Source organism: Saccharopolyspora flava (genome assembly GCF_900116135.1).
Lineage (GTDB): Bacteria > Actinomycetota > Actinomycetes > Mycobacteriales > Pseudonocardiaceae > Saccharopolyspora > Saccharopolyspora flava.
Genome location: NZ_FOZX01000002.1, coordinates 511,131 through 566,997, shown reverse-complemented (window position 1 = coordinate 566,997; position 55,867 = coordinate 511,131). Strand labels below are relative to the sequence as shown.

Below are 55,867 nucleotides of genomic sequence, written 5' to 3'. Positions count from 1 at the left end.
GACCCGGTGGAGCCCGACGACCGGTTCCCCGACGCCCCGCAGTGGTGGGCCGAGCAGGAGGCCGACCGGCCGGAGGAGTGGCCGCCGGCGCGGTTCGTCGGCATCCGCGATCTCGACCTGGTCGCCGACGACGCGTGGCCGGCCGCGATCAGCCTGCTCACCCGCGACCCGGACACGCTGCGCGCGCTCCGCGAGCCGCACGGCTACTCGGCCTGGTGGCTCTCCCGGTTCGCGCTGATCGAGGGGCACCCGCCGCGGCACTGGCGGCTGCCCGAGGCCGACGAGCTCGCGGGCGTCTACGACCCGGTCCCGGACGTGGAGCTGGACGTCGAGGCGCTGCGGCTGGCCGGGGTCCGCGCCGAGCTGCGCATCGACGACGGCGACGACGCCGAGGACCTGCTGGAACGCCTCGGCGACCCGGATCGCGCGATCCGCGCGGGCACGGCCCTGCGCGCGCACCAGGCGCTGGCGGAGGCGGTCGCGGCGGGCGTGGTGGACGCCTCCGACCTGGAGCCGCCGGAGATGGTCCGCTCGGTGTCGGGCGCGGTGGTCAGCACCGGCCGCGCGGTGGTGCTGGACGAGCCGTGGATGCTCAGCGTCCTCGAAGCGCCGCTGGTCATCGCCGGGGGCAGCCCGGACCAGTTCGACGCCGAAGCGCTCGCCGAGCTCCTGGACCTGCCGCTGGCGTCGGAGGAGAACACGCTGCGGGTCCCGGACCCGGGCCGCGTGCAGCGCTGGTCCGAGGTGGCCCGCGTCCCGTCGGGCTGCGAGCTGCTGGGCGTCGACGTCCCGGACGGCGAGATCGCGCTGCACGACAAGCTGCGCGTCCAGGCGTCCACGGGCGAGCACCAGGTCCACTGGTGGGTCGAGCCGACCGGCAAGGTCCACGCCGAACGCACCCCGGACGGCCTGGCCCGCGCCCTGGCGTGGGCGGCGAACGCCTGGGAGCACCGGTTCGCCCTGGCGGCCCTGCTCGCCGACCCGGAAGCCACGACCCTGCTGCGCTAGTCCTCCAGGGAACGCAGGAAGCGGTCCCAGGCGTCGGGGTTGAAGCGGAGCGTCCCGCCGTCGCGGTCCTTGGTGTCGCGCACTCCGACCTCGTCGGAACCCCGCCCGACTTCGACGCAGTTGCCCTCCTGACCGCTGTGGCTGGATGTGCGCCAGTTGTCGATCACCCGTCCACCTCCATCGCTTCCGCGCGAGCCAGGATGAGGTCGGCGGAATCCGCCGGGCACAGCGCCGCTTCTCCCACGCTAGTTGCGGTTTCGAGAAACGGATAGATCTCTTCGGGTTCGTCGAGGAAGAGTCCTGACCGGCGTTGTTCGAGGTAGACGATCGGCCGCTGCCGTGCGAACTCCTGGATCAGGACGCTGCCGTACAAGGCCCAGTGGACTCCTGCGCTGAAGGGCACGACCTGCACGGTGATGTGGTCGTACCTGCTCATCCTCGCGATGTGGCGCAGCTGTCCGGCCATCACGCGCTGACCGCCGACCGGACGCCAGAGGATCGACTCGTCCAACAAGGCGTGCAGCGCAACCGGTTTCGCTCTCGTCAGCAGGCGTTGTCTGCCCATGCGCAGCGACGCCCTGGACTCGACGACCTCTTCGTCCAGTCCGCCGTTGCGCATCACCGCTCGGGTGTAGTCGGCGGTCTGCAGCAGTCCCGGGACGAACCCGGGCGAGATGTCGGTGATCTTCGTGGCCCGCTGCTCGAACTCCAGCAACGAGATGAGGTGAGACGGCAAACCCGGGCGGCTGACCGCCCACCAGTGCTTCTGGTGGGCGTCGTGGGCGAGTTCGAGGAGGCGCTTGCGTTCGCCGCCTCGGATGCCGAGTGCGCCCAGGATGATCGCGATCTCGATGCCGGTGGGCACCTTCTCGCCGGTCTCGATGCGTCCGAACGTCGCTCGCGACCAGCCGCACATCTCGGCCAGCTCCTCCAGCCGCAGTCCGGCGTCCTTCCGAAGTCGCCGGATCTCCACGCCCAATCCCCGGGCACGTGCCGTTGTCATACGCAGAATCTATTTCAGGGCCTGAGACGCGGCCATTACACAATCTAATGAACGACATTGCCTCCTCGATCGCTGGGACGATCTCATGTCCTCGACCAAGGAGGAGAAATGACGCAGCACCTCACCCACATCTGGCGTCCGGTCCCCGGAGGCCGCCACGCCTTCCCGGCTTCAGCGCTCCGGAACAGCCTTGATGACCAGGTGAAATCCCACTGCGGCGAGGAAGTTCAAGCCGCGCGCCTGCACGACGCCACGGAGATCGACTGGATCATGGAACCCACCTGCAACACCTGCTGGAAAATCCTCAAGGAGGGTTGATGGGGGATTCTCGGACCCGGTTTTCGACTCCGCAGTGCTGGGGTTTCGTTGCTCTCGGGCGTCACCAGGGGACAGTTTTAGCCATAATTGTCGTGCCGGGGCACTGACAATTATGGCTAAAACTGTCAGGTGTCCAGGCCCGAGAGGCCTTGCCAGGAGCCTCGGGAGCCTCGGCGGGCGGCGCTGCGCTGCCAGCGGAAGACGCCGTAGCCGATGATGCCGAGCGCCGTGCCGGCCACGCAGCTGAAGAACTGGATGTCGAAGGTGCCGTCGGCGAGGTCGCGCCAGCCGAACAGCACCGCTCCCGCGAACCACAGGAAGGTCCCGAACAGCACCACCGGCGTCGGGTCCGCGAGCCTGCGCGGCAGCGAGGGGACCGGGCGGTGATCTGCGTCGGAGGGGGCGCGTTCGCCGTCTTGTGCCACGTCAGGCAGGCTACTCCCGGTAACAACGGCCCGCGCACAGGCCACCGTGATGGGAAAGTTTCGTATGGTGGAGAGAACCGAGAGCAAGACCTCGCTGCTGGACCGCTACTTCAAGATCAGCGAGCGCGGCTCCAGCGTCGGCCGAGAGGTCCGAGGTGGGCTGGTCACGTTCGTGACCGTCGCCTACATCATCGTGCTCAACCCGCTGATCCTCGGCAGCGATTCGCCGACCGACGCGGGCGCCAAGCACGACGTGCTGGGCAACATCCTGCCGATCCCGCAGGTCGCGGCGGCGACGGCGCTGGTCGCCGGCGTCATGACGATCTTGTTCGGCTTGATCGCCAACTACCCGTTCGCCATCGCCACCGGCCTGGGCATCAACACCCTGCTGGCCGTGACGATCGCGCCGCAGGTCACCTGGCCCGAGGCGATGGGCCTGGTGGTCGTCGACGGCATCGTCATCCTGATCCTGGTCGCGACCGGGTTCCGCACCGCCGTGTTCAACGCGGTGCCCGCCGATCTCAAGGCCGCGATCGCCGTCGGTATCGGCCTGTTCATCACCTTCGTCGGCCTGGTCGACGCCGGTTTCGTGCGGCGGCTGCCGGACGCGGCCGACACCACCGTCCCGGTGGGCCTGGGCATCGACGGGTCGATCGCTTCCTGGCCGACCGCGGTGTTCGTCTTCGGCCTGGTGCTGACCTCGATCCTGGTGGCCCGCAAGGTGCGGGGCGGCATCCTGATCAGCGTCGTGGTCACCACGATCCTGTCGATCATCGTCGAGTCGGTCTTCCACGCCGGTTCCTCCAGCGACTCCGGTGAGACCGGCTGGAACCTGGGCTACCCGGCGCTGCCGGACCAGGTCGCGGGTCTGCCGGACCTGTCGCTGGTCGGCGACATCTCCTTCGGCGCCTTCACCCGGCTGCCCGCGCTGGCCGCGGCGATGCTGGTGTTCACGCTGGTCCTGGCGAACTTCTTCGACGCCATGGGCACGATGACCGGCCTCGGCAAGGAGGGCGGCCTCGCCGACGAGAAGGGCAACCTCCCGGGCATCGGCAAGGCGCTGGCCGTCGAGGGTCTGGGCGCGGTGGCCGGTGGTGTGGGCTCGGCGAGCTCGAACACGGTCTTCGTGGAGTCGGCCTCCGGCATCGCCGAGGGCGCGCGCACCGGTCTGGCCAACGTCGTCACCGGCGTGCTGTTCCTGGCCGCGATGTTCCTGACTCCGCTCTACCAGGTGATCCCGGTGGAGGCCGCGGCTCCGGCGCTGGTCGTGGTGGGCGCGATGATGCTGTCGCAGATCCGCCAGATCGACCTGTCGGACTTCAGCGTCGCGCTGCCGGCGTTCCTGACCATCGCGGTCATGCCGTTCACCTACTCGATCGCCAACGGCATCGGTGCCGGGTTCATCAGCTACGTGCTGCTGCGGACCTTCACCGGCAAGGCCCGCGAGGTGCACCCGCTGATGTGGGTCGTGTCCGCGGCCTTCGTCCTGTACTTCGCGTCGGGCCCGCTGAGCTCCGTGCTCGGGGTCTGACCCGCCGCCGAAAAAGGCACCCGCGTCCAGGAAAACCCGGACGCGGGTGCCTTTTTTCGCGCTTCGGACACGGGTTGTGGCCTGACCTTTTGGCGCGATGAGCCACATTCACGTCAAATGCTCCGAACGGGGGCATCCGCTGGCTAAGGTATGCGACCACTGGTCCTCGTGATCAGTTTGTCCGAATTCCCGAGATAGTTTGGTAGACTAACGACGTGTCCGATATCGCGGAGCGCGAACGCACCCTGGCCAGCCGCTTGCGGCTCGCGGTCGTTCGCCTGAACCGGCGGTTGCGCGCGCAGCGGGCCGATTCGGCCCTCACGCTGTCCCAGCTGTCGGCCCTGTCCTGCCTGCACAAGGCCGGTTCGATGACGCCAGGAGAGCTGGCGTCCAAGGAAGGTGTCCAGCCGCCCTCGATGACCCGGGTCATCGCGGCGCTGGAGGACAACGGTCTGGTCGTCCGGCGGCCGCACCCCACCGACGGCCGGCAGGCCATCGTCGAGGTGACCGAAGCCGGCGCCGCACGAGTCGAAGAAGAGGTCACGATCCGCGAGCGCTGGCTCGACCAGCAGCTGGCGGAGCTCAACGCGGAAGAGCTGGAGGTGCTGTCCCGCGCCTCCGAGATCATCGACCGGCTCGCCGGCCGGTGAACCCGATCGAGCACTGAGAGGCGGTACACGGAAGCGTGGTTGACCAAGTTCGAAGGTCTGCGGAAGGCGAAGACACCGAAGACTCGGTCAACCAGCGGTCGCGGGACCGCGACGTGAACACCGGCGGAGGGATGTTCCGCTCGCTGCGCGAGCGCAACTACCGCTACTACGCATCCGGGCAGGTCGTCTCGCTGACCGGCACCTGGATGCAGCGGGCCGCGCAGGACTGGCTCGTCCTGGAGCTCTCCGGCGGCAGTCCGGCCGCGCTCGGCCTGGCCGTCGCGCTGCAGTTCCTGCCCACGCTCGCGCTCACGCTCTGGGCGGGGGTGTTCGCCGACCGGTTCGACAAGCGCCGCATCCTGATCGTCACGCAAAGCGCCCTGGGCCTCTGCGGCTTCGCGCTGGGGACGCTCGACGTGACCGGGATCGTCGCCCTCTGGCACGTCTACGTGCTGTGCTTCGTGCTCGGATGCTTCTCGGCGGTGGACGCGCCGGTGCGGCAGTCCTTCGTGGTGGAGATGGTCGGTCCCGCGCAACTGACCAACGCCGTCGCGCTGAACTCCATGACCTTCAACCTGGCCCGCATCGTCGGGCCCGCGATCGCCGGCGTGGCCATCACCGCCATCGGCACCGGCTGGGTGTTCCTGGCCAACGGGCTGAGCTCGGTGGCCGTGGTCGCCGGACTGCTGCTGATGGACACCGCCCTGCTGCACCGGGCGAAGCCCTCGGGCAAGGAACGAGGTCAGCTCCGGGCCGGTCTGCGCTACGTGCGCGGCCGCCCGGACCTGATCGTCGTGCTGGTGCTGATGTTCTGCATCGGCACCTTCGGGATGAACTTCGAGAGCACCTTCGCGGTGATCGCCCGCAACGTGTTCCACCACGACGCCGACGGCTACGGCATGCTCATCACGATGCTCGCCGTGGGCACGCTCAGCGGTGCGACGCTGGCCGCCCGCCGCAGCGCCAAGCCCGGTTCCCGGCTGCGGCTGATGCTGATCGGCGCGGCCGTGTTCGGGGCTCTGGAGGCGCTGGCCGGGGTCATGCCGTCCTACTGGCTGTTCGCGGTGACGCTGATCCCGATGGGCATCGCCGTCATGACCTTCACGACCAGCGCGAACTCGACCGTTCAGCTGGCGGTGGAGCCGACGATGCGCGGTCGCGTGATGGGTCTCTACATGCTGTTGTTCATGGGTGGCAAGCCGCTCGGGGGTCTCGCCTCGGGCTGGCTGGCGGAGGTCTTCGGGCCGCGCTGGCCGGTGCTGCTCGGCGGTCTGCTGTCGCTGGCCGCGGCGGTGGGCGGGGCCCTGGTGCTGTCTCAGCAGCGCAAGAAGGGGTTGATCCAACCGCAAGGTTAGGCTAACCTAATACATGTCCGCTTCGTGGTGGGAGCGGTAGTCAGTTCGGGAACAGATCGAGCCCCGGCCTCCTGCGGGAGACCGGGGCTCGATCATTACCGGCGGCAAGAACTTGTCGGAGCACTCACCGCCGAGCCGGGCCGCGATTTCAGCGGAAATCGGGTCACGCCGTGGGCAGGCGCAGGCCGTTGAGGCCCTTGCGGGCGTCGTCGAAGCGCTTGGCGACCTCGTCCCAGTTGACGACGTTCCACAGCTGCTTGACGTAGTCGGCCTTCACGTTGCGGTACTGCAGGTAGTAGGCGTGCTCCCAGATGTCGAACACCAGCAGGGGAGTGGTGGCGATCGACAGGTTGGAGTGGTGGTCGCGCAGCTGCTGGGTGATCAGCCGCTGACCGACCGGGTCCCACGCCAGCACGCCCCAGCCGTTGCCCTGGATCGTGGTCGACACCGCCTCCATCTGGGCGCGGAACTTGTCGAACGAGCCGAAGTCCTGGTCGATGGCCGCCGCCAGCTCGCCCGTCGGCTTGTCGCCGCCGTTCGGGGACAGGATCTTCCACCACACCAGGTGCATCGAGTGCCCGGCGAGGTTGAACGCCAGCGTCGTCTCCAGGCCGACGATCGAGGAGAAGTCGCCCTTGTCGCGGGCCTCCGCGATCTTGTCGATCGTGTCGTTCGCGCCCTTGACGTAGGTCGCGTGGTGCTTGCTGTGGTGCAGCTCGTTGATCTCGCCGGAGATCGCCGGCTCCAGCGCCGCGTAGTCGTAGTCCAACTCCGGCAGCACGTACTCGGGCACCGAAGTCTCCCTCCGTAGTCGACACCATCTTGTTGTTGCCACCCTATGGCAATTGCTCAGGTGTGGCTACAGGTGCCCTCGGAGTGTCAGCCCGCGGGCCAGCTGTGCACCGGATCGCCGTGATCGGCCAGCTCGATGTAGCGGCGCAGCATCGTCGTCAGCGCGGAATGCCGATCGGCGCCGTCGGCCTCCAGCCGGGCCACCGCGTCCCGCTGCCAGCTCGCGCCGTTGCGGCGGGTCAGGCAGCGCTGCTCGATGACGCCCAGGTATCGGGAGCGGGCCTCATCGGACACCCCGCAGGCGGCGAGACCCTCGTGGGCCATCGGCAGCAGGCGGCGCAGCACCAGCTCGTCCGGCGTCACCCAGCCTGCGCCCGGCCAGTACAGGTGGGCGTCGAAACCGTGCCGGGCGCCCGCGTAGAAGTTCTCCTCAGCCGCGGCGAACGACATCTGAGTCCAGAGTGGACGGTCCTGCTCGGTCAGCGCCCGCTGCGCGCCGTAGAAGAACATCGCGTTCGCCACGATGTCGACCACCGACGGGCCCGCGGGCAGCACCCGGTTCTCGATCCGCAGGTGCGGCACGCCCTCGACCAGGTCGTAGACCGGGCGGTTCCAGCGCCAGATCGTGCCGTTGTGCAGCCGCAGCTCGTTGAGCTTCGGGGCGCGACCGTTGTCCAGCGCGGCGACCGGGTCCTCCTCCTCCGGCTCCGGCAGCAGCGCCGGGAAGTAGCGGACGTTCTCCTCGAACAGGTCGAAGATCGAGGTGATCCACCGCTCGCCGAACCACACCCTCGGCCGCACGCCCTGGTTGCGCAGCTCCGTCGGACGGGTGTCGGTGGCCTGCAGGAACAGCGGGATGCGCGTCTCGTGCCAGAGCGCCTTGCCCAGCAGGAACGGGGAGTTCGCGCCGATCGCGACCTGCACGCCCGCCAAGCACTGGGCGGCGTTCCAGTGCGCCGCGAAGTCCTCCGGCGCCACCTGCAGGTGCAGCTGCACCGACGTGCACGCCGACTCCGGCGCGATCGAATCCGCGTAGGAGCGCAGCCGTTCCGGGCCCGCGTCGGCCAGCGGAACGCCCTCCATGTCCAGCAGCATCTCCTCGCCGCGGGCCATGATGATCTGGTCGTTGAGCACCGAGTAGCGCGGATTGCTCGTCAACGTCGACGGGTCGAAGTGCAGGCTGCTCAGCGTCGGTAACGCGCCGATCATCGCGATCTTCGCGCCCGCGTCGTGCGCCCCGGCGTCGGCGCGCCGCAGCGCCGCCCGCACGCCCTCCTCCAAGCGCAGCGCGCTGTCGCCGGCCAGCACCCGCGGTTCGACGTTGAGCTCGATGTTCTGCTGCCCCAGCTCGGTGGTGAAAATCGCTTCGCTGATTTTCTCCAGCACCACGACGTTGTTCATCGACGGCTGCATGCGCTCGTCCACCAAGCACAATTCCATCTCCAGCCCCATCTGTTGATGCGGGAAGGAGAATTCACCATCGGCGAGCATGCGGGCCAGGGCGTCCAGTCCGCGTTGCATCTTGTTCCGATAGCGTTGCCGATCAATCGGTTTGAAGGATCGATCGTCCACGTGCCGTCCCATGCCGTCTCCCCTTTTTCGGCAGCACGTCAGCGGCCAGCGCTGGGGGAACCACCGTGACACATCCCCACCTGCGTAGCCAGCGGCCAAAACGGTGTCAGCCGCGCTACGCCGCCACCCCCGCGAACCCGCACGGCATTCGGACTTTCCCGCTCCGCTGAAACGCGGAGAAATGGGCCGCCGGGAGCATTCCCGCGCGCTGTTCGGTGTTGCCCGCACGGGCAATCGGTCCAATCCGAGCCGAAACCGGACGACGACCGGTCCTGCGAGAACCGAACGGTCGCGGCATCACGCAGCGTCGCCCTCTCGTCTGTTGGGGCGAGAACTTTCCCACCACTTACGTTCAGCGCTCGCGAACTCCTCACGACCGCCGCACGCCGAGGTCTGAACAAATCCCCCGAGCCGAATCCGAAATCGTGCATAACGCCACACCTCCCGCCACGGCGAAAACAACAAGGCCCCCTTTCACCCACCGAATCCCGGCCCGGGGCGGAGCAGGGGAACCTTCCTGTCACGGGCGACGCGAGCAAGGGAACCTTCCTGTCACGCCGCCGCGGGCGGGGGAGCGCGTGGGAACCTTTCGCTCACGCCGGGCCGGGCGCGCGGGGAGCAAGGGAACCTTCCTGTCATCGGCCCGCGCGGCGCGGATGGGACAATGCCGTTCGTGGCGGAGATGGTCGAGATCAGCGACGTCGACGATCCTCGGGTCGACGACTTCCGCGATCTGTCCCGCGCGGATCGCAGGCCGGACCGGCCGGGCGGGCGCGGGCTGGTGATCGCCGAGGGCGTCGTGGTGGTCGAGCGGTTGCTCGCCTCGCCGTACCCGGTGCGGGCGCTGTTCGGGGTGCGCCGCCGGATCGAGGAGCTCGCCGAGGCCACCGCCGGGCTCGACGTGCCCGCCTACGTCACCGACGCCGACGTGATGGCCCGCGTCGTCGGGTTCCACCTCAACCGCGGCGTGCTGGCGGTGGCCGACCGGGCGCCGGTCGTCGAGCCCGCCGAGCTGATCGGCCGCGCGCAGCGGCTCGCCGTGCTCGAAGGCATCGGCGATCACGAGAACCTCGGCGCGCTGTTCCGCAACGCCGCCGCGCTCGGCGTCGACGGCGTGCTGCTCGGCGCCGGGTGCTCCGACCCGCTCTACCGGCGCAGCGTGCGGGTGTCGATGGGGCACGTGCTGCGGGTGCCCTTCGCCCACCTCGGCTCCTGGCCCGCCGACCTGAAGATGCTCCGCGACGAGGGGTTCAGCATCGCCGCGCTCACCCCGCGCGGCGACTCCCGGCCGCTGCGCGACGCCGGGCTGGATCGCGGGAAGGTCGCCGTCCTGCTCGGCTCCGAAGGGCCCGGCCTGACCGACGAGGCCATCGACGCCGCCGACGTCGCCGTGCGCATCCCGATGGCGGACGGGGTCGATTCGCTCAACGTCGCCACCGCCGGGGCCATCACCTTCCACGCGCTGAGCGGGACCTGATGGACGGCGGCTGGGAACTGCACGCCCGCTCCGGGCGGGCCGTGCTGGTGCGCGGCGACGGGACCGAGTACGACCCGGCGCGGCTGCGACTGCCTGAGGTGCTGATCGCCGCCCTGCACGAGTGGGCCGGTGTGGCCGAGCTGGTGAACAGCGGCGACTCGGTGCAGACCGGGGAGATCGTGTCCCGCCGCGGGCGGCAGCTGGCGACGCGGCTCGCCGCCGAGACCGGTGGCCGCGTCGGGTACGTCGATCCGTTCAGCGGCGAGCTCGTGCAGATCGGGCGGCCGCGTTCGGCGCAGGCGATCCGCCGCGGCGGGCGGCCGGTCGCGCCGGTGAACCCGACGCCGTGGGGGACCGGGCTGACGATCAGCGCGGTCATCGCGGTGATCGTGGCCGTCACGCTCAGCGTCGTCACCCAGGGACTGGCCGACGCCAGCGGCGTCCTCGCGGTGTTCGTCAACATCGCCATCGCCGCCGGGTTCGCGCCCTCGATCTGGCTGGGCCGCCACGTGCCGGTGTGGCGGTGGGTGGCGTACGGGACCGCCGCGGGTCTGGTGGCCTCCTGGATCGTCGGGCTGCTGAGCCTGCTCGGACCCGGCTGAGAACGAAGAACGGCCAGGCCGCGAAGGCCTGGCCGTTGTCCGGTGATCCTGCTCAGCGGTGCGAGCGGACGCCCAGCAGCACGTCCTCCCACGACGGCACGATCGGATGGCTCTTGCGGCCGTTGCGCTTGGGCTCGGCCTTGGTGTCCTCGGCGGACTCGGTCTCGGGCTTGGCCGGTTCCTCGGGCGCCGGGGTTTCCAGGTCCAGCGTCGGCTCGGCCGGTTCGGCGGGCTCGGGTTCCGGTGGCTCGACGCGCTGCAGCGTCGGCTCGGCGCGGGCCGCCGGGGCCTCCGGCAGCGCGGGCTCCGGCTCGGGCTCGGCCGGGGCGGAGGCCGGCTGCTGGTCGAGCTGCAGGGCCTCGCGGGCCAGCTCGGTGACCGGGCGGACCGTGCGCAGCGGCCGGTTCGGCGACGGGTCGAGCAGGTCGACCGCGTGCTCGTCGAGCGAGGCGACGGTGCCGCCGTGCGCGCCCGGGTGGAACACCCAGTGCGCGCTGTTCTCCGAGCGACCGGCCTGCCAGGCCAGCTGCACGACCCACTTGTTGTCGTCGCCGCGCCAGGCGTCCCAGTTGGCCTCGGTGTACTCGTGGCCGCGCATCCCGAAGGTGTGCGCGATGACCTCGCCGAGCGTCTGCACGTCGGGGCCGTCCTCGCGGACCGGGTGGGCGCGCTGGGCCATCTCGGCGATCTGAGCGCGCTCCAGCAGCACCGGGTAGGCGTAGCGCTCGATGCGGTGCTCGGGCAGGCCCGACGTGGCCGCTATCTGGGCGACGGACGCCCCGGAGCGGATGCGGGCCTGGATCTCGCGCGGCCGCATCTGCTGCTCCATCTCGATCTGCACCTGGCCCAGCCGGGTGAGGTCGCCGCGGGAAGCCGCGCGCAACCGCTCGTCGGCGGGCACGGTGAATCGCTCACCGTTCTCCGGGTCCTCGCAGATGACGGATTCACCGTCCTCGTCGAGCCCGACCACTCGCAGCGCTCGCATCACGCCAGCCTCCCGCCGACCTACATGTCACCAAGCTGTGACAGTAACCCGGCGCGCCGCCTTGACGCGGGAGGCACGCCGGGTCCTCGTGTCGTTCGTTGGTCGCCTTGTCGGCTTCGATCTTGCCCTATGCGCGCGGGCGGCGCGAATGAGTTGAACTACTCAACTCCTGCGACTATCACTCGTCGTGATCAACTTCGTCGCTGATCGCGACCGCGAAACGGCAACGGCCGCCGGGGAAATCCGCAGGTCGCGGATGTCGCCCGACGGCCGCCTAGCGCGATCAGGACAGCTGCGAAATCACCCAGTCGATGGACTTGGTCAGCTGGGTGATGTCGTCCGGCTCGATGGCCGGGAACATGCCGATCCGCAGCTGGTTGCGACCCAGCTTCCGGTACGGCTCGGTGTCGACGATGCCGTTGGCGCGCAGCGCCTTGGCGATCGCGGCGGCGTCGATCGAGTCGTCGAAGTCGATGGTGCCGACGACCTGCGAGCGCTTCGCCGGGTCGGTGACGAACGGCTTGGCGTGCTCCGAGGCCTCCGCCCAGTCGTAGAGGCGCTTCGAGGACTCCTTGGTGCGGGCGTCGCACCAGGACAGGCCGCCCTGGCCGTTCATCCACTCGATCTGGTCGGCCAGCATGAACAGCGTGGCCACCGCCGGCGTGTTGTAGGTCTGGTCCTTGCGCGAGTTGTCCAGCGCGGTCGGCAGCGACAGGAACTCCGGGACCCAGCGGTCCGAGGCGCCGATCTCGTTGACCCGCTCGATCGCGGCCGGGCTCATCGCGGCCAGCCACAGCCCGCCGTCGGAGGCGAAGGACTTCTGCGGCGCGAAGTAGTAGACGTCCACGTCGGCGGCGTTGAAGCCCAGGCCACCGGCACCCGAGGTGGCGTCCACGGCGATCAGCGCGTTCTCCGAGCCCGCCGGGCGGGACGGCGGCAGCATGACGCCGGTGGAGGTCTCGTTGTGCGCCCAGCCGATCAGGTCGACGCTCGGGTCCGACACCGGCTCCGGGGCGTCACCCGGGTCGGCGGAGACCACGACCGGCTCGCCGATGAAGGGAGCCGTCTTGGCGGCCTTGGCGAACTTCGAGGAGAACTCGCCGTAGGTCAGGTGCAGCGAGCGCTCGCGGATCAGGCCGAAGGTCGCGGCGTCCCAGAACGCGGTGGTGCCGCCGACGCCCAGCACGACCTCGTAGCCCTCGGGCAGCGAGTACAGCTCGCGCAGGCCCTCGCGGACCCGTCCGACCAGCGACTTCACCGGCTTCTGCCGGTGGGAGGTGCCCATCACCGCGGCACCCTCGTTCGCCAGCCGCGCCAGCTGCTCCGGGCGCACCTTGGAAGGTCCGCAGCCGAAGCGGCCGTCTGAGGGCTGGAGTTCGTCGGGCAGCTTCAGGGTGGTCGGGTCGGTGGTCTCGGCCTGCGTCATTCCGGCGCCTCCGGGCGTTGTTGTGGTGACTGTGCGGGTCGGTGAGAATCCCGTCCCCGCGCGCCAGTGGCCAGGTCCGCCGGCGCCATTGCCGGCTCGGCTCAAGTGTTGCAGCAGGGTTACCGCGCGGTGTCCGGCGGCTGCTGCCGCACCGCAACTTACTGCTGTTCGCCTCCCCGGCCAACCACACTGTGGCCCACGAGGCCCGTTCGGGTCGGACGGATCAGGCGAATCCGGGCGCTCCGCAGCACTTCTTGTACTTGCGTCCCGAGCCGCACCAGCAGGCGTCGTTGCGGCCCGGTGGCCAGGGCAGATACCGGCCGTCGTGGGCTTCCTCGAAGACGAAGTCGTCCGGCGCCTCGGGGTCGGCCGACTCGATGCCGACGGCGGCGGCGAACTCCTCCACGGCGGCGACGGTGGTGGGGACCAGGCAGGCACCCGTGGCGACGTCGGCGAGCTCGCGCTGCACCGAGCGCCGGTAGTCCTCGTGCGTCGTGCCCTCGTTCCACCACTCCGGGTGCTCGGACACCGAGCGGGCGAATTCCTCCGCCGTCCACAGCGGGACCGGGTAGAGGGTGAGCGAAAGGTTCCCGTGCTCGTCCACGAGCCCGTCCAGGTCGCCCTCGGCCGGACCGTCGGGGACGTCTCCGGAGAGCCGGTGGATCCCCTCGCTCAGCTCCCGGCGGTGCTCGGAGCAGCGCTGGACGAACTCGTCCATCGCGTCGACGGGCAGCTCCTGGTCGCGGCGGGCGTGCCAGCGCTCCAGGAGCAGGTCGAACCCCGGGTCGGTCGCCTCCAGGGGCTCGTCCAGCGACGGGACGAGGTGGGTCGCGCCCACGTTGAGCCAGCGCATCCCCTCGGCGACGTCGCCCGAGGTGGCGAAGCCGTAGTGGACGTCCATGTAGGTCATCGCGACCTTGCTCGGCGTCCGGCGCAGCTCGTCGAGCAGCGGTGCGGCCTCGTCGGCGCGCCCGTGGGTGAGCAGGTAGGCGATGTAGGCGCCCCTGCCGCTGAGCGGACCGGCGTCGACGTCGAGACGGAACGCCCTGGTCACGGCGTCGCGCTCGCGTTCGTGCTCGCCGGCCAGGTGCCAGTTCTCGGCGGCCTGGACGAGTTCGGAGCACGGGTCGTCGCTGAGCGCCGCGTCCTCCTCGAGGGCCTCGGCGTTCTGCACGTGCGTACTCCGCGATTCGGTCACGCGGTCAAGGTAAACCCCGGTGGGCCGGTCACCGGACCGGCCCACCCCGGGGCGTCACACCGGTGCGATGACCGGGGTGACGGTGTCCCAGCCCGCGACGTCCTGCGGCGAGCGCGGGGCCGGGCCGACGTACTGGGCCGACGGCCGGACCAGGCGCCCGGTCTTCTTCTGCTCCAGGACGTGCGCCGACCATCCGGCCAGGCGGGCGGCGGTGAACATCGAGGGCATCATCGTCGTGGGCACCTCGGCGAAGTCCAGGATCACGGCGGCCCAGAACTCCACGTTGGTCTCGATCTGGCGGTCGGGGCGCCGCTCCCGCAGCTCGGCCAGCGCCGCCTGCTCCAACTCGCGGGCCACCTCGAAGCGCGGGGCCTTGAGCTGGTCGCAGGTGTTGCGCAGGACGCGGGCGCGCGGGTCCTCGGCGCGGTAGACGCGGTGCCCGAAGCCCATCAGCCGCTCACCGCGGTCGAGGATGCCGGCCACCACGCGGCGGGCGTCGCCGGTGCGCTCGACCTCCTCGATCATCGGCAGCACCCGGGCCGGGGCGCCGCCGTGCAGCGGGCCGGACATGGCGCCGACCGCGCCCGACAGGCTCGCGCCCACGTCGGCTCCGGTGGAGGCGATGACCCGGGCGGTGAAGGTTGAGGCGTTGAGCCCGTGCTCGGCCGCCGACACCCAGTAGGCGTCCAGGGCCTGCACGTGGGCCGGGTCCGGCTCGCCGCGCCACCGGGTGAGGAACTGCTCGGTGGTGGTCGTGGCCTCGGCGATGCGGGCGTGCGGCACCGGCGTCTGGTCGCCGCGCGCGGACTGGGCGATGTAGGACAGGCCCAGCGAGCAGGCCCGCGCGAGCTGCTCGCGCACCTGCTCGGGCTCGATGTCGAGCACCGGCTCGAAGCCGAAGGCGGGTGCGGTCATGGCCAGCGCCGCCTGGGCGTCGGCGCGCACGTCACCGGTGCGCACCGGCAGCGGGAGGTCCTCGGCGAGCGGCAGTCCGCCGCCGAACGTCCCGTCCACCAGCAGCGTCCAGACGTCGCCGAACGAGACGGTGCCCACGAGGTCCTCGATGTCCACGCCCCGGTAGCGCAGCGCGCCGCCGTCGCGGTCGGGTTCGGCGATTTCGGTCTGGAAGGCGACGACGCCTTCCAGACCGGGGCGGAATTCGCTCATGACTGCCTCGTCTCCTCGTCGTTGGGGTGCGCGCGTGCGGTTGGGGCGGGCTGCGTGGCGGGGGTGTCCGCTCACAGTGCACCGCTGGGGGAAGAAGCGGCAATGGAGTCGGGGTGGGAAAAAATTCCGAGATGAGTTGACGCGGGGTGAATGGATGCTTTTGCTCCCCGTGGAAAAATTCCGGAAAAATTGTTGTTTCGCAACGTGGCGATCAGGACGAATCGGGCACTCGATCGGGGGCTGGCCCCGGCGCGGTGTGTTAAGGATTCAGGCATGCACCTCGCCCCGCACGAGCGCGACAAGCTCCTCGTCTACGTCGCAGCGCAGCTGGCTCGCGAACGGATGGACCGCGGCCTCAAGCTCAACCACCCCGAAGCGATCGCGCTGATCACCCACCACGTCACCGAGGGCGCTCGCGACGGGCGCACCGTCGCCGAGCTCATGCAGAGCGGACGCGAGGTGCTGCGCGCCGACCAGGTGCTCGACGGCGTGCCGGAGATGATCCACGACGTGCAGGTCGAGGCCACCTTCCCGGACGGCACCAAGCTCGTCACCGTCCACGACCCGATCACCTGAGCAGGAGCTGCGCATGCGTCCCGGCGAGATCATCACCGCCGACGAGCCGATCCCGCTGAACCCCGGCAGGCAGCGCGTCCGGCTCACCGTCGTCAACCGCGCCGACCGGGCCGTGCAGGTCGGCTCGCACTACCACTTCGCCGCGGTCAACCCCGGCCTGGAGTTCGACCGCGCCGCCGCGTGGGGCCACCGGCTCGACGTGCCCTCCGGCACCGCCGTGCGCTTCGAACCCGGCGTGGAGCGCGAGATCGACCTGGTGCCGATCACCGGCGCCCGCCTGGTGCCCGGGCTGCGCCCCGAGTTCGCCGGTGACCTCGACCAGCGCGACCACCAGGCCCGCGACATCGCCTACGGGCAGAAAGGTGAGGGGACCCGGTGAGCACGCCCTCCATCGACCGATCCCGCTACGCCGAGCTGTTCGGCCCCACCACCGGCGACCGCATCCGGCTCGCCGACACCGACCTGCTCATCGAGATCACCGAGGACCGCAGCCGCGGCCCCGAGGGCTCCGGTGAGGAGGCCGTGTTCGGCGGCGGCAAGGTCATCCGCGAATCCATGGGCCAGGCCGTGGCCACCCGCGCCGAAGGAACACCCGACGTGGTGATCACCGGTGCGGTGATCCTCGACCACTGGGGCGTGGTCAAGGCCGACGTCGGCATCCGCGACGGCCGCATCGTCGGCATCGGCAAGGCGGGCAACCCCGACGTCACCGACGGGGTGGACCCCGCGCTGGTCATCGGCCCGTCCACCGAGATCGTCGCGGGCAACGGCCGGATCCTCACCGCCGGCGGCATCGACTGCCACGTGCACTTCATCTGCCCGCAGGAAGCCGACACCGCGCTGGCCAGCGGCATCACCACGCTCATCGGCGGCGGCACCGGACCCGCCGAGGGCAGCAAGGCCACCACCGTCACGCCCGGGGCCTGGAACCTCGCGCGGATGATGCAGTCGATGGACCACGTGCCGGTCAACGTGCTGCTGCTCGGCAAGGGCAACACCACGCGCGGCGAAGCGCTGCTGGAACAGCTGCGCGCCGGGGCGGGCGGCCTGAAGATCCACGAGGACTGGGGCGCCACGCCCGCCGTCATCGACGCCTCGCTGCGCGCGGCCGAGGAGACCGGCGCGCAGGTCGCCATCCACACCGACACGCTCAACGAGACCGGCTTCCTGGAGTCCACCCTCGCGGCCATCAACGGCCGGTCGATCAACGCCTACCACGCCGAAGGCGCGGGTGGCGGGCACGCGCCGGACATCATCAAGGTCGCCGCGGCGGCCAACGTGCTGCCCTCGTCGACCAACCCGACCCGGCCGCACACCGTCAACACCATCGACGAGCACCTCGACATGCTCATGGTGTGCCACCACCTCAACCCGTCGGTGCCCGAGGACCTGGCCTTCGCCGAGAGCCGCATCCGCCCCTCGACGATCGCGGCCGAGGACGTGCTGCACGACCTCGGCGCCATCTCGATGATCAGCTCCGACGCGCAGGCGATGGGCCGCATCGGCGAGGTCGTGCTGCGCACCTGGCAGACCGCGCACGCGATGAAGCGGCGCAGGGGTTCCCTCGACGGCGACACCCGCGCCGACAACAACCGCGCCCAGCGCTACGTCGCGAAGTACACGATCAACCCGGCGCTGGCGCACGGCATCGCCGGCGAGGTCGGCTCCGTGGAGGTCGGCAAGCTCGCCGACCTCGTGCTGTGGGAGCCGCAGTTCTTCGGCGTCCGGCCGCACTCGGTGCTCAAGGGCGGGTTCGCGGCGTGGGCGGCGATGGGTGACCCGAACGCGTCCATCCCGACCCCGCAGCCCTACGTGCTCCGGCCCAGCTTCGGCTCGGCGCCGCGCACGGCCGCCGCGAGCAGCGCGTTCTTCGTGGCACCCGCCTCGCTGGAGGACGGGCTGGCCGAGCGGCTGGAGCTGAGCACGCCGATGACCGCGATCGCCAGCACCCGCGACATCACCAAGGCCGAGATGGTGCGCAACTCGGCGACGCCGGACATCCAGGTCGACCCCGACAGCTTCGCCGTCCGCATCGACGGCGACCTCGTCGAGCCCGACCCGGTTCGCGAGCTGCCCATGGCGCAGCGCTACTTCCTGTTCTGATGGGACTCGCTGTGCTGGCGCTGGCCGACTCCCGGTTCCCCGGAGGCGGCCACGCGCACTCCGGCGGCGTGGAGGAAGCCGCCTCCCGCGGACTCATCAGCAGCGTCGCCGACCTGCGGGAATTCATGCGCGGCAGGCTCTTCGGCGCGGGTTCGCCGCAGGCGGTCTTCACCGCCGCCGCGACCCACGCCGCGCTCCGCGGTGTCCACAGCGGACACTGGAGGGAGCTGGACGTCGAACTCGACGCCCGCACCCCGTCCCCGGCGCAGCGGGAGGCCTCGCGCGCGCAGGGGAAGGGGATGCTCCGCGCCGGCCGGGCCGCCTGGCCCTCACCGGCGCTCACCGAACTGGTGGCCGCGACGCCGCGACCACACCACCCGATCGTGCTGGGCGTGCTGGCGGCGACCGCCGGGTCGACACCCCGCGAGGCCGCGCTGACCGCCGGGTACCTGGCGATCAGCGGCCCCGCCTCGGCCGGGATCCGGCTGCTGGGGCTGGACCCGTTCGCGGTCAACGCGGCGCTCGTGGAGCTCTCCGCCGAGCTCGACGAGATCGCCGACGAAGCCGCCCGGCTCGCCGGGACCGCCCCGGCCGAGCTGCCCGCGCCGGGCGCTCCGGCGCTGGACCTGCTCGCCGAGGCCCACGATCGTCATCACCGGGAAGAGGTGCGTCTCTTTGCTTCCTGACCACGGCCACGGACACGGCCACACGCATCCGGTCGGTTTCGACCCGACCGCCGCCGGACCCGACCCGCACGCGGCGACGCCGCAGCTCGGCAGGCCGTTCCGGCTGGGCATCGGCGGCCCGGTGGGCAGCGGGAAGACGGCCCTGACCGCCGCGCTGTGCCGGGCACTGGGCCAGGAGATGAACCTGGCGGTGGTCACCAACGACATCTACACCACCGAGGACGCCGACTTCCTGCGCAAGGCGGGCGTGCTCGACGTCGACCGGATCGAGGCCGTGCAGACCGGGGCCTGCCCGCACACCGCGATCCGCGACGACATCACCGCCAACCTCGACGCCGTGGACCGGCTGACCGACCGGCACCCGGGCCTGGAGCTGGTGATCGTGGAGAGCGGCGGCGACAACCTCACCGCCGTGTTCAGCCGGGGCCTGGCCGACCGGCAGGTCTTCGTCGTCGACGTCGCCGGTGGCGACAAGGTGCCGCGCAAGGGCGGACCCGGTGTCACCACGGCCGACCTGCTGGTCATCAACAAGGTCGACCTCGCCGAGCTCGTCGGGGCCGACATGGACGTGATGGTCTCCGACGCCCATCGGATGCGTGGGAACCTTCCTGTCATCACCCAGTCGCTGACCCGCACGCCCAACGCTCCCGACGTCGCCGCCTGGGTCCGCGACCAGGTGAAGGTCGGCGTTGGTGCGTGAGCTCGGCAGGGGACAGTTTTTCCTCGAATTACCCATGATCGAAGTCCGTTTTGTCCGGACAGTTCGGGCAAAAACCGTCCCCGGCGCAGCGCGATGAAGGCCACCGCTCTCCTCACCGTCGAGCGCTCCGGCGACCGCAGCGTCGTCCGCGAGCTGCGCTCGCAGGCCCCCACGACCCTCGTCCCGCGCCGCGGCGCGACCGCCGGTGACGGGACCGCCGTCGTCCACCTGGTGAGCTCGGCCGCGACCCCGCTCGGCGGAGACCTCGTCGACCTGCGGGTTCGGGTCGGGGCCGGGGCCCGGCTGCGGCTGGTCGGGACGGCGGCGACCGTCGCGCTGCCCGGTCGCGGGAGCAGCCGCTCCACCGTGCGGATCGAGGTCGACGAGGGCGGCACGGTCGAGTACCTGCCGGAGGCCTCGGTGATCAGCTCCCGCGCCGATCACGAGTCGGAGCTCGTCGTCGACCTGGCCGCCGGGGCCCGGGTGCGGTGCAGGGAGACCCTGGTGCTCGGGCGATACGGGGAACCTTCCGGTCATCTCGTCGCCTCCACGCACGTCACGCGGTCGGGGACCGCTCTGCTGCGGCAGCGGCTCGACCTCGGTGACGCGCGGATGGCGTCCAGCACCGGCTACCTCGCGGGCGCCCGCGTGCTGGCCACCGAGACCGTCGCCTGGGACCGCGACCCGCTCGACCCCGCCAGCGGCCAGTGGTGGTCGCTGGCGCCGCTGGCCGCCGGGGGAGCGCTGGCCACCGCCGTCGCCGACGACGCGGTCACGGCCGGGCACCGCCTCGCGGAGGCGCTGTCCCATCATCCGGACGCCGAGGACCTGGTCCTGCCGGCCTGGTGACGCGGGTGAGCGGAAGGTTCCCCTGCTCGCGTCCCAGCGCAACGGCTGTTCGGGTGAGGTGCGGGCGGTGTGGGAACGATCACTGCATCGATTGCGGGATCGATCGTGATCTATCGTCGATTCGGCTCCCGTTCCGATCGCGTTTACCGTCATAACGAATGGCCGGGGCGCATCACGCGCGCCGGTCTCGTCCAACCCGTACCGTCCGGCGCTGGGGGCGGAGTGCGTCCAGGCCGGAATGTCGAAGTCGAGTCGTGCCGTTCGCCGGACGAGTCAGGGAGGAAGAGGATGTCGGAGGCCAAGGTCGCGTTGCCGTCCATGCGCGTGTCCTACGAAGCGGGGGCGCTGAACGAGGACTCGCTCGCCGACACCTGGCACGAGCAGATGCAGCGGTGGTTCGACGAGGCCATCGCCGCCGAGCTGGTCGAACCCAACGCGATGGTGCTGGCCACCGCGGACCCGGACGGTTTCCCGTCGTCGCGGACCGTGCTGTGCAAGGGCTTCGACGAGCGCGGCGTGGTGTTCTTCACCAACTACACGTCGAACAAGAGCCACGATCTGAAGTCGACTCGCGTCGCGGCGGCGACGTTCCCGTGGCTGGGTCTGCAGCGGCAGGTCAACGTGCGCGGTGAGGTCGAGAAGGTGACGCCTGCCGAGACCGCCGAGTACTGGGCCGAGCGCCCGCGCGGTTCGCAGCTGGGCGCCTGGGCGTCCCCGCAGTCGCGCGTGGTCAACGGGCGCGAGGCGCTGGAGAACTCGCTGAACGGCATCGAGCGGCGCTTCGGCGACGCCGAGAAGGTCCCGGTCCCGCCGCACTGGGGCGGCTGGCGGATCCGCCCGGACTTCGTCGAGTTCTGGCAGGGCCGCCCCGACCGGCTGCACGACCGCCTGCGCTTCCGCCGCAACGACGACCGCTGGACGGTCGAACGCCTCGCCCCCTGAGAACCCGTCAAAACCTCCCCGTCCCCACCCGGAGACGGGGAGGTTTTCACGAAAACCGTCCCCCACCTCCCCACCCCAGGTGACCCGGGGAAGGGGAGGTTTTCATGAAAACCGTCCCCTCCACGTCCCCACCCGAGGTGACCTGGGACGGGGAAGTTTTCATGAAAACTTCCATCCCCACCTCCCCACCCGAGGTGACCTGGGGTGGGGAGGTTTTCATGAAAACTTCCCCACCCACCTCCCCACCCGAGGTGACCTGGGGACGGGAGGTTTTCATGAAAACTGTCATCTCCAGCTCCCGACCCGGGGTGACCTGGGGTGGGGGAGGTTTTCATGAGAACTGTGCGCTTCGCGGGGTAGAGGTCGGTCACATGCGGTGGGGACGAGTGGTCCATTAGCTTCGCGAAGGACTACGCTGCTGCTCTCGTGCGGCAGAGCAGCGGAACCCTTCCCCGGCGCAGCGTCAAGTCCTTGCTCGGCAAGGTCTTCATCGACACCCGGCCGCTGCAGTACCCGGCCTACCGGCGGCTGTGGCTGTCCAACATCGTCACCGCCGTCGGCGCGCAGTTCTCGGCCGTGGCCGTGCCCAAGCAGCTCTACGACATCACCGGTTCGTCGTTCTACGTCGGGCTCGCGGGCATCTTCGGCCTGGTCCCGCTGCTGGTGTTCGGCCTGTGGGGCGGGGCGATCGCCGACTCCGTCGACCGCCGCAAGCTGCTGATCATCACCAACGGCGGCCTGGCGGGAACCTCCCTGCTGCTGTGGCTGGTCGCCTACGCCGGCATCCCGTCGGTGTGGCTGGTGCTGGTCCTGTTCGCGCTCCAGCAGACCTTCTTCGCGGTGAACTCGCCGACCCGCGGCGCCGCCATCGCCCGGCTGATCCCCACCCACCTGCTGCCGTCCGCGCAGGCCCTGGGCGCCACCGTCTTCCAGCTCGGGTCGATCGTCGGGCCGCTGCTGGCGGGAGTCCTGCTGCCGCTGCTGGGGCTGTCCGTGCTGTACCTGGTGGACGCGATCGCGCTGTGCCTGGCGCTGATCGCGGTGTTCCGGCTGCCCGCGCTGCCCCCGCAGGACGGGGCGCCGAAGAAGGCCGGGCTGCGCTCGGTCCTCGACGGCTTCCGCTACCTCGGCCTGCACGCGGTGCTGCTGGCGTCGTTCCTGATGGACATCATCGCGATGGTCTTCGGCATGCCGCGCGCGCTGTTCCCGGAGATGGCCGAGCGCACCTTCGGCGACCCGCCCGGCGGCGGGGCCGCGCTCGGCTGGCTGTACGCGGCGATCCCGCTGGGCGCGTTCTTCTTCGGGCTGTTCTCCGGCTGGCTGCACCGCATCGCGCGGCACGGCGTCGGGGTGACCGGGGCCGTGATCGCCTGGGGCGTGGCGATCATCGGTTTCGGGTTCGCCGACTCGCTGTGGCTGGCCGTGCTGTTCCTGGCGATCGGCGGCGGTGCGGACCTGATCAGCATGGTCTACCGGAGCTCGATCCTGCAGTCGGCGGCGACCGACGAGATGCGCGGGCGCATCCAGGGCGTGTTCACCGTCGTGGTCGCCGGCGGCCCTCGGCTGGCCGACACGCTGCACGGCGTGGCCGGCGCCGCCCTGGGCACCGGCCCGGCGGTGATGATCGGGGGAGCGCTCGTGGTGCTGGCCGCCGCGCTGTCGGCGGTGTGCCTGCCCGCGTTCTGGAAGTACCGCGCCCCCACCGGCGACGGCGGGTGACGTGATCGGGGCGGAGCGTCCTGATTGGGCACTCCGCCGCGCTTGCGCCACTCGACGGAGTGCGTTTCGACCAGGGGCGGGCAGACAGGGCGGAAACGGACCCTGCACACTGCTCACTCATGGCCAACGAAATGTCCGTCAACGCGCCTGGCGGTGCGCAGGAGCCCGGCCTCAAGAAGGTGATGGGCCCCAAACTGCTCCTCTTCTTCGTGGTCGGAGACATCCTCGGCACCACGATCTATTCGTTGACCGGGAAGGTCGCCGGCAAGGTCGGCGGGGCGCTGTGGGTTCCGTTCCTGGTCGCGTTCGTGGTCGCGTTCCTGACCGCGTTCAGCTACCTGGAGCTCGTCGGCAAGTACCCCAAGGCCGGTGGTGCGCCGCTGTACGTGCACAAGGCCTTCGGCGTGCACTTCGTGACGTTCCTGATCGCGTTCGCGGTGATGTGCTCCGGCATCACCTCGGCCTCGTCGGCCGCGCAGGCCTTCAGCGGTGACTACCTGAGCGGCATCTTCGGCGAGGGCGTCGAGCCCTACTCGTGGATGGTCGCGCTCGGCTTCCTGCTGCTGCTCGCCGCGATCAACTTCCGCGGCGTCGGCGAGTCGGTGAAGATGAACGTCGTCCTGACCTGCGTGGAGCTGTCCGGTCTGGCGATCGTGATCGTGTTCGGCCTGATCGCGATCTTCGGCGGCAGCCACAGCGCCGACATCACCCCGGACCCGAGCAGGCTGACGCAGTTCGACGCCGACAGCTCGCCGCTGCTGGCCGTCACCTCGGCCACGGCGCTCGCGTTCTTCGCGATGGTCGGCTTCGAGGACTCGGTGAACATGGCCGAGGAGACCAAGGACCCGGCGAAGAACTTCCCGCGCGCCCTGCTCCTGGGCATGATCATCACCGCGACGATCTACCTGATCATCGCGCTGATCACCTCGACGCTGGTGCCCACCGCGGAACTCGCCGAGTCCGACGGGCCGCTGCTGCTGGTCGTCAAGGCCGCCGCCCCGTGGTTCCCGCCGATCCTGTTCTCGCTGATCGCGCTGTTCGCCGTCACCAACACGGCGCTGATCAACATGCTGATGGCCAGCCGGCTCGTCTACGGCATGGCCAACGAGGGCGTCGTGCCGAGCCTGTTCGGCAAGGTCCACAAGGGCCGTCGCACGCCGTGGGTGTCGATCCTGTTCACCAGCATCATCGCGATCATCCTGGTGAGCTCGCTGGAGATCTCCGACCTCGGCAGCACCACCTCGCTGCTGCTGCTCGTGGTCTTCGCCGTGGTCAACGTGGCGGTGCTGGTGCTGCGCAAGGACGAGGTCGAGCACGAGCACTTCAAGGCGCCCACCTGGGCGCCCGTGCTGGGCGCGCTGACCTGCGCGTTCTTCGCCAGCCCGCTGTCCGGGCGGCCGGCCACCGAGTACATCATCGCCGGCATCCTGCTCGGCATCGGCGTGATCTTCTGGCTGATCAACTACTTCATCAAGGGCAAGGCGGACTTCGACGCCGAGGCGCTGAGCAAGTAGTTTCTTCGACCATCGGGAGGCGGTTCCCGGTGCCGTTCGCGGTGCCGGGGATCGCCTCCTGGTCGTAGAGTGGCGGCGTGCATGATCCTCTTCCCGCCACCGGCAGGCAGTTCGAGATCGCCTCGGGGACCGCGAGGGCGGTCATCACCGAGTTCGGCGCTGCGCTGCGCTCCTACACCGTCGACGGCGTGCCGTTCACCGAGACCTTCGACGCCGAGCGGCTCCCGCCGTCGGCGGCGGGCGCGGTGCTGGTGCCGTGGCCGAACCGGGTCGCCGACGGGCGCTGGGCGCTCGACGGCGAACCGCAGCAGCTCGCGCTGACCGAGCCCGACCGGCACAACGCCATCCACGGCCTGCTGCGGCACGAGCCGTGGTCGATCGTCGAGCACACCGACTCCGCCGTCGTGCTGCAGGCGACCGTCTCGCCCCGTCCGGGCTGGCCGGTGCCGCTGCTGACCTCCATCGGCTACGCGCTCGACGGCGACGGGCTCACCGTGACCCACACCGTGGAGAACCTGGGTGGGCGCGCGGTTCCCTTCGGCGTCGGGGTGCACCCGTACCCGCGCGCGGGCAACGTCGAGACCGACGAGTGCACGCTGCGGCTGGCCGCCTCGACCGTGCTGCCCGTCGACGCCGACCGGTTGCTGCCGGTCCGCCCGCCGCGGGCGCTGGAGGGCGACGAGGTCGACTTCCGCTCCGGTCGCCGCCTGGCCGGGGTCTGGCTGGACACCGCCTTCGGCGGCGCCGCCCCGGCCCCCGACGACCCGGCGGGCCTGGTCCGGCACTCGCTGACCGGCCCGGACGGCCACGGCGTGCAGCTGTGGGCCGATCCGGTGTTCAAGTGGGTGCAGGTCTACACGGCGGAGAACTTCCCCGAGCGCGGCCGGGCCATCGCCATCGAGCCGATGACCTGCCCGCCGGACGCCCTCAACTCCGGAACCGACCTCATCACCCTGAACCCGGGCGAGGCCTGGACCGCCCACTGGGGCCTCACGCCCCTCTGACCTGCGTGGAGGTCGCTACCGGCACTCACCCGGCGAGGTGGCGGCCGATGACCATGCGCTGGATCTGGTTGGTGCCTTCGAAGATCTGCAGGACCTTGGCTTCGCGCATGTAGCGCTCGGCGGGGAAGTCGGTGGTGTAGCCGGCGCCGCCGAGGACCTGGACCGCGTCGGTGGTGACCTTCATCGCCGCGTCGGTGGCCACCAGCTTGGCCACCGACGCCTGCTCGCCGAAGGGGAGTCCGGCGTCGCGGCGGCGGGCGGCGTCGAGGTAGGTCGCGCGGGCGGAGTGGATGGCCGCGGCCATGTCGGCCAGCATGAACTCCACGCCCTGGAACCGGATGATCGGCTGCCCGAACTGGCTGCGCTGCTTGGCGTAGTCCACCGCGAGGTCCAGCGCGGCCTGGGCGAGCCCGACCGCGCAGGCCGCGATGCCCAGGCGCCCGGAGTCGAGCGAGCACAGCGCGATCTTGAGTCCGTCGCCCTCCGCTCCGATCAGCCGGTCGGCCGGGACGTGGGCGTCCTCGAAGTACAGCGGTGTCGTGGGTGACCCGGTGAGTCCCATCTTGTGCTCGGGCGGTCCCGCCGTCAGGCCCGAGGTGGTGGAGTCGACGAGCAGGCAGCTGATGCGGTGCGGGCCGTCGCCGGTGCGGGCCATGAGCGTGTAGAAGTCGGCCTCGCTGCCGTGGGTGATCCACGCCTTCTGCCCGTTGATCACGTACTCGTCGCCGCTGCGCTCGGCGCGGGTGCTCAGCGCGGCGGCGTCGGACCCGGCGTGCGGCTCGGACAGCGCGTAGGCGCCCAGGCTCGCGCCGCCGATCATCTCCGGCAGCCACCGTTCGCGCTGGTCGGCGGTGCCGAAGCGGGAGAGCGGGAAGCAGCTCATGGTGTGCACCGACAGGCTCACGCCGACGGTCATCCAGGCGCTGCTGATCTCCTCCAGCACCTGCAGGTACACCTCGTAGGGCTGCGCGCCGCCGCCGTGCTCCTCCGGGTAGGGCAGGCCGAGCAGCCCGGCCTCGCCGAGCAGCCGGAACGCGTCGCGCGGGAACTTGCCCGCGGCCTCGTCCTCGGCGGCGCGGCCGGCGAGCTCCTCGCGGGCGATCTCGCGGGTCAACGCGAGCAGATCTGCGGCTTCCTCGGTGGGAAGCAGGCGGTCAACGGTCATGGCGCGCTCCCGCGGTCCAGTGTGCGTAGCCGGTGTGCGTACTGCAATCAGTACTGTAGGCGGTACGCCAGTACTGTCAAAAGGTCTGCTCGGATGACTAGAGTTCCTGTGGCAGGCTTTGCGCTGATGAGCACCTCACGAGCCGAGCGGACGCTGAATCCGAGACGAGCCGATCTGCTGGACCGGCTGCGCGATCTGTTCCTGGCCGAGGGCTTCGCTCACTTCACCCTCGACGACCTGGCCGCGCGGCTGCGCTGCTCGAAGTCGACGCTCTACACGCTGGCCGGCAGCAAGGACCAGCTCGCGGTCCGCGTCGTCGCGCACTACTTCAAGAACGCCACCGAGGACATCGAGCGCCGCACGAGCGTCGCCGAGGACGCGCGCGAGAAGGTGCGCGCCTACCTCGACTCGGCCGCCGAAGCGCTGCGGCCCGCGTCCCGGGAGTTCATCAACGACATGGCCGCCAACCTCGCGACCCGCGCCACCTACGAGGCCAACGCGCACGCCGCCGGAGACCGGCTGCGCGGGTTCATCACCGAGGGCGTGCGGCAAGGTGTGTTCCGCGAAGTCCACGCCGGATTCGTCGGTGAGATGGTCGGCCGGACCATCGCCGGCATCCAGCGCGGCGAGATCGGCGAGCGCACGGGGTTGTCCGACGCCGCCGCGTTCGCCGCGCTGTCGCAGTTCCTGCTGGGCGGGCTGGCCCAGGACGAGAAGTCCGAAGCAGACCCATTCGAAGCGGATCCATCAGGCGTGGACCCATCAGACGTGGACACAGTGGAGGAAAAGTGATCGTCATCGGCGGAGAGGCCCTCGTCGACCTCGTGCCGCATCCGTCCACCCCGGACGGAGAGCTCGGCCCGCTGCACCCGTTGCTCGGCGGCGGCCCGTACAACGTGGCCATCGCGCTGGGCAGGCTCGGTGCGCCCGTCGCGTTCTACGCGAAGCTGTCCACCGACCAGTTCGGCGACCGGATGCTGACGCGGCTCACCGAGTCCGAAGTGGACACGTCGCTGGTGCAGCGCGGGCCCGAGCCCACGACGCTGGCCGTCGTCGGGCTGGAGCCCAACGGCTCGGCCCGCTACAGCTTCCACACCGAGGGCACCGCCGCGCGCTTCGTCGCCGACCAGCCGCTGCCGGCCGAGACCACCGCGCTGTGCCTGGGCACGCTGGGCATGGTGCTCGAACCCGGCGCCACCACCTACGAGAAGGCGCTGTTCCGCGAGGCCGAGCGGGGCGTGTTCATCGCGCTGGACCCCAACGTTCGCGCCGACCTCATCGCCGACCCGGACGCCTACCGCGCGCGGTTCGCCTCCTGGCTGCCCTCGGTCGGCCTGCTCAAGGTCTCCGACGACGACGCCGAATGGCTCGCTCCCGGCCGCGACGTGCTCGACGCGGCCCGCGAGTGGCAGGCGCAGGGACCGGCCGCGGTGGTGGTGACCAGGGGTGCCGACGGGATTACCGCGGTCACCTCCGAGGGCGAGGTCACGGTGCCCGGCCGCCGGGTCGAGGTCGCCGACACCATCGGCGCAGGCGACACCGTGCAGGCCGCGCTGCTGGCCTGGCTGGACCGCAACGACGCGCTGTCGCCGGAGAAGGTCCGCGCGCTCGACGCCGGGCAGTGGGAGCGGGCGCTGTCGTTCGCCGCGTCCGCCGCGGCGATCACCGTCTCGCGCGCGGGCGCCGAGCCGCCGTGGTCCTCGGAGCTCGATGCGTGATCGAAATCCATCCGGGGGGTGGCGAACACGCCCTGTGAGCTCACGCGCCTGACTGCGGAAGACGGAGTCCGGATTAGACCGATCGGATTTCACGCGTGGTCACGATGGTGGTCTCACGCGGTGGCGGAGCGTCGACAACGGCGCTCCGGCTACCGGTAAGTGTGATGTGATCGTGGTCCCACCTGCAAAAAAGAGGAAACGCGATTGCTGCGCGGGGACCCTCTCGCGGTCTAGCGTGACTACTGACAGGACCCCAACGGGGTGGTGCTGCGACGGTTCGGACACCCCGACCGGAGCGCGGGCGACACGAGCCCTGCCGCTTGGCTGGGCAATCGCGGTCGTCACCACGCACCCCTTGACGAGCGCGAGAGGTTCCCGAATGCCCGACGACGTGACCGCCAAACGTACCGTCGCGCTGCGCTATGACGCCGGCGAGCACGAAATGCAGGTGACGCAACCGACCGAGGGCGCGCCTGGCGTCGATCTCGGCAAGCTGCTGTCTCAGACCGGTTTGGTGACGTTGGATCCGGGCTTCGTCAACACGGCAGCCTGCCTTTCCGACATCACCTACATCGACGGCGACGCCGGCATCCTCCGGTACCGCGGGTACCCCATCGAGGAGCTCGCGGCGAAGTCGAACTTCATCGAGGTCAGCTACCTGCTCATCTACGGTGAGCTGCCGACGCAGCAGGAGTACGACGCGTTCTCCGAGCGCATCAAGCGGCACACGCTGCTGCACGAAGACCTCAAGCAGTTCTTCGACGGCTTCCCCCGCGACGCGCACCCGATGCCGGTGCTGTCGTCCGCGGTCTCGGCGCTGTCGACCTTCTACCAGGACGCGCTCGACCCGTTCGACAAGGACCAGGTCGAGCTGTCCACGGTGCGCCTGCTGGCGAAGCTGCCCACCATCGCGGCCTACGCCTACAAGAAGTCGGTCGGTCAGCCGTTCCTGTACCCGGACAACTCGCTGGGGCTGGTGGAGAACTTCCTCCGGATGACCTTCGGCTTCCCCGCCGAGCCCTACGAGGTCGACCCGACCCTGGCGCGCGCGCTGGACCTGCTGTTCATCCTGCACGCCGACCACGAGCAGAACTGCTCGACCTCGACGGTGCGCATGGTCGGCTCGTCCGAGGCCAACATGTTCGCCAGCGTCTCGGCCGGCATCAACGCCCTGTTCGGGCCGCTGCACGGCGGCGCCAACAGCGCGGTGCTGGAGATGCTGGAGGGCATCCAGGCCAACGGCGGCGACGTGGACGCGTTCGTCGAGCGGGTGAAGAACAAGGAGCCCGGCGTTCGCCTGATGGGCTTCGGCCACCGGGTCTACAAGAACTACGACCCGCGCGCGGCGATCGTCAAGAAGACCGCCGACGAGGTGCTGTCCAAGCTGGGCGCCAACGACCCGCTGCTGGACATCGCCCTGCGGCTGGAGGAGAAGGCGCTGGCCGACGACTACTTCGTCTCGCGCAAGCTCTACCCGAACGTGGACTTCTACACCGGCCTGATCTACAAGGCGATGGGCTTCCCGACGAAGTACTTCACGGTGCTGTTCGCCCTCGGCCGCCTGCCCGGTTGGATCGCGCACTGGCGCGAGATGATCGAGGACCCGGCTCGCAAGATCAGCCGTCCGCGTCAGGTCTACACCGGTTCCGCCGAGCGCGCCTACACGCCGATGGACCAGCGCTGATCCGATTCGGAACCGGCCTGCTCGGTCCGGCCTGAATCGTTACCTGAATCCAGTCGGAGGCCACGGTCTCTGACCACGCAATGGGCCCCGGAGAGCCCGGCCACAAGGCCGGCCCCGGGGCCTTTCTGCATCCACCCCCGGCACCCGACACACCCCAGCGGTCAAAAACCGCAGGATTTGTCGGGTCGAAAACCGCAGGTTTTGTCGGGTCGAAAACCGCAGGATTTGACCCGACAAAACCTGCGGTTTTCGACCTGGGAGGGGTGTCAGGGGGTTTCGATTCCGGTGAGGGATCTGGTGACGAGGTCTTCGACCTTGGGGAGGGCTGCGGTGCGTTCGGTCGGGTTGAGGCCGAGGCGGGAGCGGCGGTCGAGAACGTCGTCGGCGTCGAGGGCGCCTTCGTGGCGGACCGCCCAGAGGACTTCGGCGGCGGTGAGGTGGACGCCGTCGGCGACCGGCTCGGCGAGGTCGGGGTCGAGCTCGGCGAGCGCGGCGACGCGGGCGGCCTCGGTGCCGTACTTGGCGACGAGGGTGGCGGGGGCCTCGACGTCGGTGAGGTGCCGTCGATGGGCCGCCCCGACCAGCGGGATCTCGGTGGTGCGCGACGGGCCCGCCGACAGGCCGCGGGTGCGCACGGCCGCGTCCACCGCGTCCGCGGCCATCTTCCGGTAGGTCGTGAGCTTGCCGCCGACGACCGTGACGATCCCTTCCTCCGACGTGAGCACCGCGTGGTGGCGGGACAGGTCCGCCGAGTCCTTGCCGTCCTGCTGCAGCAGCGGCCGCAGGCCGGCGAACGAGCCGAGCACGTGCTCGCGGGTCAGCGGCACGCCCAGCGAGTCCCGGATCCCGGCCAGCAGGAAGTCCACATCGGACTCGGGCACCTCCGGGACGTGCGGGACCGGTCCGGGCGCGGGCTCGTCGGTGAGGCCGAGGATCGCGCGACCGTCGGGCAGCGGGATGAGCAGCAGGAAGCGTCCCGACTCGCCCGCCATCGGCGCCACCACGGCGGTTCCCGCCACCCCGGCCGCGTCGGCGTCGATCACCAGGTGCGAACCGCGCGACGGGCTCAGCCGCACCTCCGGCACCAGCTCCCCGGCCCACACGCCCGCGGCGTTGACCACCGACCGCGCCCGGATCCGCAGCGACTCGCCGCTGCGCGCGTCCACCACGTCGGCGCCACCGCCGTCGAGGGACTCCACCGCGCAGCGGGTGAGGACGCGCGCGCCGAACCCGGCCGCCGTGCGCGCCAGCGCCACCACCAGCCGCGCGTCGTCGACGAGCTGCCCGTCGAAGCTGAGCAGCCCGCCCCGCAGCCCGGCCTGCCGGATGCCCGGCACGAGCGCGAGGGCTTCGGCCGCCGGGATCCGCTTGGGCGGCGGCAGCACGTCCGAGGGCGTCCGCGCGGCGCGACGCAGCGCGTCCCCGGCCCGCAGACCCGCGTGCAGGACGAGTTCCTGCCGCCGGGACACGGTTTCGTGCAGCGGGATGATCTGGGGCAGCGGGCGCACCAGGTGCGGGGCCGTGCGGGTCATCAGCACGTTGCGCTCGACCGCGCTCTCCCGGGCCAGGGCGACGTCGCCGTGCGCGAGGTAGCGCAGGCCGCCGTGCACGAGCTTGCTGGAGAAGCGGGACGTTCCCCACGCGAGGTCCCGGGCTTCGACGAGCGCGACGGACAGTCCCCTCGCGGCCGCGTCGAGGGCGACCCCGGTGCCGGTGACGCCGCCGCCGACGACGAGCAGGTCGACTTCCTGCTCCGCCGCCGCGTGCAGGTCGTCCTTCAACCGGGCGGAGTTCAGCGAGGTGGCGCGCAGCGATCCGGCGGGAAGCGGCGTGGTGGTCATGCGGGGCTCCTTGGCTGGAGGGCGCCTTCGGGTCGGAGGGCGCCGTCGAGGAGGAGGGCGAGTTCGTCGGTGAGGGCGTCGAGGTCGAGGTCCTGGCTGGCCGGTCCGGCGGAGATGACGAACGACTGGGTCAGCAGCAGCAGCGAACGGGCCTGCACCGCCACGTCGCCGGGGCGGATCGACCCGTCGGCGTGCCCGGCCGCGAGGTGTTCGCGCAGGAACCCGTCGGCGGCGAGCTGCGTGCTGCCGAGCCGTTCCACCAGGTAGGGCAGCAGCAGTTCGGCGTCGGTGTCGAGGACCCGCTGCAGCAGCGGGGCTTCGTGCAGCAGCCGGATGCCGCGCACCATGCCGCTGACCAGCCGCGATCGCGCGTCACCGGTTCCCGCGGCCTGCTGGGCCCGGGCCAGGACCTCGCCGAACTCGACCGTGACGAGGGTGGTCACCATGCTGCCGATGTCGGGGAAGCGGCGGTAGAGCGTCATCCGGCTGACCCCGGCGGTGCGGGCGACCTCGGTGAGCGTGGTGCGCCGCACGCCCTTGGCGAGCACGCACTCGCGGGCCGCGCGCAGCAGGTCGGCGTCGTCGACGCGGTTGGCCGCCGGGCGCCTGCCGGTGTGCCCGCTGACCCGATCGACGCTGTGACATTCCGACTTCATGTGTCACACTCTAGCCCGTGAACGGCCAGATCGAACACACCCTTCGCGGCAGCTGGACCCCGTCGGGGGCCGCCGCCGCGCACCTGTCCCCGGCGGCGCTGCGCTGGCTGCGCAACCGCATCGGACTCGCCGAGACGACCACCCCCGCGGTGCCGTCCTCCCTGCTCGACGTACCCGCGAGCGCCCTCGGCGACACCCCGCGCGCCGAGCTGGAGGCGCTGCTGGGCGAGCGCCACGTGCTCACCGACGCCGCCGCGCGCCTCGGCCGGGCCGGGGGCATGTCCTACAGCGACCTGATGCGCCGTCGCGACGGCGCCGAGCTCGCCGTTCCCGACGCGGTGCTGCTGCCCTCCGAACCCGAGCTGGTGCAGGGCGTGCTGGAGATCTGCGCCCGCCACGACATCGCGGTCGTGCCCTTCGGCGGCGGCACCTCGGTGGTGGGCGGGGTCGACGCGCTGCGCGGCGGCAAGAGCGCCGTGGTCGCCCTCGACCTCGTGCGGCTGGACCGGCTGGTCTCCCTCGACCCCGACTCGCGGATCGCCGTGCTGCAGGCCGGGATGCGCGCCACCGAAGCGGAATCGCTGCTGGCCGCGCACGGTTTCACCCTCGGGCACTTCCCGCAGTCGTTCGAGCGGGCCACCATCGGCGGGTTCGCCGCGACCCGCTCGGCCGGTCAGGCGTCCTCGGGGTACGGGCGGTTCGAGGACATGGTGGAGGGCGTGCGCCTGGCGACCCCGGCCGGTGAGTGGAAGCTCGGCGTCGCACCGGCCTCGGCGGCCGGGCCCGACCTGCGGCAGCTGGCGATCGGCAGCGAGGGGACCCTCGGCGTCATCACCGAGGTCGCCGTGCGCGTGCGACCGGTCCCGCGCCGGACCCGCTACGAAGCGCTCGTCGTCGACGGCTGGCAGGCCGGTGGCGACGCGGTGCGCGCGCTCGCGCAGGACCGGGTGCTGCCCGACGTGACCCGGCTGTCGGACCCGGACGAGACCGAGGTGCAGTTCGCGCTGTCCGGGCAGCTCAAGGCCCGCGCGCTGGGGAACTTCCTGCGCGCCAAGGGCGTCCGCAACCCGTGCCTGCTGGTGCTGGGCTGGGACGCCGGTTCCCGCGCCGAGCTCGCGCAGCGCCGCAAGGCCGCGCTGCGGTCGCTGCGGGACGTGCGGACGGTGCGGCTGGGCCGCGCGGTCGGCGAGTCCTGGCGCGCGCACCGTTTCGCCGGACCCCGGCAGCGCGACGCGCTGCTCGACCGGGGCGTGTGCGTGGAAACCCTGGAGACCGCCACGACGTGGAGCGGGCTGAGCGAGCTGCGCTCGGCCGTGCGCACCGCGCTGGTGCGCAACCTCAACTCGAGCAGCAGGCCGCCGATCGTGATGTGCCACGTCTCGCACGCCTACGAGACCGGCGCCTCGCTGTACTTCACGGTGCTCGCCCCGCGCGACTCCGAGCAGGCCCTCGGCCAGTGGCAGCGCGCGAAGGAGGCCGCCTGCGACGCCATCGCCGGGCGCGGCACCATCAGCCACCACCACGCCGTCGGCGTCGACCACCGGCCGTGGCTGCGCGAGGAGATCGGGGACCTCGGCGTCTCGGTGCTGGCGGCGGCCAAGCGCGCGGTCGACCCGACCGGAATCCTCAACCCGGGCAAGCTGATCCGCGACTGAGCACCGCTGCTCACCGGCGGGCGGCCGAGATCGCGGTGTACCGGAAGCCCAGCCGCCGGTACACCCGCAGCGCCGGTTCGTTGTCCGAGTCGGCCATCAGCACCACGTCGCCGAGTCGGGCGAGCTCGCGGGTGAGGAAGGTGCACACGCGGGTCGAGAGCCCCTCGCCGCGGTGGTCGGGGTGGGTGGCGACGCCGGAGATGTAGCGCAGGCCCGGGGCGGGCCAGGAGTCGCCGGCGACCGAGATCGGGGTGCCGCCGGCGTCGCGGATCCCCGCCCACCGCAGCGCGCCCGGGTCGTCGGGGAACAGGTAGGAACCGGGGTTGGCCGCGCGCAGCAGCGCGTCGATCGCCGGGACGTCGGCCTCGGTCAGCCACTCGACGCCCGGGACGGGCTGTCGCGGCGGGTCGGCGGCGAGGTGCATCCAGCCGAAGGTCGCCAGCACTTCGGTCCCGAGCCGTTCGGCGACCCGCTCGGCCAGCGGGGCTTGCGCCAGCAACCGGACCTTCTCGCCGCGCACCGTCGGCAGGACCTCGCGCAGCAGCGCGACCACGTCGTCGACCTCACCGGCGTGCACGAGCCGGTCGGACCGGTTCAACCGAGGCGCGAACACCGCCACCGCACTCCCGCGCCGCCAAGCCCTCCCACGCTCGTGCGGATACCCGGGCTCCAGCGCCTGAGCAGCCCACCGCAGCATCAAATCCGACGACACCGCGGCCACTTCCGCCGCCGATCCCAGCTCGTCCACGACGTGGAGCCTAGTGCCGCCGGGCACCTCGGCCCCGCACCGACGGTGGTGGCCAGGGGACGGTTCTGGGATACGTTTCGCGACGATCGCGACTAGGCGACCCAAGCTTCAGTAGACGCGACCCGCTACGGGTACGTTTCGCGACGAACGCGACCAAGATGACCCAAGCTTTGGTAGACGCGACCCACTACGGGTACGTTTCGAGAGGCAGTGGCAATTTCTTCTGAAATTGGCAGACCCCACAACGCGAGGAAACCCCAAGACGAAGCCAATTTCTGGAGAAATTGCCACTCCGCACGCAAGCAGCTCGACCCCGCGAAGCGCTCCCGAAGAACCCCGTGGGGGTGGTGACAGTTTTCATGAAAACTGTCACCACCCCCACGGGGTTCCTCTGTGGAGAAGATCCCAACCCTCGAGGTGGTTGATCTGGGGTTTTGGGGTCCCGTCGTGTGGGTGGGGTGACAGTTTTCATGAAAACTGTCCCGACCCCTCGGGGGTCGTCTTGGGAGCGCTCCGCGGGGTACTTTGGGTGCGTGCGGAGTGACAATTTCTCCAGAAATTGGCTTCGTTTCGTAGTTTTCTCGCGTTGTGCGGTCTGCCAATTTCAGAAGAAATTGCCACTGCCTATCGAAACGTATCCGTAGTGGGTCGCCTCTACTAAAGCTTGGGTCGCCTCGGTCGCATTTCCTTGCGAAACGTACTCGTAGTGGGTCGCGTTTACCAAAGCTTGGGTCGCCTGGGTTGCGTTCCTTTTGAAACGTATCCGTAGTGGGTCGCGTCTACCAAAGCTTGGGTTGCCTTGGTTGCGTTCGTTGCGAAACGTATTCGTAGTGGGTCGCCTCTACTGAAGCTTGGGTCGCCTCGGTCGCGTTCCTTTCGAAACGTACCGGCGGAGGGTCACTTTCGGCGGCGTCCGAGGGGGAGGCGGGGTTTGGTGATGGCGGTGCGGAGGGCGTCGTAGGCCTCGTGCACCGCTATGCGGGACTCCATCGGCGTTGCGTCGGGGGCGCTGCGGTCCGGGGCCGGGACGCCGGAGGAGCGCAGCCAGCGCTCGTCCCAGACGACCTGCATCGCGGCCTTCCAGAGGCCCTTCACCTCGCTGACCAGCTCGTCGCGGGTCTGCTCGGACTCCTCCTTGCGCTGGTTGCCCTTCGCGACCTGCTCGCCGAGCTCCTTGGCGATCTCCCGCTCGTGCTTGCGCATCTCCTTGCCCGCGGCCGTGGCCAGGGCCGTCAGCTCGCGGTAGCGCTCCGCGGCGGTCTCAGTCACCGGCTTCCTCCCGCACTTCGGCTCGGGCGTTCGTCGAGGTCTCCCCGGGTTCCGTCGAGCGCTGGGCCGGGACGGTCGGGACGCCGCCGAGGTCGAAGGGCAGCACCACCTCGGGCCGGGAGTGCACCGACCGGTCGAAGAACAGGCCGCGACGCGACCGCGGCGACCAGTTCACCGGCTGGCCCGCGGCGAACGCGCTGAGCTCCTGGCCGTGCACGTCGAAGGCCACCCACGCGCCGATGTCGTCCACCGGCCCCATGCCCAGGGTGTTCTTCACCCGCTGCGCGCTGCGCCACCAGCCGAGCACGTGCACCCGGGATTCGGGGCCCTGCTTGAGGATCGTGCGCAGCGAGTCCAGCGCGCAGGCGCGCGTGACGGGATCCTTGCGCTCCAGCGTCGTCTGGGCCGCGTCGACCGCGTAGAGCACCACGCAGTGCCGGACCGCCGACGCGCCCGAACCGATGCCGGCGGCGATGCCGTCGAGCGTTTCGGCGATCCCGTCCAGCCCGACCACGTCGACCTGGTGGCCGCGTTCGGCCAGCTCGGTGGCCACCGAGCGCGCGGCGTCGTCGACGTCGTCGAGCAGCGAGCCGATGGTGAACCGGATCGTCCCCGGCTCGTGCTGCCGCGACAGCGACAGCGCCGCCGCGCCCAGCGCGCTGGTGGTGTCCTCGGGGACCGAGCCGATCACCGCGACGTTGCGGCCCGGCGAGCGCGACAACCGGACCGCGGCGGCGGTGCCCTCGACGTCGATGATCTGCCCGAGCAGCGCGCGCGGCGTGCTCACCGACGTGGTCAGCTTCCGGTAGTCCGCCAGCTCCGAGAGCTTCGGCAGGTTGGAGCCGTCGAACAGCCGGGGCGCGTGCGACCCGGCCGAGCGCCGCTGCCACAGCTTCTGCTGCAGCTCGTGGAAGGTGTCGCGGGCGGTGGCGTCGGGGATGCGGGCGATCTCGTTGCCGTGCTTGACGCCCGACTCGTGGTTGACCACGGCGTGCCAGCGCGGCAGCTCCATCGCCGCCTGGTTGTGCTCAGTGAGCACCCGCCGCGCCTTGGGCAGCGCGATGCGCAGGATGAACTGCTCGAAGATCGCGGGCTTGCCCCAGAACGCCTCGATGCCGGAGACGTCCTGGCTGGCCAGCACGAGGTGGATGCCCTGCGAACGTCCGCGCCGCGCAACGTCTTCCAGCAGCTTGGTAGCCTGCGCGGTCACCGGGTCGCGCTCGGCGAACAGGTACTGGAACTCGTCGATCACCGCGACGATCCGCGGCCAGCGGCCGGACGGGTCCTCGGCGCGCAGCTCTTCGAGCTTGGTGACCTCGTGCTGCTTGGCGACGTCGGCGCGTCTTCGCATCTCGTCGGACAGGAACCGCAGCAGCGCCAGGCCGAACTCGCGGTCGGTGTTGACGTTGACGCCGACCAGCTTGGCGTGCGGCAGCCAGCTGGGGTCGCGCTTGCCCGGCGTGAACTGGGCGAACGACACGCCTTCCTTGAAGTCCAGCAGGTACAGCTCCAGCTCGTCGGGCGAGTACCGGGCGGCCATCGCGCCGAGCATCCCGTAGAGGAAGTTGGTCTTGCCGGACCCGCTGGGGCCGCCGATCAGCGTGTGCGGGCTGGCGTCGCCTAGCCGGACCCACACCTCCTCGCCCTCGTTGAACCCGACGGGCGCCTGCAGCTCGGACCGCGAGTGGCACTGCCACAGCTCGTCGGGCAGCAGGTCGTCGAAGGTGCGGACCCGGGCGCGACGCGACTCGAACTCGGCCGCGATCGACCCGCAGGCCTTGGCGGCCTGGCCGCGGGTGGGCGGATCGTCCAGCGCCACAACGGCTTCCGGCCCGGTCATGCTGGTGCGGGCGCGGTTCTCGCCGATGAGCGTGATGGACTCGATGGAGCTGTTGACGGTCAGCGGCAGGTCGACGGTGATCAGCTGGATGCCGCAGGCCAGGCCGTTGCGGGCGATCCGCTGGAGCTGTTGCTGCTGCTCGTCGCGCAGCGGGTCGCCGTTGCCGAACAGCACCGCGATCCGCCACGGCTCGCTGCGCCTGCCGTGCGCGGCGGCCAGCGCGCGCAGCGTGGTGTGCTCACCGAGCAGGTCGTGGGAGTGGATGCGCTTGATGTGGTCGGAGAGCACGTCGAGCATGTCGCTCAGCCGCGTCGAGTCGTGGGCGGTGAGCAGCCCGGCGCTGCTGAGCGGGTGCAGGTCCGGCAGCGTGCCGGTCAGCCGGGCGATGTCCCAGCTGTGGATCCGCACCTGGCCGGGCTGGAAGTGGCTGACGATGCGCAGCAGCAGGTTCTGCACCAGCGTCTCGGCGGTCTCGGGCACGCCGTCGGTGGTGATGCGCAGGTGCGCGAAGTCCAGCGCCGGGACGACGGCGGGGAAGTCCGGCGACAGCGGGGAGTCCGGCACGCTCGCGGTGCCGATCCGCCACAGCTCGGGCGGGTTGGCGGCGTCGCCGTCGCCGAAGCCGCCGAGCCAGGTGTCGAAGGGTTCCGAGGCGCTGCCGGGGGAGTTGGCCTCGACCAGCTTGGCCAGCGACGGCGGGCCCTGCTCGGTCCAGTCCCGGTAGATCTCGTCGCGGTCGGCGAGCGCGCGGGCCAGCGCGGCCTGGAAGCGCGGGTCGGCCGGGTCGTCGGTGACCTGCTCGGGTTCGCGCTCGGCCTTGGCGGCGCCGGTCTGCGCGATGCGCAGCGCGTGCTCCTGCTCGGCGAAGGTGTCGAGCACCCGCTGGTGGGCGTTCTCGGCGGCCCCGAGCGCGTCGGAGATGCTGCGGCGCAGGTGCTCGAAGGCCGATTCGATGCGACTTCGCCGGTCACTGCGTTTCACCACACGCCACCCTCGGACACCGGGTTACGGAACGTGATCAAGGTACCACCTCGGAGTAAGCCCCGCCTAACCCATGCGTGAGCACGAATACCGCGCAGTGGGACGGAATTCTCCGCACCGGCTCTCCGCTACAGGCGGGTGGTGAAGTCGCGGATCGTGCTCAGCACCAGGTCGATCATCCGCTGCGCTCGTTCGACCTGGTCGTGGGTGCGGGGGAGCCCGGTGGGCAGGACGGTCTCGGGGTGCTCGGGGTCGAGCTGGACCAGCGCCTGCCGGGCCTCGTCGAGCTTGCCCTGGCAGGTGCCCAGGTGGGCACCCGCCTCCTCGAGGCTGCGCTCGATCTCCTGCAGCACTTGGCGGAGTTCGTCGACGGAGGACACCGCTACAGCCGTCCGGCGTAGCTCTCGGTGGAGGTGATCGTGGCCTGCAACGTGCCCTGCGCGCCGCTGAGGGTCTGCAGGACCTCGGCGAGCATGCCGTAGGCGTGCTGCATCTCGTCCTGGGCGGTGCCCTGGATGGCGCCGGAGAGGGCGGCCTGGGCCTCTTCGAGGACGAGGGCGGTCTGCTGGATGGACGCGACGCCTTCCTGCATCTTCTGGTTGGCCAGCGAGATGCCCGCGCGAACTTCTTCCACGCCTGCCATGCGGATGTGGTCCTCTCCAAGGGCGGTACGGCTCTGCAACGGTGCACAAGGTAGTGCCCAGCCGAGATCATCGCGCGGCCGGGCCGCCCTTGTTGATCACTGTTCGTTCCTGCCCTGCAGGGATGTTGGAATGAGTTGTCTACTGTGGATTGTTGAGCAGGGGTGCCCGCTCGGCTTCCTCCGACCACGTCTCGATGAGCAGCCGCTCGCCGGCCGGGACGAGCTCGCCGATCAGCTCGGGGTCGTCGACCACCGACCACGCGGTGGGCGGGGCGCAGGCGACCCGGTAGCGGGCGTACTCCGGCCCGAGCTCGCGCAGGAAGTTGCGCACGACGCGGGACAGCGCGGCCACGTGCCAGCCGGTCTCGCCGGTGCCGCGGCTCATGGTCAGCGACCAGCAGCCGGGTTCTTCGTCGGAGCAGTCGGCGACCGTGACGACCTCGGCGCCGACGCGTCTGAGCAGGCCCTCGCAGGCTTGTCTGGCCGAGGCCTCGTCCTGGGCTCCGACGACCACCGTGATGAGCAGTTCGAGCTCGCTGTGCGCGTCCATCGCGGAAGATTCTTCCGCATGTGCCCGCGAGTTCGAACGGCCGAGCGGGTCAGGAGTGGATATCGGTCTCGTCCGGGTCGGCGAGACCGTAGTAGGCGTAGAGGTCGCGGCCCTCGCTGTCGGTGAGCCGGCCACCGATCGCCTCGACGGTGGGAGCGTTGCGGACCCGGGCGCGCGAGACCGGGATGTCCAGCCGGTTCTCCGCCTTGGTCGCGCCGTCGAGCGGGACGAAGGTCTCGCGGACGCCGAGCAGACCCAGTCGCACCGTGACCCATTCGGGTTGGTTGGTGTGGTCGTCGACGTAGACGTTGCCGACCCGGCCGACCCGGTTACCGTCCTGATCGAAAACCGTTGTGCCGATCAGGTCCTGCGCGCGCTCGACGTTCATGGCAGCCCCCCGCTCTCCGGATTTCAAGCTGCCCGGGAGAGCGGGGGGCTGCAACCGCGCAAGCGACACGCCTCACCCGATCGAGTAATGATCGTCAGTATTAGTAACGGATCTAAGAATTCAGCGCTCGTCCGATGAAGTTCTGGACATCGGCCATGACCTCGGCCTTGTTGGTCTCGTTGAACAGCTCGTGGCGCGCGCCCGGGTAGATGTGCTCGTGGAACTCGGCGCCGCGGATCCGGTCGATGCCGGTGCGCGTGTCGGCCTCCGGCACCAGCTCGTCGTCCTCGCCGTGGATCCACAGCGTCGGGATCTCCAGCGTCGGCCCCTCGTTGATCGCCAGCAGGCAGTCGTCGATCGCCCGCAGCGTCGCGCGCTTGAACGGGCCGTGCCACACCAGCTCGTCGGCCAGGTAGGCCGCACCCACCTCCGGGTCCCGGGACAGCGTCGCCGGATCGATCGGGGTGTCCGGGATCTCGTCGTGCTCCAGCAGGTCCAGCACGTGCCAGGTGCCCAGCACCGGACCCGACAGCACCACGGCCGCCAGCTGCCGCTGGTGTTCCTGGGCGTAGCGCGCGGCGAGCATGCCGCCCATCGAGTGCCCGATCAGCACCACCGGCAGACCCGGGTGCTGCGCGGTGACCTCGCGGCGCAGCGTCTCCAGATCACCGACCAGCACCTCGGCGTCCTCGTAGTGGACCCGGTCGCCCGGGGAGCGGCCGTGGCCGATGTGGTCCGGCGCCCAGACCAGCGCCCGCGCGTGCACCAGCTGCTCGGCGACCCACTGGTAGCGCCCGGAGTGCTCGCCGTAGCCGTGCGCGATCAGCGCGATCCACCCCGGGTTCTCCGCCGACCACTCCCGCACGGCCAGCGGTCCCAGACTCCCCGCCACCTCGCGATCAGTTGACTCGATCATGTGGCCACCACAGCACAAACACCTTGCCGGGGCCACCACCGCCTGAAGGAGTTTTCGCGGTCGGTTCGCGCGGCGCTCCGCTCCGGGGTCTCAGCCCTGGTGGTAGGCGCTCTCGTCGATGGCTCCGCCGCCGCACACGGCGCCGCCGGTCCAGGCGACCGGGAGCCAGTCGGTCTCGTCGGGCGGGATGACCTCCAGGCCGGTGGCCGTGGGCTGGCACGGGTAGCCCTCGCCCTCGTGCGGCACGGCCGTCCAGTGCAGCGACGCCGAGGCCGACTCGCCCGGGTCCAGGCCGATGAGCGTCGGTCCCGGGTTGTCGGTGCGGGTGACCTCGGTCGGCAGCGGGTTGCCCGCGTCGTCGACCAGCTGCATGCCGCCGTAGCCGTAGAGCGTGCAGTAGGCGCCGCTGGAGTTGGTCAGCGTCAGGTCCGCGTAGCGCTGGCCCGCGCCCGCGTCGACCCGCGACATGCTGCCGCTGAGCTGCGAGGTGTGGCAGCGCGGATCGCGCGGTTGCGGCGCGTCCTGCGCGTGGGCCGGCAGCGCTGAGCCCGCCAGCGCTCCAGCGGCCAGCAGGCCTGCGGACGTCTGCAGAATGCGCGTACCGATGTGCCGGTTCACGACCATCACCCCCGTTCCCGCCGCCCCCAGCGGGTTCGCGTGTTCGGGCCCTGGTGTTCGGGTCCTTCTGTTGGGTAGACGTCCGCCGGCGGAAATGGTTGCCCGCGCCGGGAAATCGGCGGTGCTCCGCGGGTCCGACCCCACTGTGCATCGTGTGAAGAAAACTCGCGACTGGGATCAGTGGATAGCGCGATCGGGTGAGTAGAAATACGCACCGACTGCATTGCGTGCCGCTTTCCTCGGGCTTTCGGCCTGTGATCTTAACCCGGATGGCGGAACTTCCTTTTTGTTTGACTTCGATAGTTTGAGCAGCGGCAGAGGCCACGAAGTCAGGGCGGCCAGAACTTCAGGGGGTAGAGAATCATGGCCGAACGCATTCCCGGTATCGACGTCGCGAGATACCAGGGCGAACCGGACTGGGGAGCCGTGCGCGGCGCCGGTTACGTCTTCAGCTACATCAAGGCCACCGAGGGCATCGGGTACGTCAGCCCCACGCTCGACTCCCAGCTCAACGGGGCGCGCGGGGCCGGCATGGTGACCGGGCTGTACCACTTCGCCCGGCCCGACACCAACACTCCGCAGCAGGAGGCCGCCGACTTCGCCGCGCAGCTGGCGCGGACGAACTCCGCGGGACCCGGCAACCTCCCGCCGTGCCTGGACATGGAGACCGAGGCGCCCAACCTCGGCGGGTGGATCAAGGGGTTCATCGACGCGCTGCGCGGCCACACCGGCCGCAACGAGATCGTCGTCTACGCGTCCACCTCGTGGTTCCAGGACAAGCTCGCCACCGACACCTGGGTCGACCCGGGCGTGTTCCTGTGGGTCGCGCACTACGGGCGCAACCCGGGTGAGCCCGGGTACCTGACCGACCGCGTCGTGATGCACCAGCACGCCTCCGACGGGCAGGTTCCCGGCATCGCAGGCGACACCGACCTCAACGTGTCGCTGGTGCCGCTGGAGGTGCTCACCGGCGCGGGCGCACCGCCGCCCCCGCCGCCCGCGCCGCCGCAGGAGACCTACGTGGTGCAGCCCGGCGACACGCTGTCGGAGATCGGCGCCAAGCTCGGCGTCGACTGGCGGGAGATCGCGCGCGTGAACGGAATCGCCGACCCGGATCTGATCTACGTGGGGCAGGTCCTGATCATTCCCCGCTGAGATTCCTCTCAGTTCGAGCCCGGCACCCAGTCGTGAAATGCGGTGCCGGGCATCACATTTCAGCGCTCGCATTTCCTTTCGGAAAAGGTTGGTCCACGGATCAGCCGTAACCGGTTCCGCCACGATCAACTCGGGTTACCGTTTTCGTGAACATCACCCGAGGTGGAGGTGAACGCGATGGCGGAGGTCGCTGCGCTGGTCCGGGCCCACTGGACTCGCGGTGAACCCGGCAGGGAAGCGCCGGCCGAACTGGTCACGGCGCTGTATCGCTGGTGGGTCGTCGCGATGGTGCTCAAGATCCTCGGCGCCACCTGGGACATCTGCTGGCACTTCCGCTGGCTGCGGGACGACCTGGCGCCGCCGCACCTGCTCAACTCCGTCGGCACCGTGATGGTGATCGGCCTGGTGATCTTCCACGGCTACACCGGCATCGGCGTCGACAAGATCACGCTGCGCTGGATGCAGTGGGGGCTGGGGATCTTCCTCGTCGCCGCGCCGCTGGACGTGATCAACCACCGGGTCAACGGCCTGGACATCACCGCCTGGAGCCCGTCGCACGCGCTGCTGTACCTGGGCACCGGGATGATGAGCATCGGTCTCCTGCTCGGCTGGTACCGGCGGGGCCGCGGCGACCGGTACTACTACCCGATCACGTACTTCCTGTGGTTCACCGTGCTGGACAACTTCATGTTCCTCAACCAGCACCAGGAGTACGGCGTGCTCGGGCTGGCCGCCTGGGAGCGCGGCACGCCCTACGCCGAGGACAGCCTGCTGCAGTTCGCCGCCGACCAGCTGCACCGGCCGCTGGACTACATCGCGGTGGAGAACTTCACGCTGCCGATGCCCGACTGGCTCTACCCGGTCTGGGCCGTGCTGACCGGGCTGGGGACGCTGGTGCTCGCGCGGACCCTCGTCGGCCGCCGCTGGACGGCCACCATCATCGCCACCGGCTACCTGGTGTTCCGCTGCGTGGCGTGGGCGCTGCTGGCCGCCGCCGACTTCCCGATCTCCGCGGTGCCGTTCTTCCTGCTCATCGGGGCTGTGGCCGTCGACCTGTCGGCTCAGCTGATCACGCGGCTGCGGCCGCTGATCGGTGCGGTGGCGGTGACGGCCGCGGCCTACGCGGCGCTGTGGCTGCAGAGCGCCTACATCGCCGCCCCGCCCGCCGACTACGCCTCCGCGCTGTACGTGGCGGTGTTGCTGGCCGGGTTGTGGTGGCTGTTCGAGCACCTCGGCTCGGGCGGTGTGCGCCGCATCGAGCAGCACCTGGCGGCGATCCGCGAGCGGCGGGGCGGCGGCCTCAGCCCCCGCTGAGTCCGGTCAGACGCCGGGGCCGGTCAGACGAGGACGGGGGCGCGGGAGAGGACGACGCCGAGACCGTAGGCGACGCCCATCACCGCGACCTCCACGGCCACCCAGGTCAGCAGCGCGGTCCGCTCCTGCCGCGCCAGGCGCGGCAGGAGCCGGAAGCGCATCTGGGCGCCGATCGCGGCCAGCAGCACCAGGCAGACGAACTTGCCGACGAGGATCTGGCCGTACTGGGTGGTGACCAGGCCGATCAGCCCGACGTTCGGGGTGATGACCAGCTCCATCAGGCCGTTGAACAGCCCCGAGGCGCCGACGACGAACAGCGCCAGCCCGGCGAGCTTGGAGAAGCGCGGCACCGCCTCGGCGAGCAGGCCGCGACGCGGAGCGACGAGCAGTGCCACCGCGGCCAGACCGCCGACCCACATGGCGGCGCCGACCACGTGCAGCTCCATCGAGATCATGCTGAAGTCGTGGTACTGCCAGTCGGTGGCGTGCCCGGTCAGCGGCATCGGCAGCAGCCCGAGCAGGGCGATGATGGTGCGCAGCTCGGTGGGCACCGACTCGCCGAAGCGCACCGCCAGCAGCCCCACCACCGCGCACAGCAGGCCCGCGCCCGCGCTGGTGAGCAGGCCGGGTCCGGCCGGGACGTTGTCGACGTAGTCGACGAGCAGCCCGGTGGTGGCCGCGGCGCCGGGGCTGGCCTCCAGGGCCTGCAGGACCAGCGAGAACAGCGCGGCGAGCATCCACACCAGGGCGGTGACCACGGTGAGCAGGCGGGCCTGGGCGAGCACCGGTTCGGTGCGCTCGGGCCGGTCGAAGCCGACGAGCTTGGGCAGCATCGACAGGCCGACGGTGGCCAGCGCGGCCAGGTCGAGCACGGCGCGCGCGATCGGGATGCCGAAGCGGACCAGGGGCGGCAGCGCGGGCAGGCCGGGGATGGTGCCGACGTCGGTGTAGGCCGTGGCGGCCAGCGCGGTCAGCAGCGCCGCGCCCACCAGGGCCACGACGACCAGCGCTTTCGCGGTGCGCGGGCGGTCCCGCTCGGCCTGTTCGTTCCCGGAGATCGCTTCGTGGACTGCCACGTTCCGCATGATGTCACCCGAACGTGCGTGCGGGGGCCGGAGTCGGCGCGGATCACTCCTCGTGATGGAACTGTTCCCGAGAGCGAGGTACGGGTTCCCGGCGTGATGTTCTCCCCATGTCGTTTGGATCACCGTTTCCGGCCCGGAAATGTTGATCTTCATTATCGGTGATCTGCCTGCTCCCCAGGCATGTTCGCGGAAATGGTTCGCGTGCGAGGCAATTGCCGGGAGCGGGTCGGAGGGGTGAGGGCACGGTTGTGCGATGTGTTGCTGACAAAGTCCTCAGACTCCTTGTTCTAGAGTCGGCGGCGTGATTCCGGCCGACGTCGACGCAGGTGCGCGCGCTCGCAGCGCCTCGCCTGAGCTCGATTCGCCGGGGCGTCGCGGAGTGTTCACCGGATCGATTGCCGCGAATTCCGCTCAAAGTCGGACCGGCGGCGAACAATTCGTGCTTCGCTGTGATCTCCGGTGGAGGGAACTGCGGGATCGCCCGGGGTTCACCCGGAGCCCGTCGGGGAATCCCCCGGGGACGGCTGGACCCGATCTCCGCAGCCAGACGCCGGGGGCGTGGCCCGGCGGAGCGGTGCGGCCACGGGCGGTCGCTGAGGCGCGAGGCCGGATGGCCTCAGGGAAATTGGGGGTCCGGCCCCGGATGCGAGCCGGGCTCGCGAGACGCGAGATTGAGCGGTGTGGACGGACAGAGTGTCATGCAACGCGCGCTAGGGCGTGATCCGCGATGACCGCACTTGCGGTGGTGCTGGCGGCGCTGGGCGCCTGCGGATACGCCTTCGGAGCGCGACTGCAGCACGCCGCCGTGCAGGCCGCGATGGCCGGTGGCGGCCTCGGGCTGCGCAGCCAGGCGCAGCTGGTGCGCAACCCGCGCTGGCTCGCCGGACTCGCCGCCCTGGGCAGCGGCGCCGTGCTGCACGTGAGCGCGCTGGGCCTGGCCCCGCTGAGCGTGGTCCAGCCGGTCGGCGTGCTCGCCCTGCCCATCACCGTGCTGCTCAACCTGCGCGAGCAGGGCTACACCCGGCGCGACGTCCACCCCAGCATGGTGCTGGCGGTGCTGGCCGCGACCGGCGGACTGGCGGTGTTCGTGCTGCTGGCCGCCGGCAGCGCCACCCCGACCCCGGTCGGTGACGACGACCAGTTCACCGCCACCCAGATCGTGGCCGTGGCGGTGCTGCTGATCGGCCTGGTCGCCGCCGCGACCCGCTCGAAGGTCCGCTGCGTGCTCTTCGCCGCCGGCTGCGCCGTGGCCTACGGGTACGTGTCGCTGATGGCCCGCGCCGTGGCCCAGCAGGTCGGCACCGGGGACCTGCTGGCGATCAACCTCCTGTCCGTGCTCGGCATCGCGGTCGCGATGGTCGTGGGCGGCTGGCTGCTGCAGCACGGCTACGCCAGCGGCCCGCCCGACCTGGTCGTGGCCTGCCTGACCGTGATCGACCCGCTGGTGGCCGTGGGCCTGGGCATCGGCCTGCTCGGCGAGGCCGACCAGGTCAGCGGCTGGGTCGCCACCGCCGAGGCGCTGTGCGCGCTGGTGGCCTGCGCCGGGGTCTTCGCCCTGGCCCGCCACCACCCGGACACCACCGAGCGCCGCGCGTCGGCGACGCTGGAAGAGGCCCCGCCCGGGGGCCGCACGCCCACGACCGGACCCACGAACGACGTTCCCGCCGGTACCGCCGGACACCGCACGTCCCCTCGTCCTAACGGGAGTTCCTCTTGACTTCGCAACCGTCGCGCAGGCGCCCGCTGCGGATCGTGGTCGGCGCGACCACCTACCCGCCGCACGTCAACGGCGCCGCCAACTTCGGGCATCGGCTGGCCACCGGCCTGTCCGCCCGCGGGCACGAGGTGCACGTGGTGTGCCACTCCGACACCCGCGAACCGCGCACCGAGGTCGAGGACGGCGTGCTGGTGCACCGGGTCGGCTCCTACGGCTCGCCGTTCCACCCGACGATCCGCGGCCTGATGCCGTGGCAGGCGCGGCAGGCCGACGCGATGCTGGAGGAGATCCAGCCCGACATCGTGCACGTGCAGTCGCACTTCTTCATCTGCCGAGGCCTGATCGACTCCGCCCGCCGGCGCGGCATCGGGCTGGTGGCCACCAACCACTTCATGCCGGAGAACATCTTCGGTTACTTCAAGATCCCTCCGTTCCTGCAGAACGCCGCCGGGCGCCTGCTCTGGCACAACCTGGTCAAGCACTACCGCAAGGCGCAGATGGTCACCGCGCCCACGCCGCGCGCCGTGCAGCTGCTGCAGGACAACGGCTTCGACCGCACCGCGCTGCCGGTGTCCTGCGGCATCGACGTCGAGCGCTACCGCGGCCCGGCCGAGCGGTTCCGCGAGCAGAACCCGGACCCGCGGCCGCGGACCGTGCTGTTCGTCGGCAGGCTCGACGAGGAGAAGCACATCGACGACCTGCTGCGCGCCATGTCGCTGCTGCGCACCGAGGTCGAGACCCGCCTGGAGATCGTCGGCAACGGCGCCCGCCGCGAGGCCTTCGAGCAGCTCGCCGACGAGCTCGGCATCGCCGAGCGGGTCCACTTCCACGGCTTCCTCAGCGACGACGAGCTGCTGGAGGCCTACGCCCGCGCCGACCTGTTCTGCATGCCCAGCATCGCCGAGCTGCAGAGCCTGGCCACCATGGAGGCCATGTCGGCCGGCACTCCGGTCGTGCTGGCCAACGCGATGGCCCTGCCGCACCTGTGCCGCCCGGGCGAGAACGGCTGGCTCTACGCCCCGCGCGACGTGCACGCGCTGGCCGCCGCGATCGACGACGTGCTCGACGACCGCGCCACCATCGACCGGATGGGCCAGGCCAGCCAGCGGCTGGTCTCGCGGCACGACATCGACCAGATCCTGGGCCGGTTCGAGTCGCTGTACCACCACGTGATCGACCCGAACAGCACCGTCGAGCTCGACGAGATCAGCACCGAACTGGCGAGCTGACCATGAGCCTCCCCGATCTGCACCCAGCGGAGCGCGCGGCTCGGATCAACGGCTCCGACCTGCACTACTGGGTCTACCGCGAGGAGCTGGGCTCCTCGGCCGAGACGGTGCTGCTCGTGCACGGTCTGCGCGGCACCCACCACGGCCTGGAGCTCATCGCTGCGGGCCTGGAGGGCCGCCGCGTCGTGATCCCGGACCTGCCCGGTTTCGGGGACTCCGGGCCGATGTCCGGCAAGCACGACGTGACCGGCTACGCCGAGGCGCTGCTCGAACTGCTCGGCCGGCTCGGCGCTGACGAGCAGCCGATCGTGCTGATCGGGCACTCCTTCGGTTCGATCGTGTCCTCCCGTCTGGCGGCGATGCGCCCGTCGCTGATCCGCCGGCTGGTGCTGATCAACCCCATCGCCCAGTCCGCGCTGCGCGGACCGCACGCCGCGATGGCCGGGCTGACCGCCGCCTACTACACGCTGGGGGAGCGGCTGCCCTCCCGCGCCGGGCGGTCGCTGCTGACCAACCGCTGGGTGGTGCTGGCGGCCAGCCGCGCGATGACCCGGACCCGGGACAAGCAGCTGCGCGGCTTCATCGACGACAACCACCTGCGGCACTTCAGCCGGTTCCACTCACCGGCCGTGGTCAACCAGTCGTTCCAGGCGTCGGTGACCCACACCGTGACCGACTACGCCGACCAGCTGCCGATGCCGGTGCTGCTGGTGGCCGGGGAGCACGACGAGATCGCTCCGCTGGCCGGGCAGCGCGTGCTGGCGAGCCGGCTGCCCGATGCCGAGCTCGTGGTGATCTCCGACGTCGGTCACCTGGTGCACTACGAGACCCCGGACGCCGCGGCGGCCGAGATCCAGCGGTTCCTCAACCGCGGCGAGCGCGGCAAGCCCGCGATCCCGGAGCAGACCCGATGAACCTCGTGGTCGACGCGCGCTGGACGCGCACCGATCAGCACGACGGCATCAGCCGCTACGGTGCGAGCCTCATCGAGGCGCTGCACGAGCTGCACCCGGTGACGATGCTGATCCACGACGAGCGGCAGCTGGAGCTGCTGCCCGAGGGCGTGCCGCACGTGCTGATCAACAGCCCGTTCTCGCCGCGCGAGCTGTGGCTCTCGCGCACCCTGAACCGGCTCGGGGCCGACGTGGTGTTCAGCCCGCTGCAGATCATCGGCGGGTTCCGGCGCGACTACCGGCTGGTGCTGACGCTGCACGACCTCATCTACTACCGGCACCCGGAACCGCCCGGGTTCCTGCCGACGCCGGTGAAGATCGCCTGGCGGCTGTACCACAAGGCCTTCTGGCCGCAGCGCGTCATGCTCAACCGGGCCGATGCGGTGGTGACCGTCAGCGAGACCACGCGGCGGCTCATCCAGCGCCACCGGCTGACCCGCCGGCCGGTCGTGGTCGTGCCCAACGCACCTCAGCCCCGGGCCCAGCAGGAGCTGCCGGATGCCGCGGCCGGTGGAGCGCGCGAGCTGGTGTACATGGGTTCGTTCATGCCGTACAAGGACGTCGAAACGCTGCTGGCGGGCATGGCTTTCCTCCCGGGATACCGGCTGCACCTGGTCAGCCGCATCGCCCCGCAGCGCGAGGCCGAGCTGGTCGAGCAGGTGCCGCCGGGGGCGGACGTGGTGTTCTGGCGGGGGATCGGCGAGGACGACTACCAGCGGCTGCTGGCTCGGGCGAGCGCGCTGGTCACGGCGTCGCGGGACGAGGGATTCGGGTTGCCGGTCATCGAGGCGATGAACGCGGGGACACCGGTGGTCTGCAGCGATCTGGAGATCTTCCACGAGGTCACCGGCGGGCACGCGAAGTTCTTCGACTCGGGGAGGCCGAAGCACTTCGCCGACGCCGTGCGGGCGCTGGAGGACGACGGGGTGCGCGCCGACCTCGTCGCGGCGGCCCGGACCCAGGCGGCGAAGTTCACCTGGCGGCACTCCGCCGAACGACTCCTGGAACTGGTGCGCGGGCTGGCCGCGACGTCGCGTCAGTGAGTCCAGACCTTGATGGCCCGGGCGACGTAACCGGCCTGCGGGGTCTGGGAACCCGTTGGGTGCGTGTCGAAATCGGCCTCCTCATCGCACTGCGGGTCCTGGTAGACGGTCACCGGATGACCGGTGTTGTTGGCGAAGGACTTGACCTCCCAATCGGTTTCGAGCGCGACGCACTGCTCGATGCCGGTGGTGCGCAGCGCGAGTTCGCGCGGCTCGCCGGCGAACCCGGCCTCCGGCCAGACGCAGAAAGAGCCCGTGGCGCAGCGGTTCTCGGCCTCGTCGGCATCGGCCGGTGGACTCGCCAGCAGCGCCGCCAGCGACAGCGCCACCGACAGCGCGAGGGCCAGCGCGAAGGACGGCCTGAACCGGTGGGTGAGGGCGTGGCTGAGCATGGTGGAAATTCCTCTCGGTGCGGGGATTTCGATCCGTTCCGATCGCTGCAGCAAGATTGGCGGCGCCCGTCAACCGATTCCAGCGAATTCGGTGGATACACCACCTATGGGTGGATTCGCAGGCGTGGAAGCGCATTCCGGTCCGGAGCTCGATCGACTCGCCATCCCTGCCGGATACACCACGATTGAGGTATAAAGTCCCTCACTACCCGTCGGTAATAGCGGAGGTCGGCGATGGCGCTGGACGCTGATGTGATCGTGGTGGGAGCGGGCCTGGCGGGCCTGGTCGCCACCGCGGAACTGGCCGATGCCGGTCGCCGGGTGGTGCTCGTCGACCAGGAGCCCGAGGCCTCGCTCGGCGGCCAGGCGCACTGGTCCTTCGGCGGGTTGTTCCTGGTCGACTCGCCCGAGCAGCGCAGGCTCGGCGTGCGCGACTCGCACGAGCTGGCTCTGCAGGACTGGATGGGCACCGCTGCCTTCGACCGCGACGAGGACCACTGGCCGCGCAAGTGGGCCGAGGCCTACGTCGACTTCGCCGCAGGTGAGAAGCGGTCCTGGCTGGCCGCCCAGGGCGTGAAGTTCTTCCCGCTCGTGCAGTGGGCCGAACGCGGCGGCTATCTCGCCTACGGCCACGGCAACTCGGTCCCGCGCTTCCACATCACCTGGGGCACCGGCCCCGGCGTGCTCGAACCGTTCCTGCGCCGGGTGCGCGCCGCCGAGGCCAAGGGCCTGGTTGAGCTGCGCTTCCGGCACCGCGTCACCGAGCTCGTCACCACCGGCGGCGCCGTCACCGGCGTGCGCGGCAAGGTGCTCATCCCCAGCGACGCCGAACGCGGCCAGCCGACGCCGCGCAAGTCCAAGGGCGACTTCGAACTCGCCTCGCAGGCGGTCGTGGTCACCTCCGGCGGCATCGGCGGGAACCTCCCGCTGGTGCGCAAGAACTGGCCGAAGCGCCTGGGCAAGCCGCCGAAGAACATGATCGCCGGGGTGCCCGACCACGTCGACGGGCGGATGCTCGAGGTGGTGGCCAAGACCGGTGGCCGGATCATCAACCCGGACCGGATGTGGCACTACACCGAGGGAATCCGCAACTACGACCCGGTGTGGACCAAGCACGGCATCCGCATCCTGCCCGGACCGTCGTCGCTGTGGCTGGACGCCGACGGCAACCGGCTTCCCGCGCCGCTGTTCCCCGGTTTCGACACCCTGGGCACGTTGGAGCACATCGTCCGAACCGGCCACGAGCACACGTGGTTCGTGCTCAACCGCAAGATCATCAGCCGCGAGTTCGCGCTCTCGGGTTCCGAGCAGAACCCGGACCTGACCGGCCGCAGCGTCCGCCAGCTGCTGCAGCGCGGCGGCGGAGCCACACCCGGGCCGGTGATGGAATTCGTCCGCCGCGGCGAGGACTTCATCGTCCGCAACGGAGTCGCCGAGCTCGCCGAGGCCATGAACCGCCTGGGAGACGGGCACATCGACGCCGCGCAGCTGGAGCGCACCATCGTCGAGCGCGACCGCCAGGTGGCCTCCGGGCTCGGAAAGGACTTGCAGGTCAACGCGATCCGCGAGGCCCGCCGCTACGCGGTGGACAAGCTGATCCGGGTGGCCGAGCCGCACCGCCTGCTGGATCCGGCGGCCGGGCCGCTGATCGCGGTGAAGCTCAACCTGCTGACCCGCAAGACCCTCGGCGGCCTGGAGACCGACCTGGACGGGCGGGTGCTCACCAACGGCGTGCGACCGGTCGAAGGGCTCTACGCGGCAGGCGAAGTCGCCGGCTTCGGTGGCGGCGGCGTGCACGGCTACCGCGCGCTCGAAGGCACCTTCCTGGGCGGCTGCCTGTTCTCCGGCAGGCGAGCGGGACGAGCCGCAGCCGCGGCGGTGAGCTGACCTGCGCGGGTGCGGGACCTGCGAGTCCCGCACCCGCGACAGCGATTCCTAGATGAAGCAGCCGCTCACGAATCCTGAGATCTGGCTGCGCTCGTTGGTGAGGTCGACCCATTCGGACAAGGTTCGGCCGTCACCGCACACGATGCTCTCGCCGACCACGCGACGGTGAATCGTCGCGGTGTCGCCCGGATTTCCGATGCCGCGCACCGATGCGGCGGTGCCGGGTTCGGAGCGGATCCGGGTCCCGAAGGCGAGGAAGTCGGTCCTGTCCTGCTCCGGGGCCGCGTGCGCGGCCTGGACCAGGGCGTCCCTGATTTCGAGGGCGATGGTCGCGACGTGGGTTCCGAGCCCGGTGATGGGCACGATCGCGGCCACCGCCACGCCTAACAGGTAGTTCCGAAGCTTGCGCATCATCACGAACCCCCACGGCCCCGCCAGTTCGTTGTCTCGACCGGATTTTCGGCGAGGAGTGCTTGCTGGTCGGGCCGGTTCCCAGTTTATGGATCGGAGGTCGGCGACAGCAGTATCCGATCGGGTAGGGCGATGTCGTGCGGGACAGCCACGAAACGCGGTGACGCGCAGCGTTCGGGAGGGCCGGCCAACCCCTCTCGTGAGTGAGCGGGCGGCCTCGGGCGATGCGGTGCGCAACGACGAAGGGCGCCAGGGGAACACGTGGTCCCCTGGCGCCCTCGTACGTGCGTTCGCGCAGGTCAGCCTGTGCGCGAGCCGATACCGGTGAGGGAACGGACCTCCATCTCGGCCTGGCGTTCGGCATCCCGCTCCGGCTTGCCGATGAAGGTGCCGATGGCGGCGAACAGGAACGAGATCGGGATCGAGACGATGCCCGGGTTCTTCAGCGGGAAGAACGCGAAGTCGACGCTCGGGATGATCGAGTCCTCGGCGCCCGACACGACCGGCGAGAAGATCACCAGCAGCAGGCAGGAGATCAGTCCGCTGTAGATGCCCCACAGCGTGCCGGTGGTGTTGAACCGCTTCCAGAACAGCGTGTACAGCAGCGTCGACAGGTTGGCCGAGGCGGCGAAGGCGAACGCCAGACCGACCAGGAACGCCACGTTCTGCCCGATCACCAGGATGCCGCCGATGATCGACGCCGCACCGATGACCAGCGCCGTGATGCGCGCCACCCACACCACGCGGGCGGAATCGACCTCACCGCGGCGCACCACGCTCGCGTAGACGTCGTGGGCGAAGGAGGCCGACGCGGTCAGCGTCAGGCCCGCGACCACCGCCAGGATCGTGGCGAAGGCGACCGCGGAGATGACGCCCAGCAGCACGGTGCCGCCGATCTCGTAGGCCAGCAGCGGGGCGGCGGAGTTCTCCGCACCCGGCGCGGCCAGGATCGCGTCGGTGCCGACCAGGGCGCTGGCGCCGTAGCCGATGATCAGCGTGCAGAGGTAGAAGATCGCCATCGTCCAGGTCGCCCACACCACCGAACGCCGCGCCTCGCGCGCGTTGGGCACGGTGTAGAAGCGCATCAGCACGTGCGGCAGACCGCCGACGCCCAGCACCAGGGCCAGCGACAGCGAGATGAAGTCCAGCTTGGTCATGTCGGACTCGCCGTACTGGGCGCCGGGGGCGAAGATCGCGCGGCCGTTCGGGTTGTTGTCGGCGGCGGCGCGCAGCAGCTCGGTCATGCTGTAGCTGAACTTGCCGAGCAGGAAGATCGTGATCAGCGCGGCGCACAGCACGAGCATGGTGGCCTTGATGATCTGCACCCACGTGGTGCCCTTCATGCCGCCGACCAGCACGTAGACCATCATGACCGCGCCGACGCCCGCCATCACGAGCATCTGTCCGAAGTGGCCGTGCACGTTGAGCAGCAGCGCGACCAGACCACCGGCACCGGCGATCTGGGCGATCATGTACATGATCGTGATGGCCAGCGTGGAGGTCGCGGCCGCCGCGCGGACCGGGCGCTGCTTCATCCGGAAGCTGAGCACGTCGCCCATGGTGAAGCGGCCGGTGTTGCGGGTGCGCTCGGCGAGCAGCAGCAGGTTGACCAGCCAGGCGACCAGGAAGCCGATGCTGTAGAGGAAGCCGTCGTAGCCGTAGATGGCGATGGCACCGGCGATGCCGAGGAACGACGCGGCCGACAGGTAGTCGCCGGAGAGCGCGACGCCGTTCTGCACGCCGCTGAAGGCGCTGCCCGCGACGAAGTAGTCGCCGGCGCTGCCCCGGCTGCTGACGCGGTAGACGATGAGCAGCGTGATGAGCACGAACACCGCGAAGACGCTGGTGTTGATGATCACGCTGTCGTCGGGGATGACGGTGTTCTGGGCAAGGTTCATCGGTCGGACTCTCCGGCCTGCTCGCGGATTTCGTCGACGCGCGGGTCGATGTGGCGGCGGGCGAACCGGACGTAGAGGGTGGTCAGCCCGACGGTGGTGACGAACTGCCCGATGCCGAGCAGCAGACCGACGTTGATCTCGCCGTAGACGGTGCGGGCCAGCTCCTCGGGGAAGTACGCCGCGGCGACCACGTAGCTCATGTACCAGATCAGGAAAAACGCCGTCGCGGGGAAAACGAACCATTTAAGTCGACGGCGGAGGCTGCGGAATTCGGCGCTCTGCTGGATAGCGGTGAAATCGGGCCGGTCGGCGGTTGTGCGAACCGCGCTCTTCTCGATTCCGCCGAACGCCGCGCGTTGATTTCCGGGCTCGCGGGGGGAACCGCGCAGCGCGGATTGCGTTGCGTTGCTCATGCATCCTTCCTGGACTTCAGGGTGTGCCGGCCGGGGTCGGCGAGCTGGCCGAGGCGGGCAATTATTACCACTGTTCTACCTGAATCGACACTGTGG

54 protein-coding genes (1 of these 54 running past the window's edge) are annotated in these 55,867 nt (G+C 70.5%); 28 read left to right on the top strand and 26 right to left on the bottom strand.

Features of this window, described 5'->3' with window-relative positions; all coding sequences use genetic code 11:
* Positions 1 to 1,008, top strand: the end of a protein-coding gene (locus BM424_RS09520; protein WP_093415419.1) for a sacsin N-terminal ATP-binding-like domain-containing protein. 1,971 nt of this gene lie to the left of the window's left edge; the window shows 1,008 of its 2,979 coding nt (coding positions 1,972–2,979); its start codon lies off the left edge, out of view; it ends in the stop codon at positions 1,006 to 1,008.
* On the opposite strand, the gene BM424_RS09515 is transcribed toward BM424_RS09520, so the two are convergent.
* Both BM424_RS09515 and BM424_RS09510 read right to left on the bottom strand, forming a co-directional pair.
* Positions 1,005 to 1,175 carry a DUF397 domain-containing protein gene (locus BM424_RS09515; protein WP_093415418.1) on the bottom strand — a complete coding sequence of 57 codons (171 nt, stop codon included), beginning with the start codon at positions 1,173 to 1,175 and terminating at the stop codon, positions 1,005 to 1,007. The two genes, BM424_RS09520 and BM424_RS09515, sit on opposite strands and share 4 nt — an antisense overlap.
* Complete coding sequence (locus tag BM424_RS09510; RefSeq protein WP_093415417.1) at positions 1,172 to 2,011, bottom strand: helix-turn-helix domain-containing protein; 840 nt, start codon at positions 2,009 to 2,011, stop codon at positions 1,172 to 1,174. Before BM424_RS09510 ends, BM424_RS09515 begins: the two co-directional genes overlap by 4 nt.
* 108 nt (positions 2,012 to 2,119) lie before the next feature.
* Here BM424_RS09510 and BM424_RS09505 point away from each other — a divergent pair, with 108 nt between their 5' ends.
* Complete coding sequence (locus BM424_RS09505) at positions 2,120 to 2,329, top strand: HC3 family zinc finger protein (RefSeq protein WP_093415415.1); 210 nt, start codon at positions 2,120 to 2,122, stop codon at positions 2,327 to 2,329.
* Between the two features lie 125 nt (positions 2,330 to 2,454).
* On the opposite strand, the gene BM424_RS09500 is transcribed toward BM424_RS09505, so the two are convergent.
* Positions 2,455 to 2,754, bottom strand: coding sequence for a DUF2530 domain-containing protein (locus BM424_RS09500; protein ID WP_093415414.1), 300 nt, complete (start codon positions 2,752 to 2,754; stop codon positions 2,455 to 2,457).
* A 64-nt stretch (positions 2,755 to 2,818) separates the two neighbouring features.
* On the opposite strand from BM424_RS09500, the gene BM424_RS09495 reads away from it, so the two are divergent.
* The 3 genes from BM424_RS09495 to BM424_RS09485 all read left to right on the top strand — a co-directional run bounded on the left by BM424_RS09495 (position 2,819) and on the right by BM424_RS09485 (position 6,290).
* Positions 2,819 to 4,285, top strand: coding sequence for an NCS2 family permease (locus BM424_RS09495; protein ID WP_093415412.1), 1,467 nt, complete (start codon positions 2,819 to 2,821; stop codon positions 4,283 to 4,285).
* A gap of 215 nt (positions 4,286 to 4,500) precedes the next feature.
* A complete protein-coding gene (locus BM424_RS09490) occupies positions 4,501 to 4,935 on the top strand; it encodes a MarR family winged helix-turn-helix transcriptional regulator (RefSeq protein WP_093415411.1) in 435 nt (144 codons plus the stop codon).
* Between the two features lie 131 nt (positions 4,936 to 5,066).
* Positions 5,067 to 6,290 (top strand): MFS transporter, encoded by a 1,224-nt coding sequence (locus BM424_RS09485; RefSeq protein WP_093415751.1) that lies wholly within the window; start codon positions 5,067 to 5,069, stop codon positions 6,288 to 6,290.
* A gap of 163 nt (positions 6,291 to 6,453) precedes the next feature.
* Here BM424_RS09485 and BM424_RS09480 read toward each other — a convergent pair whose 3' ends face one another.
* Both BM424_RS09480 and BM424_RS09475 read right to left on the bottom strand, forming a co-directional pair.
* A complete protein-coding gene (locus tag BM424_RS09480; protein ID WP_093415409.1) occupies positions 6,454 to 7,083 on the bottom strand; it encodes a superoxide dismutase in 630 nt (209 codons plus the stop codon).
* 86 nt (positions 7,084 to 7,169) lie between these two features.
* Positions 7,170 to 8,666, bottom strand: a complete 1,497-nt coding sequence (locus BM424_RS09475; RefSeq protein WP_093415408.1) for a glutamate-cysteine ligase family protein — start codon at positions 8,664 to 8,666, stop codon at positions 7,170 to 7,172.
* 652 nt (positions 8,667 to 9,318) lie between these two features.
* On the opposite strand from BM424_RS09475, the gene BM424_RS09470 reads away from it, so the two are divergent.
* Together BM424_RS09470 and BM424_RS09465 are read left to right on the top strand one after the other, a co-directional pair.
* Positions 9,319 to 10,131: a TrmH family RNA methyltransferase gene (locus BM424_RS09470; RefSeq protein WP_425441984.1), complete on the top strand. Its 813-nt coding sequence runs from the start codon at positions 9,319 to 9,321 to the stop codon at positions 10,129 to 10,131.
* On the top strand, positions 10,131 to 10,733 hold the full coding sequence (locus tag BM424_RS09465; RefSeq protein ID WP_093415406.1) for a DUF2537 domain-containing protein: 603 nt from the start codon (positions 10,131 to 10,133) through the stop codon (positions 10,731 to 10,733). The genes BM424_RS09470 and BM424_RS09465 overlap by 1 nt, the downstream gene beginning before the upstream one ends.
* Positions 10,734 to 10,785: 52 nt before the next feature.
* On the opposite strand, the gene sepH is transcribed toward BM424_RS09465, so the two are convergent.
* The 4 genes from sepH to BM424_RS09445 form a co-directional block, all read right to left on the bottom strand.
* Positions 10,786 to 11,718: a septation protein SepH gene (gene sepH, locus BM424_RS09460; RefSeq protein ID WP_093415748.1), complete on the bottom strand. Its 933-nt coding sequence runs from the start codon at positions 11,716 to 11,718 to the stop codon at positions 10,786 to 10,788.
* Between the two features lie 283 nt (positions 11,719 to 12,001).
* Complete coding sequence (serC, locus tag BM424_RS09455) at positions 12,002 to 13,144, bottom strand: phosphoserine transaminase (protein ID WP_093415405.1); 1,143 nt, start codon at positions 13,142 to 13,144, stop codon at positions 12,002 to 12,004.
* A gap of 223 nt (positions 13,145 to 13,367) precedes the next feature.
* Positions 13,368 to 14,342 carry an SEC-C domain-containing protein gene (locus BM424_RS09450; protein WP_139274035.1) on the bottom strand — a complete coding sequence of 325 codons (975 nt, stop codon included), beginning with the start codon at positions 14,340 to 14,342 and terminating at the stop codon, positions 13,368 to 13,370.
* Between the two features lie 54 nt (positions 14,343 to 14,396).
* Positions 14,397 to 15,509 carry a citrate synthase 2 gene (locus BM424_RS09445; protein ID WP_093415402.1) on the bottom strand — a complete coding sequence of 371 codons (1,113 nt, stop codon included), beginning with the start codon at positions 15,507 to 15,509 and terminating at the stop codon, positions 14,397 to 14,399.
* 273 nt (positions 15,510 to 15,782) lie between these two features.
* On the opposite strand from BM424_RS09445, the gene BM424_RS09440 reads away from it, so the two are divergent.
* From BM424_RS09440 to BM424_RS09395, 10 genes are all read left to right on the top strand, one after another.
* Positions 15,783 to 16,085: an urease subunit gamma gene (locus BM424_RS09440; protein WP_093415400.1), complete on the top strand. Its 303-nt coding sequence runs from the start codon at positions 15,783 to 15,785 to the stop codon at positions 16,083 to 16,085.
* 13 nt (positions 16,086 to 16,098) lie between these two features.
* On the top strand, positions 16,099 to 16,464 hold the full coding sequence (locus tag BM424_RS09435; protein ID WP_093415398.1) for an urease subunit beta: 366 nt from the start codon (positions 16,099 to 16,101) through the stop codon (positions 16,462 to 16,464).
* Positions 16,461 to 18,188 carry an urease subunit alpha gene (locus BM424_RS09430; protein WP_093415397.1) on the top strand — a complete coding sequence of 576 codons (1,728 nt, stop codon included), beginning with the start codon at positions 16,461 to 16,463 and terminating at the stop codon, positions 18,186 to 18,188. The genes BM424_RS09435 and BM424_RS09430 overlap by 4 nt, the downstream gene beginning before the upstream one ends.
* Complete coding sequence (locus BM424_RS09425) at positions 18,188 to 18,874, top strand: urease accessory protein UreF (protein ID WP_093415395.1); 687 nt, start codon at positions 18,188 to 18,190, stop codon at positions 18,872 to 18,874. Before BM424_RS09430 ends, BM424_RS09425 begins: the two co-directional genes overlap by 1 nt.
* Positions 18,864 to 19,574, top strand: a complete 711-nt coding sequence (ureG, locus tag BM424_RS09420) for an urease accessory protein UreG (RefSeq protein WP_093415394.1) — start codon at positions 18,864 to 18,866, stop codon at positions 19,572 to 19,574. Before BM424_RS09425 ends, ureG begins: the two co-directional genes overlap by 11 nt.
* Before the next feature lie 93 nt (positions 19,575 to 19,667).
* The gene (locus BM424_RS09415) at positions 19,668 to 20,423 is read left to right on the top strand and encodes an urease accessory protein UreD (protein ID WP_093415392.1); all 756 of its coding nucleotides are present in this window, start codon (positions 19,668 to 19,670) and stop codon (positions 20,421 to 20,423) included.
* Positions 20,424 to 20,711: 288 nt separating this feature from the next.
* Complete coding sequence (pdxH, locus tag BM424_RS09410; RefSeq protein ID WP_093415391.1) at positions 20,712 to 21,365, top strand: pyridoxamine 5'-phosphate oxidase; 654 nt, start codon at positions 20,712 to 20,714, stop codon at positions 21,363 to 21,365.
* A gap of 426 nt (positions 21,366 to 21,791) precedes the next feature.
* On the top strand, positions 21,792 to 23,084 hold the full coding sequence (locus BM424_RS09405; RefSeq protein WP_093415389.1) for an MFS transporter: 1,293 nt from the start codon (positions 21,792 to 21,794) through the stop codon (positions 23,082 to 23,084).
* A 119-nt stretch (positions 23,085 to 23,203) separates the two neighbouring features.
* Positions 23,204 to 24,598, top strand: a complete 1,395-nt coding sequence (locus tag BM424_RS09400) for an APC family permease (protein ID WP_093415388.1) — start codon at positions 23,204 to 23,206, stop codon at positions 24,596 to 24,598.
* A 77-nt stretch (positions 24,599 to 24,675) separates the two neighbouring features.
* Positions 24,676 to 25,602 (top strand): aldose 1-epimerase family protein, encoded by a 927-nt coding sequence (locus BM424_RS09395; RefSeq protein ID WP_093415386.1) that lies wholly within the window; start codon positions 24,676 to 24,678, stop codon positions 25,600 to 25,602.
* 25 nt (positions 25,603 to 25,627) lie between these two features.
* Here BM424_RS09395 and BM424_RS09390 read toward each other — a convergent pair whose 3' ends face one another.
* Entirely contained in the window at positions 25,628 to 26,767 is a 1,140-nt protein-coding gene (locus BM424_RS09390) for an acyl-CoA dehydrogenase family protein (protein ID WP_093415385.1), read from the bottom strand.
* A gap of 126 nt (positions 26,768 to 26,893) precedes the next feature.
* Here BM424_RS09390 and BM424_RS09385 point away from each other — a divergent pair, with 126 nt between their 5' ends.
* The 3 genes from BM424_RS09385 to BM424_RS09375 all read left to right on the top strand — a co-directional run bounded on the left by BM424_RS09385 (position 26,894) and on the right by BM424_RS09375 (position 30,169).
* Positions 26,894 to 27,559: a TetR/AcrR family transcriptional regulator gene (locus BM424_RS09385; protein ID WP_093415383.1), complete on the top strand. Its 666-nt coding sequence runs from the start codon at positions 26,894 to 26,896 to the stop codon at positions 27,557 to 27,559.
* On the top strand, positions 27,556 to 28,485 hold the full coding sequence (locus BM424_RS09380) for a carbohydrate kinase family protein (protein WP_093415382.1): 930 nt from the start codon (positions 27,556 to 27,558) through the stop codon (positions 28,483 to 28,485). Before BM424_RS09385 ends, BM424_RS09380 begins: the two co-directional genes overlap by 4 nt.
* Positions 28,486 to 28,864: 379 nt before the next feature.
* Positions 28,865 to 30,169, top strand: a complete 1,305-nt coding sequence (locus BM424_RS09375) for a citrate synthase (RefSeq protein WP_093415380.1) — start codon at positions 28,865 to 28,867, stop codon at positions 30,167 to 30,169.
* Positions 30,170 to 30,435: 266 nt separating this feature from the next.
* Here BM424_RS09375 and BM424_RS09370 read toward each other — a convergent pair whose 3' ends face one another.
* Positions 30,436 to 32,010: a glycerol-3-phosphate dehydrogenase/oxidase gene (locus BM424_RS09370; protein ID WP_093415379.1), complete on the bottom strand. Its 1,575-nt coding sequence runs from the start codon at positions 32,008 to 32,010 to the stop codon at positions 30,436 to 30,438.
* On the bottom strand, positions 32,007 to 32,666 hold the full coding sequence (locus tag BM424_RS09365; protein WP_093415377.1) for a TetR/AcrR family transcriptional regulator: 660 nt from the start codon (positions 32,664 to 32,666) through the stop codon (positions 32,007 to 32,009). The genes BM424_RS09370 and BM424_RS09365 overlap by 4 nt, the downstream gene beginning before the upstream one ends.
* A 17-nt stretch (positions 32,667 to 32,683) precedes the next feature.
* Between BM424_RS09365 and BM424_RS09360 the strand changes: the two genes are divergently transcribed.
* Positions 32,684 to 34,321, top strand: coding sequence for an FAD-binding oxidoreductase (locus BM424_RS09360; protein WP_093415376.1), 1,638 nt, complete (start codon positions 32,684 to 32,686; stop codon positions 34,319 to 34,321).
* A 10-nt stretch (positions 34,322 to 34,331) separates the two neighbouring features.
* Here BM424_RS09360 and BM424_RS09355 read toward each other — a convergent pair whose 3' ends face one another.
* The 9 genes from BM424_RS09355 to BM424_RS09315 form a co-directional block, all read right to left on the bottom strand.
* Positions 34,332 to 35,069 (bottom strand): GNAT family N-acetyltransferase, encoded by a 738-nt coding sequence (locus BM424_RS09355; protein WP_139274034.1) that lies wholly within the window; start codon positions 35,067 to 35,069, stop codon positions 34,332 to 34,334.
* An 897-nt stretch (positions 35,070 to 35,966) separates the two neighbouring features.
* On the bottom strand, positions 35,967 to 36,338 hold the full coding sequence (locus tag BM424_RS09350; RefSeq protein WP_093415373.1) for a hypothetical protein: 372 nt from the start codon (positions 36,336 to 36,338) through the stop codon (positions 35,967 to 35,969).
* Positions 36,331 to 39,162: an FtsK/SpoIIIE domain-containing protein gene (locus BM424_RS09345; RefSeq protein ID WP_093415371.1), complete on the bottom strand. Its 2,832-nt coding sequence runs from the start codon at positions 39,160 to 39,162 to the stop codon at positions 36,331 to 36,333. Before BM424_RS09345 ends, BM424_RS09350 begins: the two co-directional genes overlap by 8 nt.
* A 125-nt stretch (positions 39,163 to 39,287) precedes the next feature.
* Complete coding sequence (locus BM424_RS09340) at positions 39,288 to 39,539, bottom strand: hypothetical protein (RefSeq protein ID WP_093415370.1); 252 nt, start codon at positions 39,537 to 39,539, stop codon at positions 39,288 to 39,290.
* A 2-nt stretch (positions 39,540 to 39,541) separates the two neighbouring features.
* Entirely contained in the window at positions 39,542 to 39,802 is a 261-nt protein-coding gene (locus BM424_RS09335) for a hypothetical protein (protein ID WP_093415368.1), read from the bottom strand.
* A gap of 139 nt (positions 39,803 to 39,941) precedes the next feature.
* Positions 39,942 to 40,352 (bottom strand): hypothetical protein, encoded by a 411-nt coding sequence (locus BM424_RS09330; RefSeq protein WP_093415367.1) that lies wholly within the window; start codon positions 40,350 to 40,352, stop codon positions 39,942 to 39,944.
* A gap of 49 nt (positions 40,353 to 40,401) precedes the next feature.
* Entirely contained in the window at positions 40,402 to 40,740 is a 339-nt protein-coding gene (locus BM424_RS09325; protein ID WP_093415365.1) for a PRC-barrel domain-containing protein, read from the bottom strand.
* A 112-nt stretch (positions 40,741 to 40,852) separates the two neighbouring features.
* Entirely contained in the window at positions 40,853 to 41,656 is an 804-nt protein-coding gene (locus BM424_RS09320; protein WP_093415364.1) for an alpha/beta hydrolase, read from the bottom strand.
* 90 nt (positions 41,657 to 41,746) lie between these two features.
* On the bottom strand, positions 41,747 to 42,274 hold the full coding sequence (locus tag BM424_RS09315; RefSeq protein ID WP_245775727.1) for a DUF4232 domain-containing protein: 528 nt from the start codon (positions 42,272 to 42,274) through the stop codon (positions 41,747 to 41,749).
* 363 nt (positions 42,275 to 42,637) lie between these two features.
* On the opposite strand from BM424_RS09315, the gene BM424_RS09310 reads away from it, so the two are divergent.
* Complete coding sequence (locus BM424_RS09310; protein ID WP_093415362.1) at positions 42,638 to 43,429, top strand: GH25 family lysozyme; 792 nt, start codon at positions 42,638 to 42,640, stop codon at positions 43,427 to 43,429.
* A 177-nt stretch (positions 43,430 to 43,606) separates the two neighbouring features.
* Complete coding sequence (locus tag BM424_RS09305) at positions 43,607 to 44,743, top strand: hypothetical protein (protein ID WP_175547999.1); 1,137 nt, start codon at positions 43,607 to 43,609, stop codon at positions 44,741 to 44,743.
* A gap of 23 nt (positions 44,744 to 44,766) precedes the next feature.
* On the opposite strand, the gene BM424_RS09300 is transcribed toward BM424_RS09305, so the two are convergent.
* Complete coding sequence (locus tag BM424_RS09300; protein WP_245775726.1) at positions 44,767 to 45,819, bottom strand: copper resistance D family protein; 1,053 nt, start codon at positions 45,817 to 45,819, stop codon at positions 44,767 to 44,769.
* Positions 45,820 to 46,555: 736 nt separating this feature from the next.
* Between BM424_RS09300 and BM424_RS09295 the strand changes: the two genes are divergently transcribed.
* Genes BM424_RS09295 through BM424_RS09280 form a run of 4 tightly spaced genes read left to right on the top strand, consistent with a single transcriptional unit; the run spans position 46,556 to position 50,770 of the window.
* The gene (locus tag BM424_RS09295) at positions 46,556 to 47,545 is read left to right on the top strand and encodes a DMT family protein (RefSeq protein ID WP_093415359.1); all 990 of its coding nucleotides are present in this window, start codon (positions 46,556 to 46,558) and stop codon (positions 47,543 to 47,545) included.
* The gene (locus BM424_RS09290; RefSeq protein WP_093415358.1) at positions 47,542 to 48,774 is read left to right on the top strand and encodes a glycosyltransferase; all 1,233 of its coding nucleotides are present in this window, start codon (positions 47,542 to 47,544) and stop codon (positions 48,772 to 48,774) included. The genes BM424_RS09295 and BM424_RS09290 overlap by 4 nt, the downstream gene beginning before the upstream one ends.
* 2 nt (positions 48,775 to 48,776) lie before the next feature.
* Positions 48,777 to 49,688 carry an alpha/beta fold hydrolase gene (locus tag BM424_RS09285; protein WP_093415356.1) on the top strand — a complete coding sequence of 304 codons (912 nt, stop codon included), beginning with the start codon at positions 48,777 to 48,779 and terminating at the stop codon, positions 49,686 to 49,688.
* Positions 49,685 to 50,770 carry a glycosyltransferase family 4 protein gene (locus BM424_RS09280; RefSeq protein WP_093415355.1) on the top strand — a complete coding sequence of 362 codons (1,086 nt, stop codon included), beginning with the start codon at positions 49,685 to 49,687 and terminating at the stop codon, positions 50,768 to 50,770. Before BM424_RS09285 ends, BM424_RS09280 begins: the two co-directional genes overlap by 4 nt.
* Here the strand turns inward: BM424_RS09280 and BM424_RS09275 are convergent.
* On the bottom strand, positions 50,764 to 51,162 hold the full coding sequence (locus BM424_RS09275) for a peptidase inhibitor family I36 protein (protein ID WP_093415353.1): 399 nt from the start codon (positions 51,160 to 51,162) through the stop codon (positions 50,764 to 50,766). The two genes, BM424_RS09280 and BM424_RS09275, sit on opposite strands and share 7 nt — an antisense overlap.
* A gap of 234 nt (positions 51,163 to 51,396) precedes the next feature.
* On the opposite strand from BM424_RS09275, the gene BM424_RS09270 reads away from it, so the two are divergent.
* Positions 51,397 to 53,049: an FAD-binding dehydrogenase gene (locus tag BM424_RS09270; protein ID WP_093415352.1), complete on the top strand. Its 1,653-nt coding sequence runs from the start codon at positions 51,397 to 51,399 to the stop codon at positions 53,047 to 53,049.
* Between the two features lie 48 nt (positions 53,050 to 53,097).
* Here BM424_RS09270 and BM424_RS09265 read toward each other — a convergent pair whose 3' ends face one another.
* The 3 genes from BM424_RS09265 to BM424_RS09255 form a co-directional block, all read right to left on the bottom strand.
* Entirely contained in the window at positions 53,098 to 53,466 is a 369-nt protein-coding gene (locus BM424_RS09265) for a hypothetical protein (protein WP_139274033.1), read from the bottom strand.
* Between the two features lie 293 nt (positions 53,467 to 53,759).
* On the bottom strand, positions 53,760 to 55,358 hold the full coding sequence (locus BM424_RS09260; RefSeq protein WP_093415349.1) for a solute symporter family protein: 1,599 nt from the start codon (positions 55,356 to 55,358) through the stop codon (positions 53,760 to 53,762).
* Positions 55,355 to 55,771, bottom strand: coding sequence for a DUF485 domain-containing protein (locus tag BM424_RS09255; protein WP_093415347.1), 417 nt, complete (start codon positions 55,769 to 55,771; stop codon positions 55,355 to 55,357). The genes BM424_RS09260 and BM424_RS09255 overlap by 4 nt, the downstream gene beginning before the upstream one ends.
* Between the last annotated feature and the right edge of the window lie 96 nt (positions 55,772 to 55,867).

What these genes read in the sequence shown, in the direction of transcription:
- BM424_RS09275 (WP_093415353.1), bottom strand. Translation starts at nt 51,162, where the DNA reads ATGCTCAGCCACGCCCTCACCCACCGGTTCAGGCCGTCCTTCGCGCTG.
- BM424_RS09510 (WP_093415417.1), bottom strand. Translation starts at nt 2,011, where the DNA reads ATGACAACGGCACGTGCCCGGGGATTGGGCGTGGAGATCCGGCGACTT.
- BM424_RS09440 (WP_093415400.1), top strand. Translation starts at nt 15,783, where the DNA reads ATGCACCTCGCCCCGCACGAGCGCGACAAGCTCCTCGTCTACGTCGCA.
- BM424_RS09270 (WP_093415352.1), top strand. Translation starts at nt 51,397, where the DNA reads ATGGCGCTGGACGCTGATGTGATCGTGGTGGGAGCGGGCCTGGCGGGC.
- BM424_RS09475 (WP_093415408.1), bottom strand. Translation starts at nt 8,666, where the DNA reads ATGGGACGGCACGTGGACGATCGATCCTTCAAACCGATTGATCGGCAA.
- BM424_RS09435 (WP_093415398.1), top strand. Translation starts at nt 16,099, where the DNA reads ATGCGTCCCGGCGAGATCATCACCGCCGACGAGCCGATCCCGCTGAAC.
- sepH (WP_093415748.1), bottom strand. Translation starts at nt 11,718, where the DNA reads ATGCGAGCGCTGCGAGTGGTCGGGCTCGACGAGGACGGTGAATCCGTC.
- BM424_RS09255 (WP_093415347.1), bottom strand. Translation starts at nt 55,771, where the DNA reads ATGAGCAACGCAACGCAATCCGCGCTGCGCGGTTCCCCCCGCGAGCCC.
- BM424_RS09385 (WP_093415383.1), top strand. Translation starts at nt 26,894, where the DNA reads ATGAGCACCTCACGAGCCGAGCGGACGCTGAATCCGAGACGAGCCGAT.
- serC (WP_093415405.1), bottom strand. Translation starts at nt 13,144, where the DNA reads ATGACGCAGGCCGAGACCACCGACCCGACCACCCTGAAGCTGCCCGAC.
- pdxH (WP_093415391.1), top strand. Translation starts at nt 20,712, where the DNA reads ATGTCGGAGGCCAAGGTCGCGTTGCCGTCCATGCGCGTGTCCTACGAA.
- BM424_RS09505 (WP_093415415.1), top strand. Translation starts at nt 2,120, where the DNA reads ATGACGCAGCACCTCACCCACATCTGGCGTCCGGTCCCCGGAGGCCGC.
- BM424_RS09365 (WP_093415377.1), bottom strand. Translation starts at nt 32,666, where the DNA reads ATGAAGTCGGAATGTCACAGCGTCGATCGGGTCAGCGGGCACACCGGC.
- BM424_RS09425 (WP_093415395.1), top strand. Translation starts at nt 18,188, where the DNA reads ATGGGACTCGCTGTGCTGGCGCTGGCCGACTCCCGGTTCCCCGGAGGC.
- BM424_RS09445 (WP_093415402.1), bottom strand. Translation starts at nt 15,509, where the DNA reads ATGAGCGAATTCCGCCCCGGTCTGGAAGGCGTCGTCGCCTTCCAGACC.
- BM424_RS09310 (WP_093415362.1), top strand. Translation starts at nt 42,638, where the DNA reads ATGGCCGAACGCATTCCCGGTATCGACGTCGCGAGATACCAGGGCGAA.
- BM424_RS09295 (WP_093415359.1), top strand. Translation starts at nt 46,556, where the DNA reads ATGACCGCACTTGCGGTGGTGCTGGCGGCGCTGGGCGCCTGCGGATAC.
- BM424_RS09390 (WP_093415385.1), bottom strand. Translation starts at nt 26,767, where the DNA reads ATGACCGTTGACCGCCTGCTTCCCACCGAGGAAGCCGCAGATCTGCTC.
- BM424_RS09320 (WP_093415364.1), bottom strand. Translation starts at nt 41,656, where the DNA reads ATGATCGAGTCAACTGATCGCGAGGTGGCGGGGAGTCTGGGACCGCTG.
- BM424_RS09375 (WP_093415380.1), top strand. Translation starts at nt 28,865, where the DNA reads ATGCCCGACGACGTGACCGCCAAACGTACCGTCGCGCTGCGCTATGAC.
- BM424_RS09485 (WP_093415751.1), top strand. Translation starts at nt 5,067, where the DNA reads ATGTTCCGCTCGCTGCGCGAGCGCAACTACCGCTACTACGCATCCGGG.
- BM424_RS09470 (WP_425441984.1), top strand. Translation starts at nt 9,319, where the DNA reads ATGCCGTTCGTGGCGGAGATGGTCGAGATCAGCGACGTCGACGATCCT.
- BM424_RS09465 (WP_093415406.1), top strand. Translation starts at nt 10,131, where the DNA reads ATGGACGGCGGCTGGGAACTGCACGCCCGCTCCGGGCGGGCCGTGCTG.
- BM424_RS09280 (WP_093415355.1), top strand. Translation starts at nt 49,685, where the DNA reads ATGAACCTCGTGGTCGACGCGCGCTGGACGCGCACCGATCAGCACGAC.
- BM424_RS09335 (WP_093415368.1), bottom strand. Translation starts at nt 39,802, where the DNA reads ATGGCAGGCGTGGAAGAAGTTCGCGCGGGCATCTCGCTGGCCAACCAG.
- BM424_RS09400 (WP_093415388.1), top strand. Translation starts at nt 23,204, where the DNA reads ATGGCCAACGAAATGTCCGTCAACGCGCCTGGCGGTGCGCAGGAGCCC.
- BM424_RS09370 (WP_093415379.1), bottom strand. Translation starts at nt 32,010, where the DNA reads ATGACCACCACGCCGCTTCCCGCCGGATCGCTGCGCGCCACCTCGCTG.
- BM424_RS09325 (WP_093415365.1), bottom strand. Translation starts at nt 40,740, where the DNA reads ATGAACGTCGAGCGCGCGCAGGACCTGATCGGCACAACGGTTTTCGAT.
- BM424_RS09285 (WP_093415356.1), top strand. Translation starts at nt 48,777, where the DNA reads ATGAGCCTCCCCGATCTGCACCCAGCGGAGCGCGCGGCTCGGATCAAC.
- BM424_RS09330 (WP_093415367.1), bottom strand. Translation starts at nt 40,352, where the DNA reads ATGGACGCGCACAGCGAGCTCGAACTGCTCATCACGGTGGTCGTCGGA.
- BM424_RS09415 (WP_093415392.1), top strand. Translation starts at nt 19,668, where the DNA reads ATGAAGGCCACCGCTCTCCTCACCGTCGAGCGCTCCGGCGACCGCAGC.
- BM424_RS09495 (WP_093415412.1), top strand. Translation starts at nt 2,819, where the DNA reads ATGGTGGAGAGAACCGAGAGCAAGACCTCGCTGCTGGACCGCTACTTC.
- BM424_RS09260 (WP_093415349.1), bottom strand. Translation starts at nt 55,358, where the DNA reads ATGAACCTTGCCCAGAACACCGTCATCCCCGACGACAGCGTGATCATC.
- BM424_RS09305 (WP_175547999.1), top strand. Translation starts at nt 43,607, where the DNA reads ATGGCGGAGGTCGCTGCGCTGGTCCGGGCCCACTGGACTCGCGGTGAA.